The organism is Hydrogenovibrio sp., assembly GCF_965140365.1.
Taxonomy (GTDB): Bacteria; Pseudomonadota; Gammaproteobacteria; order Thiomicrospirales; family Thiomicrospiraceae; genus Hydrogenovibrio.
Genome location: NZ_OZ223196.1, coordinates 2,355,301 through 2,411,568, shown reverse-complemented (window position 1 = coordinate 2,411,568; position 56,268 = coordinate 2,355,301). Strand labels below are relative to the sequence as shown.

Annotated in this window: 60 protein-coding genes (2 of these 60 cut by a window edge); 29 read left to right on the top strand and 31 right to left on the bottom strand. The window is 50.1% G+C overall.

The annotated features are described in order from the left end of the window. Together AC0KH7_RS11420 and AC0KH7_RS11415 are read right to left on the bottom strand one after the other, a co-directional pair. On the bottom strand, window positions 1–532 hold the 5' portion of the coding sequence (locus AC0KH7_RS11420; RefSeq protein ID WP_472373514.1) for an HD domain-containing phosphohydrolase. It extends 515 nt beyond the left edge of the window; 532 of the gene's 1,047 nt are visible here — the first part of the coding sequence; the start codon lies at window positions 530–532; its stop codon lies off the left edge, out of view. A 75-nt stretch (window positions 533–607) separates the two neighbouring features. After that, window positions 608–1,225 (bottom strand): hypothetical protein, encoded by a 618-nt coding sequence (locus tag AC0KH7_RS11415; protein ID WP_472373512.1) that lies wholly within the window; start codon window positions 1,223–1,225, stop codon window positions 608–610. Window positions 1,226–1,416: 191 nt separating this feature from the next. Between AC0KH7_RS11415 and mnmG the strand changes: the two genes are divergently transcribed. From mnmG to ubiA, 17 genes are all read left to right on the top strand, one after another. Continuing rightward, window positions 1,417–3,309 (top strand): tRNA uridine-5-carboxymethylaminomethyl(34) synthesis enzyme MnmG, encoded by a 1,893-nt coding sequence (mnmG, locus tag AC0KH7_RS11410; RefSeq protein WP_472373510.1) that lies wholly within the window; start codon window positions 1,417–1,419, stop codon window positions 3,307–3,309. A gap of 14 nt (window positions 3,310–3,323) precedes the next feature. Then, entirely contained in the window at window positions 3,324–3,974 is a 651-nt protein-coding gene (rsmG, locus tag AC0KH7_RS11405; RefSeq protein WP_472373508.1) for a 16S rRNA (guanine(527)-N(7))-methyltransferase RsmG, read from the top strand. Next, a complete protein-coding gene (locus AC0KH7_RS11400) occupies window positions 3,975–4,742 on the top strand; it encodes a ParA family protein (protein ID WP_472373506.1) in 768 nt (255 codons plus the stop codon). Window positions 4,743–4,756: 14 nt separating this feature from the next. Then, entirely contained in the window at window positions 4,757–5,623 is an 867-nt protein-coding gene (locus AC0KH7_RS11395; protein WP_472373504.1) for a ParB/RepB/Spo0J family partition protein, read from the top strand. 229 nt (window positions 5,624–5,852) lie between these two features. Beyond that, window positions 5,853–6,164 carry an AtpZ/AtpI family protein gene (locus AC0KH7_RS11390; protein ID WP_472373502.1) on the top strand — a complete coding sequence of 104 codons (312 nt, stop codon included), beginning with the start codon at window positions 5,853–5,855 and terminating at the stop codon, window positions 6,162–6,164. After that, on the top strand, window positions 6,161–6,532 hold the full coding sequence (locus AC0KH7_RS11385) for an ATP synthase subunit I (RefSeq protein ID WP_472373501.1): 372 nt from the start codon (window positions 6,161–6,163) through the stop codon (window positions 6,530–6,532). Before AC0KH7_RS11390 ends, AC0KH7_RS11385 begins: the two co-directional genes overlap by 4 nt. Before the next feature lie 11 nt (window positions 6,533–6,543). Then, complete coding sequence (gene atpB / locus AC0KH7_RS11380) at window positions 6,544–7,356, top strand: F0F1 ATP synthase subunit A (protein ID WP_472373500.1); 813 nt, start codon at window positions 6,544–6,546, stop codon at window positions 7,354–7,356. 141 nt (window positions 7,357–7,497) lie between these two features. Next, window positions 7,498–7,782 (top strand): F0F1 ATP synthase subunit C, encoded by a 285-nt coding sequence (gene atpE / locus AC0KH7_RS11375; RefSeq protein WP_011371579.1) that lies wholly within the window; start codon window positions 7,498–7,500, stop codon window positions 7,780–7,782. A gap of 58 nt (window positions 7,783–7,840) precedes the next feature. Beyond that, window positions 7,841–8,311, top strand: a complete 471-nt coding sequence (locus tag AC0KH7_RS11370) for a F0F1 ATP synthase subunit B (RefSeq protein WP_068646546.1) — start codon at window positions 7,841–7,843, stop codon at window positions 8,309–8,311. Between the two features lie 10 nt (window positions 8,312–8,321). Next, on the top strand, window positions 8,322–8,858 hold the full coding sequence (locus AC0KH7_RS11365) for a F0F1 ATP synthase subunit delta (protein WP_472373498.1): 537 nt from the start codon (window positions 8,322–8,324) through the stop codon (window positions 8,856–8,858). 14 nt (window positions 8,859–8,872) lie between these two features. Then, complete coding sequence (gene atpA / locus AC0KH7_RS11360; protein ID WP_068646543.1) at window positions 8,873–10,414, top strand: F0F1 ATP synthase subunit alpha; 1,542 nt, start codon at window positions 8,873–8,875, stop codon at window positions 10,412–10,414. 13 nt (window positions 10,415–10,427) lie between these two features. Further along, window positions 10,428–11,294, top strand: coding sequence for a F0F1 ATP synthase subunit gamma (gene atpG / locus AC0KH7_RS11355; protein ID WP_472373496.1), 867 nt, complete (start codon window positions 10,428–10,430; stop codon window positions 11,292–11,294). A 29-nt stretch (window positions 11,295–11,323) separates the two neighbouring features. Then, window positions 11,324–12,706, top strand: coding sequence for a F0F1 ATP synthase subunit beta (gene atpD, locus AC0KH7_RS11350; protein WP_472373801.1), 1,383 nt, complete (start codon window positions 11,324–11,326; stop codon window positions 12,704–12,706). 6 nt (window positions 12,707–12,712) lie between these two features. After that, window positions 12,713–13,147: a F0F1 ATP synthase subunit epsilon gene (locus AC0KH7_RS11345; RefSeq protein WP_068646541.1), complete on the top strand. Its 435-nt coding sequence runs from the start codon at window positions 12,713–12,715 to the stop codon at window positions 13,145–13,147. Window positions 13,148–13,287: 140 nt separating this feature from the next. Then, a complete protein-coding gene (glmU, locus tag AC0KH7_RS11340; protein WP_472373494.1) occupies window positions 13,288–14,652 on the top strand; it encodes a bifunctional UDP-N-acetylglucosamine diphosphorylase/glucosamine-1-phosphate N-acetyltransferase GlmU in 1,365 nt (454 codons plus the stop codon). 52 nt (window positions 14,653–14,704) lie between these two features. Next, on the top strand, window positions 14,705–14,971 hold the full coding sequence (locus AC0KH7_RS11335; RefSeq protein ID WP_068646539.1) for a hypothetical protein: 267 nt from the start codon (window positions 14,705–14,707) through the stop codon (window positions 14,969–14,971). Beyond that, entirely contained in the window at window positions 14,972–15,865 is an 894-nt protein-coding gene (gene ubiA / locus AC0KH7_RS11330) for a 4-hydroxybenzoate octaprenyltransferase (protein WP_472373492.1), read from the top strand. Between the two features lie 3 nt (window positions 15,866–15,868). Here the strand turns inward: ubiA and AC0KH7_RS11325 are convergent, their stop codons facing one another. After that, window positions 15,869–16,375 (bottom strand): hypothetical protein, encoded by a 507-nt coding sequence (locus tag AC0KH7_RS11325; protein WP_472373490.1) that lies wholly within the window; start codon window positions 16,373–16,375, stop codon window positions 15,869–15,871. A 43-nt stretch (window positions 16,376–16,418) separates the two neighbouring features. Here AC0KH7_RS11325 and AC0KH7_RS11320 point away from each other — a divergent pair, with 43 nt between their 5' ends. Beyond that, window positions 16,419–17,573: a hypothetical protein gene (locus AC0KH7_RS11320; protein ID WP_472373488.1), complete on the top strand. Its 1,155-nt coding sequence runs from the start codon at window positions 16,419–16,421 to the stop codon at window positions 17,571–17,573. A gap of 67 nt (window positions 17,574–17,640) precedes the next feature. Here the strand turns inward: AC0KH7_RS11320 and AC0KH7_RS11315 are convergent, their stop codons facing one another. Genes AC0KH7_RS11315 through AC0KH7_RS11305 form a run of 3 tightly spaced genes read right to left on the bottom strand, consistent with a single transcriptional unit; the run spans window position 17,641 to window position 19,985 of the window. Then, complete coding sequence (locus AC0KH7_RS11315) at window positions 17,641–18,954, bottom strand: porin (protein WP_472373486.1); 1,314 nt, start codon at window positions 18,952–18,954, stop codon at window positions 17,641–17,643. Between the two features lie 57 nt (window positions 18,955–19,011). Continuing rightward, a complete protein-coding gene (locus tag AC0KH7_RS11310) occupies window positions 19,012–19,494 on the bottom strand; it encodes a DsrE family protein (RefSeq protein ID WP_472373484.1) in 483 nt (160 codons plus the stop codon). A gap of 32 nt (window positions 19,495–19,526) precedes the next feature. Further along, window positions 19,527–19,985, bottom strand: coding sequence for a DsrE family protein (locus AC0KH7_RS11305; protein ID WP_472373482.1), 459 nt, complete (start codon window positions 19,983–19,985; stop codon window positions 19,527–19,529). Between the two features lie 208 nt (window positions 19,986–20,193). Between AC0KH7_RS11305 and AC0KH7_RS11300 the strand changes: the two genes are divergently transcribed. Continuing rightward, window positions 20,194–20,772, top strand: a complete 579-nt coding sequence (locus AC0KH7_RS11300) for an RNA polymerase sigma factor (RefSeq protein ID WP_472373480.1) — start codon at window positions 20,194–20,196, stop codon at window positions 20,770–20,772. Next, complete coding sequence (locus AC0KH7_RS11295) at window positions 20,769–21,476, top strand: zf-HC2 domain-containing protein (protein ID WP_472373478.1); 708 nt, start codon at window positions 20,769–20,771, stop codon at window positions 21,474–21,476. The genes AC0KH7_RS11300 and AC0KH7_RS11295 overlap by 4 nt, the downstream gene beginning before the upstream one ends. Window positions 21,477–21,488: 12 nt before the next feature. Here the strand turns inward: AC0KH7_RS11295 and AC0KH7_RS11290 are convergent, their stop codons facing one another. The 9 genes from AC0KH7_RS11290 to zigA form a co-directional block, all read right to left on the bottom strand. After that, a complete protein-coding gene (locus tag AC0KH7_RS11290) occupies window positions 21,489–22,040 on the bottom strand; it encodes a chorismate--pyruvate lyase family protein (protein WP_472373476.1) in 552 nt (183 codons plus the stop codon). After that, window positions 22,033–24,129, bottom strand: coding sequence for an ATP-dependent DNA helicase RecG (gene recG, locus AC0KH7_RS11285; RefSeq protein WP_472373474.1), 2,097 nt, complete (start codon window positions 24,127–24,129; stop codon window positions 22,033–22,035). The genes AC0KH7_RS11290 and recG overlap by 8 nt, the downstream gene beginning before the upstream one ends. 96 nt (window positions 24,130–24,225) lie before the next feature. Further along, entirely contained in the window at window positions 24,226–24,807 is a 582-nt protein-coding gene (locus AC0KH7_RS11280; RefSeq protein ID WP_472373472.1) for a DUF3299 domain-containing protein, read from the bottom strand. After that, window positions 24,804–26,057 carry an ABC transporter permease gene (locus AC0KH7_RS11275; RefSeq protein ID WP_472373471.1) on the bottom strand — a complete coding sequence of 418 codons (1,254 nt, stop codon included), beginning with the start codon at window positions 26,055–26,057 and terminating at the stop codon, window positions 24,804–24,806. The genes AC0KH7_RS11280 and AC0KH7_RS11275 overlap by 4 nt, the downstream gene beginning before the upstream one ends. Then, the gene (locus AC0KH7_RS11270; RefSeq protein WP_472373469.1) at window positions 26,054–26,755 is read right to left on the bottom strand and encodes an ABC transporter ATP-binding protein; all 702 of its coding nucleotides are present in this window, start codon (window positions 26,753–26,755) and stop codon (window positions 26,054–26,056) included. The genes AC0KH7_RS11275 and AC0KH7_RS11270 overlap by 4 nt, the downstream gene beginning before the upstream one ends. A 17-nt stretch (window positions 26,756–26,772) precedes the next feature. Next, window positions 26,773–27,330, bottom strand: a complete 558-nt coding sequence (locus tag AC0KH7_RS11265) for a ZrgA family zinc uptake protein (RefSeq protein WP_472373467.1) — start codon at window positions 27,328–27,330, stop codon at window positions 26,773–26,775. Between the two features lie 56 nt (window positions 27,331–27,386). Further along, on the bottom strand, window positions 27,387–27,947 hold the full coding sequence (locus AC0KH7_RS11260) for an LbetaH domain-containing protein (protein WP_472373465.1): 561 nt from the start codon (window positions 27,945–27,947) through the stop codon (window positions 27,387–27,389). A 3-nt stretch (window positions 27,948–27,950) separates the two neighbouring features. Beyond that, entirely contained in the window at window positions 27,951–28,415 is a 465-nt protein-coding gene (locus AC0KH7_RS11255) for a Fur family transcriptional regulator (RefSeq protein WP_472373463.1), read from the bottom strand. Window positions 28,416–28,427: 12 nt separating this feature from the next. Beyond that, a complete protein-coding gene (zigA, locus tag AC0KH7_RS11250) occupies window positions 28,428–29,630 on the bottom strand; it encodes a zinc metallochaperone GTPase ZigA (protein WP_472373461.1) in 1,203 nt (400 codons plus the stop codon). Between the two features lie 225 nt (window positions 29,631–29,855). Between zigA and AC0KH7_RS11245 the strand changes: the two genes are divergently transcribed. Further along, window positions 29,856–30,452 carry a histidine phosphatase family protein gene (locus AC0KH7_RS11245; protein WP_472373459.1) on the top strand — a complete coding sequence of 199 codons (597 nt, stop codon included), beginning with the start codon at window positions 29,856–29,858 and terminating at the stop codon, window positions 30,450–30,452. Between the two features lie 22 nt (window positions 30,453–30,474). Here the strand turns inward: AC0KH7_RS11245 and amt are convergent, their stop codons facing one another. Together amt and AC0KH7_RS11235 are read right to left on the bottom strand one after the other, a co-directional pair. Next, window positions 30,475–32,310 (bottom strand): ammonium transporter, encoded by a 1,836-nt coding sequence (gene amt / locus AC0KH7_RS11240; protein WP_472373457.1) that lies wholly within the window; start codon window positions 32,308–32,310, stop codon window positions 30,475–30,477. Window positions 32,311–32,544: 234 nt separating this feature from the next. After that, window positions 32,545–32,931, bottom strand: coding sequence for a RidA family protein (locus AC0KH7_RS11235; RefSeq protein WP_472373455.1), 387 nt, complete (start codon window positions 32,929–32,931; stop codon window positions 32,545–32,547). 258 nt (window positions 32,932–33,189) lie between these two features. On the opposite strand from AC0KH7_RS11235, the gene AC0KH7_RS11230 reads away from it, so the two are divergent. From AC0KH7_RS11230 to AC0KH7_RS11215, 4 genes are read left to right on the top strand one after another with little or no spacing between them, the layout of a single operon-like run. Continuing rightward, window positions 33,190–34,083, top strand: a complete 894-nt coding sequence (locus AC0KH7_RS11230; RefSeq protein ID WP_472373453.1) for a metal ABC transporter solute-binding protein, Zn/Mn family — start codon at window positions 33,190–33,192, stop codon at window positions 34,081–34,083. A 1-nt stretch (window position 34,084) separates the two neighbouring features. Beyond that, window positions 34,085–34,885, top strand: a complete 801-nt coding sequence (locus tag AC0KH7_RS11225; RefSeq protein ID WP_472373451.1) for a metal ABC transporter ATP-binding protein — start codon at window positions 34,085–34,087, stop codon at window positions 34,883–34,885. After that, window positions 34,875–36,284 carry a metal ABC transporter permease gene (locus AC0KH7_RS11220; RefSeq protein ID WP_472373449.1) on the top strand — a complete coding sequence of 470 codons (1,410 nt, stop codon included), beginning with the start codon at window positions 34,875–34,877 and terminating at the stop codon, window positions 36,282–36,284. Before AC0KH7_RS11225 ends, AC0KH7_RS11220 begins: the two co-directional genes overlap by 11 nt. Continuing rightward, window positions 36,281–37,150, top strand: a complete 870-nt coding sequence (locus AC0KH7_RS11215) for a metal ABC transporter permease (RefSeq protein WP_472373447.1) — start codon at window positions 36,281–36,283, stop codon at window positions 37,148–37,150. The genes AC0KH7_RS11220 and AC0KH7_RS11215 overlap by 4 nt, the downstream gene beginning before the upstream one ends. A gap of 73 nt (window positions 37,151–37,223) precedes the next feature. On the opposite strand, the gene AC0KH7_RS11210 is transcribed toward AC0KH7_RS11215, so the two are convergent. The 8 genes from AC0KH7_RS11210 to gmk form a co-directional block, all read right to left on the bottom strand. Continuing rightward, window positions 37,224–39,221, bottom strand: a complete 1,998-nt coding sequence (locus tag AC0KH7_RS11210; RefSeq protein WP_472373445.1) for a cache domain-containing protein — start codon at window positions 39,219–39,221, stop codon at window positions 37,224–37,226. A gap of 291 nt (window positions 39,222–39,512) precedes the next feature. After that, complete coding sequence (locus AC0KH7_RS11205; RefSeq protein ID WP_472373443.1) at window positions 39,513–41,675, bottom strand: RelA/SpoT family protein; 2,163 nt, start codon at window positions 41,673–41,675, stop codon at window positions 39,513–39,515. A 23-nt stretch (window positions 41,676–41,698) separates the two neighbouring features. Beyond that, window positions 41,699–41,923, bottom strand: coding sequence for a DNA-directed RNA polymerase subunit omega (gene rpoZ / locus AC0KH7_RS11200; protein ID WP_472373441.1), 225 nt, complete (start codon window positions 41,921–41,923; stop codon window positions 41,699–41,701). Between the two features lie 71 nt (window positions 41,924–41,994). Continuing rightward, complete coding sequence (locus AC0KH7_RS11195) at window positions 41,995–43,251, bottom strand: 3-deoxy-D-manno-octulosonic acid transferase (RefSeq protein ID WP_472373439.1); 1,257 nt, start codon at window positions 43,249–43,251, stop codon at window positions 41,995–41,997. Between the two features lie 31 nt (window positions 43,252–43,282). Next, window positions 43,283–44,029, bottom strand: a complete 747-nt coding sequence (gene kdsB, locus AC0KH7_RS11190) for a 3-deoxy-manno-octulosonate cytidylyltransferase (RefSeq protein WP_472373437.1) — start codon at window positions 44,027–44,029, stop codon at window positions 43,283–43,285. A 66-nt stretch (window positions 44,030–44,095) separates the two neighbouring features. Next, window positions 44,096–45,169: an iron-containing alcohol dehydrogenase family protein gene (locus AC0KH7_RS11185; RefSeq protein ID WP_472373436.1), complete on the bottom strand. Its 1,074-nt coding sequence runs from the start codon at window positions 45,167–45,169 to the stop codon at window positions 44,096–44,098. Window positions 45,170–45,204: 35 nt separating this feature from the next. Beyond that, window positions 45,205–46,389, bottom strand: a complete 1,185-nt coding sequence (locus AC0KH7_RS11180) for a DegT/DnrJ/EryC1/StrS family aminotransferase (RefSeq protein WP_472373434.1) — start codon at window positions 46,387–46,389, stop codon at window positions 45,205–45,207. Between the two features lie 16 nt (window positions 46,390–46,405). Continuing rightward, on the bottom strand, window positions 46,406–47,023 hold the full coding sequence (gene gmk / locus AC0KH7_RS11175; protein ID WP_472373432.1) for a guanylate kinase: 618 nt from the start codon (window positions 47,021–47,023) through the stop codon (window positions 46,406–46,408). 166 nt (window positions 47,024–47,189) lie between these two features. On the opposite strand from gmk, the gene aroK reads away from it, so the two are divergent. From aroK to AC0KH7_RS11160, 3 genes are read left to right on the top strand one after another with little or no spacing between them, the layout of a single operon-like run. Beyond that, window positions 47,190–47,714, top strand: coding sequence for a shikimate kinase AroK (aroK, locus tag AC0KH7_RS11170; RefSeq protein ID WP_472373430.1), 525 nt, complete (start codon window positions 47,190–47,192; stop codon window positions 47,712–47,714). A 10-nt stretch (window positions 47,715–47,724) separates the two neighbouring features. Next, the gene (gene aroB, locus AC0KH7_RS11165; RefSeq protein WP_472373428.1) at window positions 47,725–48,807 is read left to right on the top strand and encodes a 3-dehydroquinate synthase; all 1,083 of its coding nucleotides are present in this window, start codon (window positions 47,725–47,727) and stop codon (window positions 48,805–48,807) included. A 34-nt stretch (window positions 48,808–48,841) separates the two neighbouring features. Continuing rightward, window positions 48,842–49,765: a D-hexose-6-phosphate mutarotase gene (locus tag AC0KH7_RS11160; protein WP_472373426.1), complete on the top strand. Its 924-nt coding sequence runs from the start codon at window positions 48,842–48,844 to the stop codon at window positions 49,763–49,765. Window positions 49,766–49,853: 88 nt separating this feature from the next. On the opposite strand, the gene rpoH is transcribed toward AC0KH7_RS11160, so the two are convergent. The 3 genes from rpoH to purT form a co-directional block, all read right to left on the bottom strand. Further along, entirely contained in the window at window positions 49,854–50,708 is an 855-nt protein-coding gene (gene rpoH, locus AC0KH7_RS11155; RefSeq protein ID WP_472373424.1) for an RNA polymerase sigma factor RpoH, read from the bottom strand. 284 nt (window positions 50,709–50,992) lie between these two features. Next, window positions 50,993–51,427: a flagellar export chaperone FliS gene (locus AC0KH7_RS11150; RefSeq protein ID WP_472373422.1), complete on the bottom strand. Its 435-nt coding sequence runs from the start codon at window positions 51,425–51,427 to the stop codon at window positions 50,993–50,995. A gap of 479 nt (window positions 51,428–51,906) precedes the next feature. Beyond that, window positions 51,907–53,088 carry a formate-dependent phosphoribosylglycinamide formyltransferase gene (purT, locus tag AC0KH7_RS11145; protein ID WP_472373420.1) on the bottom strand — a complete coding sequence of 394 codons (1,182 nt, stop codon included), beginning with the start codon at window positions 53,086–53,088 and terminating at the stop codon, window positions 51,907–51,909. 160 nt (window positions 53,089–53,248) lie between these two features. Here purT and AC0KH7_RS11140 point away from each other — a divergent pair, with 160 nt between their 5' ends. Next, a complete protein-coding gene (locus AC0KH7_RS11140) occupies window positions 53,249–54,757 on the top strand; it encodes a putative bifunctional diguanylate cyclase/phosphodiesterase (protein WP_472373418.1) in 1,509 nt (502 codons plus the stop codon). Between the two features lie 36 nt (window positions 54,758–54,793). Here AC0KH7_RS11140 and mtnN read toward each other — a convergent pair whose 3' ends face one another. The 3 genes in view from mtnN to AC0KH7_RS11125 are tightly spaced (at most 56 nt apart) and all read right to left on the bottom strand, a layout consistent with a single transcriptional unit that may run on beyond the window. After that, a complete protein-coding gene (gene mtnN, locus AC0KH7_RS11135) occupies window positions 54,794–55,504 on the bottom strand; it encodes a 5'-methylthioadenosine/S-adenosylhomocysteine nucleosidase (protein ID WP_472373417.1) in 711 nt (236 codons plus the stop codon). An 18-nt stretch (window positions 55,505–55,522) separates the two neighbouring features. After that, the gene (luxS, locus tag AC0KH7_RS11130) at window positions 55,523–56,044 is read right to left on the bottom strand and encodes an S-ribosylhomocysteine lyase (protein ID WP_472373415.1); all 522 of its coding nucleotides are present in this window, start codon (window positions 56,042–56,044) and stop codon (window positions 55,523–55,525) included. Window positions 56,045–56,100: 56 nt separating this feature from the next. Further along, a protein-coding gene (locus AC0KH7_RS11125; protein WP_472373413.1) for a glucosaminidase domain-containing protein crosses the window boundary here: on the bottom strand, window positions 56,101–56,268 show its 3' end. The gene runs 717 nt beyond the window's last position; the window shows 168 of its 885 coding nt (coding positions 718–885); its start codon lies beyond the right edge, outside the window; it ends in the stop codon at window positions 56,101–56,103.

The following is a 56,268-nucleotide window of genomic DNA, read 5'->3' as shown; positions in this document are numbered from 1 at the left end:
GTTGACCCGTTTCATCCGAAGTGGATTCCATCAGTTCGGTCAAAACAAAGATGATTTCTTTCTGATTTTCTTCCAATTCAGTGGCGAAACGTTTTTCGCGATGGGCGAGGTTTTTCTGGAGGGTGAGGTTGTTTTGTTTGAGGAGCTGTTTGGCGGCGGAGAGTTCGAGGTGGTTTTTGACACGGGCAATGAGTTCTTCGGCATGGAAAGGCTTGGTGATGTAATCCACCGCACCGAGCCGGAATCCCTGGCTGACCGAGTCGATGTCGACTTTCGCGGTCAGGAAGATAATGGGGATGTCCTGCGTTCGGGCTTGTGATTTCAAGCGCCGACAGACCTCGAAACCGTCCATTCTCGGCATCATGACATCCAGTAGGATCAGGTCAAAGTCGTTTTCCTCGATCAGCGATAAAGCTTGTTCGCCATCCATGGCGAAGGAGAACTGGTAACCTTCCTCCTTCAGTATGCTCATGGCGACCTGAATGTTTTCCGAAACATCGTCGACGATGAGGATATGAAACCCATATTGCATTGTCAGCTCCGTGTGAAATAACGGCTTGCCTCTTGGTGTTTGTTAAAGAGGCTGACTCCGAGTTTTATGTAACGATTATGGCGCTACTTCGCCGTATCGGCCGAGGATTTTATTGATTTGTTTTTGTTGCGGGCGTTGGCTGCGAGGGGCGTCCAAAGGGTTGCCGCGACTGAGCGAGCCAGCACAGGTTAACCGTAAAATATTCGGTTGGGTTTTCGATTCAAGATAAAGATAGACCAGATCCATGGTTGGGTCAATGCCGTCGCCACCGTCGTTGTCAGCCAGTAATCGGGAGGCTGGGGCGTCCGTCATCGTTGTTTGAGGAAAGAGGCTCGTTTGATTGGCGGCTAAATAACGGGTTTGGGGCATGGCTGAAGCAATGGCTTCGGAGTCGATGCGCACTTTGGTGATGGTAAAGGTGCCGGGTTGAACCACTTGAGGCTTGTCGGACAGGTGTTTGACTTCGAGTTCGCAGTGTTGTTCGTAGCGGTTAAAGCCGTGGTGGGTGGTCATTTGACCATCCTGAATAAAAGCGCGAGCGTCATGTCTTGGAATGGTGACCGGTTTTTTCAATGTAAAGGTGTAACCTGCTTGGACGTCCATCATGCTTTTGGGCGGTGTCAGCGAGCAAGCGCTTAGGGAGAGAAGAGCCAGCAATAGAGATAAACGAACAGGCGTGAAAACCAATGTCATAGTGAGGCCTTTTTGTTGAGTGTTTTCAACATTATAGAAGAAAATTTTGGATGAAAGGTAAAATTATTCTAAATAGAATTTATGCTACAATATGTCGTTTTTTCAGGGCGAGTCGATAAGACGGTTTTAGCCAGGCCTGGTGGGGTTTCTGGTTCCGGTGTCGGCGTTCAACAGGTGGTGGAGTTTTTTCGATGGATAGCGCGGTGACCAATTTTGATGTGATTGTCGTCGGGGGCGGGCATGCCGGTACGGAAGCCGCGCTGGCGTCGGCGCGTATGGGCGTGAAAACCTTGCTGTTAACGCACAATATCGATACGCTCGGGCAAATGTCTTGTAACCCGGCCATCGGCGGTATTGGCAAAGGGCATCTGGTGAAGGAAGTGGATGCAATGGGCGGCGCCATGGCGTTGGCGATTGATGAAGCCGGGATTCAGTTCCGTACGTTAAATGCGTCGAAAGGGCCGGCCGTTCGTGCTACCCGTGCGCAGGCCGACCGGGTGTTGTACCGTCAGGCGATTCGCATGCGATTGGAAAATCAGGTGAACCTGACCATTTTCCAGCAATCGGTGGAAGATTTGATTTTGGAAGGTGATGAAGTCATCGGCGCCATCACTCAGATGGGGTTGCGTTTCTATGCGCGCCAAGTCGTGCTAACCGCCGGCACCTTCCTGGCCGGGCGCATTCACATCGGTTTGAAAAATTATGAAGGCGGTCGCGCCGGAGATGCCCCGGCCAACGGGCTGGCAGAGAAAATGCGTGAATTGGACTTGCCGGTCGGGCGCTTGAAAACCGGAACGCCGCCGCGCATCGATGCGCGCAGCGTGGATTTTGAAGCCATGCAGATTCAACCGGGCGACACGCCTTTGCCGGTGTTTTCTTTTATGGGCAAAGCGGGTATGCATCCGCAGCAAATGCCCTGTTACATTACCTATACCAACGAACAAACTCATGAGTTTATTCGCCAATCTTTGGATCAGTCGCCGATGTATTCCGACGCCGGAGAAATCGACAGTGTCGGGCCGCGTTATTGCCCGTCCATCGAAGATAAGGTGATGCGTTTTGCCGAGCGCGATCGCCATCAGGTGTTTATCGAACCGGAAGGATTGACGTCGAATGAATTGTACCCAAATGGCATTTCCACCAGTTTGCCGTTTGAAACCCAAGTGCAGATTGTCCAGTCCATGAAGGGGATGGAGAATGCGCGCATTATGCGGCCAGGTTACGCCATCGAATACGATTATTTCGACCCGCGTGGCTTAAAGCCGACTCTGGAAACCCAAGCGGTTCACGGCTTGTTCTTCGCCGGTCAAATCAACGGTACCACCGGTTATGAAGAAGCCGCTGCACAAGGCTTGTTGGCCGGTTTGAACGCCGCACGTCGCGCGCAGGAAAAAACGCCGTGGTATCCGCGACGTGATGAAGCCTATATTGGCGTGTTGGTGGATGATTTGATTACGATGGGCACGTCTGAGCCTTATCGAATGTTTACCTCGCGCGCCGAGTATCGCCTGATGTTGCGTGAAGATAATGCCGACCAGCGTTTAACGCCGATTGCGCGCGAGTTTGGCTTGATTGACGATGAGCGCTGGATGGCATTTGAAACCAAAATGGAACAGATGGAAACCGAGCTGGCGCGTTTGAAGGAAACCTGGATTTATCCGCAGCATGCCGAGGCGAAAAAGGCCGAGGCCTTGATGGACTTGCCGTTGAGTAAAGAACAAACGCTTTATGATCTGCTCAAACGCCCGAAAGTGAGCTATGACGCTTTGGCGTCGCTGGACATGTTCGGTGATGGTTTGCAGGATGAGACGGTGGTGGATCAGATTGAGATTGAAGCCAAGTATTCCGGTTACATTGCCCGTCAGCAGGAAGATATTGATAAGTTGCGTCGTGCCGAAAGTGTCGAAATTCCCGATAATCTGGATTTGGAGGCCATTTCCGGCCTGTCGAACGAAGTGAAACAGAAGTTGCGCGAGCATAAGCCGGCGACCTTGGGCATGGCGTCGCGTATTTCCGGTGTGACGCCCGCGGCGGTGTCGCTGCTGCTGATTTCAATTAAAAAACAGCGCAAAGCGGCTGGTTGAGGAGCAATTTGTTCGTGGATACCGCTCGTCATAACCAATATTCAGATCGACTTGCCGCCGCGTTTGAGCAGTTCGGTTTGCCCGAAAATGCCCAGGCCTGGTCGAAATTGCTGCATTACCTTTCCCTGTTGGAAAAGTGGAATAAAACCTACAACCTGACCGCGATTCGCGATCTGGATGAGATGTTCGTCAAGCATTTGCTCGACAGTTTGAGTGTGGCCCCTATTATTGACAGTCAGCGTTTGATTGATGTCGGTACCGGCGGTGGCTTACCCGGCATTCCGCTGGCGATTCTGTTCCCGGAGCGTCAAATCGATTTGTTGGACAGTAACAGTAAAAAAACCCGTTTTTTAATTCAGGCGAAAGCCGAACTGGGTTTGGAGAACGTTACGGTTCTGCATCAACGGGTCGAACAATATCGCCCGGAGCAACGTTACGATGGTGTGGTGTCACGCGCGTTTGCCTCGCTGGACGATATGTTGGGGTGGACAGAGCATCTGTTGGCGGTTGGCGGGCACTGGTGGGCGATGAAAGCGCAAAAAACGCAAGATGAAGTCGCAGAACTGCCAGAGTTTGCTAAAATGTCGCAAGTTTTTGACTTGAAAGTGCCCGATTTGGATGCGCAAAGAACGTTGATTAAAATCGAAAAATGCCGGGAAAAATAAATGAGTAGGATCATTGCGGTCGCCAATCAGAAAGGGGGTGTCGGGAAGACGACATCGACGGTGAACTTGTCCGCTGCGTTGGCTCGAATGCAGAAAAAAGTTCTGATGATTGATTTGGATCCGCAGGGCAATGCAACGGTCGCCATCGGGCTGGAAAAAGACGACCTAGAAGTGTCTGCTTACGATGTGCTGGTCGGCGAGACCAAGGCCCGTGATGCGGTGCTTGAAACCAATGTCGAAAACCTCGATTTGATTGGTGCCAATGGCGATTTGACCGCGGCCGAAGTCGACTTGATTGACGAGTCGAAAGGCCCGAAGCGTCTGCGAAAAGCGCTGAAAAAGCTGCGTGATAAATACGATGTGATTCTCATCGACTGTCCTCCGACTTTAAATATGCTGACCTTGAATGCACTGACCGCCGCCGACGGTATTTTGGTGCCGGTGCAGTGTGAATATTTCGCCCTGGAAGGGCTGTCGGCTTTGATGGATACTATTGAGGCGGTTCAAGCGGATTTGAATCCGGATTTGCACATTGACGGTTTGTTGCGAACCATGTACGACCGGCGCAATAACTTGGCGAATGATGTGTCCAGTGAATTGGTGGCGCATTTTGGTATGAAAGTGTTGCAAACCATTGTGCCGAGAAACGTTCGCTTGGCGGAAGCGCCAAGTTACGGTGAGTCGATACTGGATTACGATCGCGGCTCGAATGGCGCGGTGGCGTATTTGGCCTTGGCAAATGAATTGATCCGAAAAACAAAAATCTAACTGGGTAAAGAGTGATGGCGAAAAAACGTTCTGGCATGGGAAAAAGAGGGGTCAGCGCCCTGATTGGCGGGAAGCAGAAGGCGGAAAACAACTTGTCGGACTTGCGGGTGGATAAGATTGCGATTGACCAGTTGGTGCCGGGCGAATATCAACCGCGTCAACAGTTTGATGCCGATGCCTTGCAAGAATTGTCGGATTCGATTCGTATTCAGGGAATTGTCCAGCCGATAGTGGTGAAGTCATTAGGCCATGACCGCTATGAGATCATTGCCGGTGAGCGTCGCTGGCGCGCGGCTAAGCAAGCGGGACTGGAGTCGGTGCCGGTCGTGATTCGAAAGGCGGATAATCAGGCCACATTGGCCATGGCTTTGATTGAAAACATGCAACGTGAAGACTTGAATCCGATTGAGACGGCGTTGGGTTTAAAGCGTTTGATGCAAGAGTTTGATCTGACGCAACAGGCCGTGGCCGATGCGGTGGGACGTTCCCGTGCGTCTGTTACCAACTTATTGCGTTTGCTGAAACTGCCACAAGCTGTTCAAAATTGGTTGCATGATGGCAAGTTGTCGATGGGGCATGCCCGGGCCATTATTACGCTACCGGAACCGGTTCAGTTGGAATTGGCTGAAAAAGCCATTTTGAAGCAATGGACGGTACGGGATATTGAACAGGCGGTTCAAAATGTGTTGGTTCCCAGCCAGTTGAAGAAGTCGCCAAAGCCAGTTTTGCCAAAATTTGCCGAAGATCACCAGACACGTTTAGCGGAAAAAATGGCGACGGATGTGAAGATTTCGCATGGCGCAAAAGGCCGCGGCAAAATTGAAATTGCGTATCGTTCGGAAGAAGAGCTGAAACGGTTATTACATGAATTAAATCAGTGATTTAAATACAGGAATATACGTTTTCTGTTGGGGCGTCTATCCGCACTGAAATGATTGCCTTAAATTACTCACTAGTGTTCGTTTTTTGAAATGAAACAATATATTGTGGGCAAAAAAAATTAATTGGATTATTACTAGATTTTGGCATCAGAAACAGCTATTATTCTTGACCGTTTGACTTGAGAAGAAAGTCGAGCTTGAATAAATTTTTGGAGTATCAGAAAGTCCCGTGTCGGAAATAGAACCCAAACAGGCTGAAAAACATCAGGCTGAAAAAAATGCTAGAAAGCATAAGCCAGCCTTGAACTTTTTGCTGTTGAGCGCCGGTTCTGTTTTCACGAGCATGATTGTCGCCGGTTTTTTGGTCGGTTATGCCTTTGACGTGCTGTTAGACACCACGCCGTTATTCTTGTTAAGTTGCGGTGTGCTTGGGTTTGTCGGCGGGATGATGAAAGTACATAAACTGCTTGGAAAAATGGAATTGTTAGACGAGAAACCGATGAGTTCGGTGAGCGATTCCAAGCAGTCGGATAAGGAATGAACATGCAAGCAAACAGCTTGGGTAAATCCATCCAGATTCAAGGATTATTGGGTTTGTTGATGGTAGCGGTGTTTGCTTGGCAGGAGCAGTTTTCTGCCGCCGCGTTCGGTTTTTTGATCGGTGTTGTGAATGTGGCTTTGTTAGGACTGACGTTTAAGGTCGCTAACCAAAAAGCCAAGACGAATCCGAAAAGCGGCATATTAGTTTTATATTTGAGTGCAGTGGCTAGGTTTATCCTGCTTGCTGTGTTATTTGTTTTGGGGCTGCAATTTTTTGAATTGGCACCCTTGCCGGTGGTTTTGACCTTTGTGGTCATGCAAATCGGTCAGGTGTTTAATTTAAAAGGCAAGCAGCGTTTGACTGACTAAGGAGAAGACCCTTGAGTGCTGAAAAAATGGGGACGGTCGAGTATATTCAACACCACTTGACCAATAATAGCATTGGAGAAGGTTTCTGGACATTTAACCTGGATACCATCTTTTTTAGTGTGTTACTGGGCGCATTGATTGTCTTTACGGCAATGCGTTTGGGCCGACAACTTGAGTCCGGTACACCGGGCGGATTCCAGAACTTTGTTGAAAGTATTCTGGATTTTGTTTCCACCAATGTAAGAGACGCTTTCCCTGGACACAATCCATTGATCGCTCCTTTGGCACTGACCATTTTCCTTTGGGTATGGTTGATGAACTTCATGGATTTGATTCCGGTTGATTTGTTGCCTTACCTGTTCCAAATCATTACGGGCGACCCGCATGCGTATTTGAAAGTGGTTCCAACCACGGATTTGAATACTACTTTGGGGATGGCATTCACCGTATTCGCATTGATTCTTTACTACAACATTAAAGTGAAAGGGATTGTTGGGTTCATCAAGATGTTCCTGTTCCACCCTTTCGGTAAATTCTTAGTCCCTGTCAACATTGTTATGACGCTGATCGAAGAAGTCTCCAAGCCTTTGTCCTTGGCGCTGCGTTTGTTCGGTAACATGTTTGCGGGGGAATTGGTATTCCTGCTGATCGCTTTGATCGGTGGAACTTTGGCAGTGGGTGCCGCTGCCTTATTCTGGGCGCCGTTACAAGCGGTATTGGACTTAGGTTGGTTGATTTTCCACTTGTTGGTAATCACGCTTCAGGCCTTTATCTTTATGGTGTTAACCATTGTTTATCTGGGTATGGCTCACGAAGAGCATTAAGGGTAAACGATAAAAGGAATAGCGGGGAGCTTGTCTCCCTTAAGGTTTAAGCGCACCTGCCGGGTTTCATTGAACAATGGTGATGCCGGTAAAAAGCTTTTTTAACTTTAACTTTGTATAAAACTTTAAGGAGTAATCTAAATGGAAGCTCAATTTATTGCGGACATTTATGCTGCTACAGCAATTGGTGTGGGTGTGATCTTGGCTGCGGCTGGTCTAGGTTCAGCTATTGGCTGGGGTCTGATCTGTTCTAAGACTCTAGAAGGCATCGCACGTCAACCAGAAATGCGTCCTGCGCTAATGACAAACATGTTCATTTTCGCCGGTTTGATGGAATCTTTCCCATTCATTATCTTGGCATTTGCAATGTGGTTCCTATTCGCTAACCCATTCGTCGGAGCTATGCAAGCTGCTTTGGGTGCCTAATCCAAACTGTTTTCATAACCAACTATTTTTTAAATAAACGAATGGCGAGGTAACCACCGTGAGTATTAATGCAACGCTTCTCATCCAAATCTTAGCTTTTGTGCTGTTGATTTGGTTGGTGAATAAAGTGCTGTGGGGGCCGCTGTCTAAGCTAATGGAAGATCGTCAGAAACGTATTGCTGACGGCCTTTCTGCCGCTGAGAAAGGTAAGCATGAACTTGAGTTGGCTGAACAACGTGCGAAAGAAGTACTGAAGGACGCCAAAGCTCAAGCTCAAAATGTGCTGAGTCAAGCTGAAAAAAGAGGGTCTGAAATCGTAGAAGATGCGAAGATCAAAGCCTCTGAAGAAGCTGACCGCATTAAGGCTTCCGCCCAAGCAGAATTAGAGCAAGAAGTCAGTCGCGCAAGAGAAGAGCTTCGTAAAGAAGTCTCCACTCTGGTTGTTTCTGGTGCAGAAAAAATTCTTAACAAAGAAGTTGATGCAGCAGCACACAATGACATGCTTGAAACCTTAGTTAAGTCAATCTAAGGATAACTCTATGGCAGAATTAATAACGATTGCAAGACCGTACGCTGAAGCCGCTTTTGAGGTGGCTAAAGAAGAAAATAAACTAGCGGAATGGTCAGAGCAGTTAGCCAATTTGGCCGCCATCGCTTCTGATGACGCGATGCAGGCCTTTATGGTGAACCCGTCCGCAACCGAAGAAGAAGTCTTGGACATCTTCGTTGGTGTGATGGGAACGGCTTTGATGGATGACGCTAAAAACCTTCTGACGATTATGTCTGAAAACAAACGCTTGGTAGCGCTTTCTGACGTGGCTGAATTGTTTGAACAATTGAAAGCTGAAGACGAAAAACGTATCAGAGCGACTGTTATTTCAGCCCGCAAAGCAACGGTTGAGCAGAAGAAGAAATTAAGTGCTGCTTTAAATGCTAAGTTTGATGCCGACGTTGAGGTGAATTATGAAGAAGACCCAACGTTGATCGCAGGCATTAAGATTAAAGTCGGTGACTGGGTGGTAGATGGCTCAGCGCGTTCTCAACTTAACAAACTTGGCGCAGCAATCGCCCAATAATGGAGAGGAAACACATGCAATTGAATGCCTCTGAAATCAGTAACCTAATCAAAGACCGAATCAAAGGGTTTGATGGGGCTGCAGAGTCTGGCAGTGAAGGTACGGTCGTCAGTATTGCTGACGGGATCGCACTTATTCATGGTGTGTCGGATGTAATGTATGGTGAGATGGTTCAATTTGACGAAGAGACTTTCGGTATGGCGCTTAACCTTGAGCGCGATTCCGTTGGTGTCGTTGTTCTAGGTGAATATGAGCACATCTCAGAAGGTGATAAAGTCACTTGTACCGGACGTATTTTGGAAGTGCCGGTTGGTCCGGAAATGAACGGTCGCGTTGTAGACGGTCTAGGTCGTCCAATCGACGGTAAAGGTGCGATTGACGCGAAAGTCACTTCGCCGATCGAACGTATCGCACCGGGTGTTATCGATCGTCAATCGGTTGATCAGCCAATGATGACGGGTATCAAGTCTATCGACTCGATGATCCCAGTTGGTCGTGGTCAGCGTGAGTTGATTATCGGTGACCGTCAAACAGGTAAAACGGCTATCGCGATTGATGCCATCATTTCACAAAAGAACACGGGTGTGAAATGTGTTTATGTCGCAATGGGCCAAAAAGCTTCTACGGTCAACAACGTAGCGCGTAAATTGGAAGAATACGGAGCCATGGAAAACACGGTTATCGTGGCCGCAAATGCTTCCGATCCAGCGGCGTTGCAATATATGGCGGCTTATGCCGGTTGTGCGATGGGTGAATACTATCGTGACCGCGGTGAAGACGCTTTGATCATCTATGATGATCTGACCAAGCAAGCGCAAGCGTATCGTCAAATTTCCTTGTTGCTACGTCGTCCACCAGGACGTGAAGCTTTCCCTGGGGATGTTTTCTACCTTCACTCTCGTTTGCTTGAGCGTGCTGCTCGTGTTAACGCGGACTATGTAGAAAAATTCACCAACGGTGAAGTGAAAGGTAAGACCGGTTCTTTGACCGCGCTACCAATCATTGAAACCCAAGCCGGTGACGTATCAGCATTTGTACCAACCAACGTAATCTCGATTACAGACGGACAAATCTTCCTAGAGACTGGTTTGTTCACGCAAGGTATCCGTCCAGCGGTTAACGCAGGTCTTTCGGTATCTCGTGTTGGTGGTTCTGCCCAAACAAAAGCGATCAAAAAGCTGGGTGGTGGTATTCGTCTTGATTTGGCTCAGTATCGTGAATTGGCGGCTTTCGCTCAGTTTGCATCTGATCTGGATCCTGCAACAAAAGCTCAGTTGGAGCGTGGTAAGCGCGTCACCGAGTTGATGAAGCAGAAGCAGTATTCACCTTTGACTATCGCTGAAATGGCTGTTTCTCTGTATGCAGCGAACGAAGGTTACCTTGATGACGTTGAAGTTGAAAAGGTACTGGACTTCGAAGCGGCCTTGCATGCCTATCTAAACTCTGAAAAAGCTGATTTGGCGGCTAAAATCAACGAAAAAGGCGACTGGAATGATGACATCATTGCAGACGTTAAAGCGATGGTTGAAGCATTCAAAGCAAACGGCGTTTATTAAGAAGGGGTAGGCCATGGCAGGCGGTAGTAAAGAAATACGGGCGAAAATCGCTTCCGTAACAAATACCAAGAAAATCACCAAAGCCATGGAAATGGTGGCGGCTTCCAAAATGCGCAAAGCACAAGCGCGCATGGAAGCTACACGCCCATATGTCGAAAAAGTGAAGAGAGTCATCAATCACGTTTCCGGCGCGCACCCTGAGTATAAGCATCCTTATACCCAGGTTCGCGAGCAGGTAAAACGCGTAGCATTGATTATGGTCTCTTCCGACCGTGGACTATGTGGTGGTTTAAATTCAAACTTATTCCGCAAAGCATTGCCATTGCTTAAAAAGTGGCAGGAGCAAGGTGTGGAAGTTGAGCTTGCACTGGTCGGTAACAAGGCCCAAACATTCTTTAAAAGCTACGGCGGGAATGTTGTGGCCACCGTCACTGATCTGGGCGATGCCCCACACATCGAAGATTTGGTCGGGACCATTAAAGTGGTTCTGGATCGTTTTGACGCGGGTGAAGTCGATGAAGTGCATCTGGCTTCCAACGAATTCGTTAATACGATGACTCAATCTCCGACGATTACACAGCTTGTTCCTTTGCAATCTGATGAAGAATCAACAGAAGAAACGTATTGGGATTACATTTACGAACCTGATGCGAAAACGGCCCTGAACTTGTTGATGCGCCGTTATGTTGAAAGTACCGTTTTCGGTGCCGTTGTGGAAAACGCGGCCTGTGAACAGGGTGCTCGAATGATTGCAATGAAGAATGCGACTGATAATGCGGGTGAGATGATTAACGAGCTTAAGCTGTCTTACAACAAGGCTCGTCAAGCAGCAATCACAGCCGAACTTTCGGAAATTGTGGCTGGTTCATCAGCTGTTTAAGTTTGAAGTATTTCAATAAAAGGTTAAAGATTATGAGTGGAAAAATAGTACAAGTAATCGGCGCGGTAATCGACGTCGAATTTAAAGGTGCTGATTTACCAAAGATCTATGACGCGTTAACTGTTGATGAACTAGGGCTCACTCTTGAAGTTCAACAGCAAGTCGGTGATGAAGTCGTGCGTGCCATCGCAATGGGTTCTTCCGACGGTCTGAAACGTGGCATGGCTGTTTCCAACACCGGTGAAGCGATTGCCGTTCCGGTTGGTAAACCAACACTGGGTCGTATCTTTGATGTTCTAGGGAACCCTATTGATAATGCGGGTCCTGTTGAATCCGAAGAAAAAATGACCATTCACCGTGCTGCACCAGCGTTTGAAGAGCTTGCCGCTTCTCAAGAGCTTTTGGAGACAGGTGTTAAAGTCATCGATTTGATTTGCCCATTTGCTAAGGGTGGTAAAGTCGGTCTGTTCGGTGGTGCCGGTGTTGGTAAAACCGTTAACATGATGGAATTGATCCGTAACATCGCCATCGAGCACTCCGGTTATTCCGTATTTGCCGGTGTAGGTGAGCGTACACGTGAAGGTAACGACTTCTATTATGAAATGGAAGAGTCCGGCGTATTGGACAAAGTTGCTTTGGTCTACGGTCAGATGAATGAGCCGCCAGGTAACCGTCTTCGTGTTGCCTTGACAGGTTTGACAATGGCTGAGTACTTCCGTGACGAAGGTCGTGACATCCTGTTCTTCGTGGATAACATTTACCGTTATACTCTAGCCGGTACAGAAGTATCCGCCCTGTTGGGCCGTATGCCTTCTGCGGTAGGTTACCAACCGACTTTGGCTCAGGAAATGGGGCAAATTCAGGAGCGTATCACGTCCACTAAAACCGGTTCCATCACGTCTATCCAAGCGGTCTATGTACCAGCGGATGACTTGACTGACCCGGCACCAGCAACAACGTTTGCTCACTTGGACGCGACCGTTGTATTGAACCGTTCGATTGCCGAAACCGGTATCTATCCTGCGATCGATCCATTGGACTCGACTTCTCGTCAGCTGGATCCTTTGGTGGTTGGTAACGAGCATTATGATACGGCTCGTGGCGTTCAAGAAACACTTCAGCGTTATAAAGAGTTGAAAGACATCATCGCTATCCTAGGGATGGACGAGCTGTCTGAAGAAGACCGTTCTTTAGTGGCACGCGCACGTAAGATGCAGCGCTTCTTCTCTCAACCTTATTTCGTCGCGAAAGTATTCACTGGTGAAGATGGACGTTATGTTTCATTGAAAGAAACCATCCGTGGTTTCAAAATGATTCTTTCCGGTGAACTTGACGATATTCCAGAGCAAGCATTTATGTATGCCGGTGATATCGACGAAGTGCTTGAAAAAGCTAAAAAATATAAGGATTAATTGATTATGGCAGTCTCAATGCAAGTCGATATTGTAAGTGCAGAGGGCTCAATGTTCTCTGGTAAAGCGGATATGGTCTTTGCACAGGCTGCCGATGGTGAAGTCGGCATCCTGCCAAAACATACCCAGCTATTAACTCAGTTAAAGCCAGGGCAGGTTCGTGTCGTCAGCGGTGATGAAGAAGATTTCTTTTTCATTAACAGCGGTGTTCTGGAAGTGCAACCAAGCGTTGTGACCATTCTGGCCGATACCGCGATTCGCGCTGAAGACTTGGATCAAGCTGCAGCTGAAGAAGCGAAACGTCGTGCCGAAGACGCGATGGAGCAAGCCAAATCTGATACAGATGTTGCGCGTGCTCAAATCGAATTGGCGGAAGCCGTTGCGCAGATTCAGACGATTACCAAGTTGCGTGATCGTTTGCACAAGACAGGATTGTCTTAAGTCAATTGTCCTTTTAGAAAAAGCACCTTCGGGTGCTTTTTTTTTTAGAATCGCCATCAAACAAATTCGATAAAATAGATTAATAAAAAACCTAATTGGATGGGTTTGATGGCTGTTTTATTTTACATTCAGGAGTTTGCATGTCTTTAAAAGTGATTATTTTGGCGGCTGGAAAAGGCACTCGTATGCGTTCGAGTCTACCCAAAGTATTACAGCCTTTGGCCCAAAAACCACTATTAGGGCATGTTGTCGAAACCGCGGATTCACTTGATTGCGAAAATATTGTGACGGTCATCGGTCACGGCGCCGAGCAAGTGGCCGAACGTATGGCACACCCGAATATTACGTTTGCGATGCAGGAAGAGCAGTTGGGCACCGGCCATGCTGTGCAGCAAGCGGTTCCATATTTTTCTGACGATGATATCGTTCTGGTGTTGTACGGGGACGTACCGCTAACCCGCAGGGAAACGCTTCAAGACTTGTTGAGCCTGGTGGATGAACAGCATCCTTTGGCTCTATTGACGATCAACCTGGAGGATGCGACAGGTTATGGTCGAATTGTGCGTGATGTCCATCATGCGGTTCAGGCGATTGTTGAAGAGAAAGATGCCAGTCCGGCTGAAAAAAGCATTCAGGAAGTTAATACCGGCATTTTAGCGGCCTCCGGGCGTTATTTGCGTCAATGGCTGGGATGCTTGTCGAGTGACAATGCGCAAGGCGAATACTATTTGACGGACATCATTGCGATGTGCGTGGCCGATGGCTTTGAGGTTCACACCACACAGCCGGAGTCGGAAATTGAGGTACTGGGCGTGAATAACAAAATGCAGCTGCAAGCTTTGGAAAGACGTTACCAGCAAGCCTTGGCCGAGGAGTTAATGGTGCAAGGCGTGACGCTCATCGATGCCAGCCGTTTAGACATTCGGGGTCGGTTGGATGTGGGGCAGGATGTGCAAATCGATGTGAATGTGGTGTTCGAAGGCCAAGTCACCTTGGGGAATAATGTGGTGATTGAAGCGAACTGTGTGATTAAAGACGCGGTGATTGCCGACAATACGGTGATTCATGCTTTCAGTCACATCGAATCGGCCACGATTGGTCCAGCCTGCCAAATCGGACCTTATGCTCGCCTGCGTCCGGGTTCCGAGTTGGCTGAGAACGTCAAAGTCGGTAATTTCGTCGAAACGAAAAAAGCGCAAATCGGTCGTGGTTCGAAAGTGAATCATTTATCCTATGTCGGGGATACCGTCATGGGGCAGGAGGTAAATATCGGTGCCGGTACGATTACCTGTAACTACGATGGGGTCAATAAACACCAAACCATTATTGGTGACCATGTTTTTGTCGGGTCCGATACTCAGTTGGTGGCGCCGGTAACGGTGCATGATGGGGCGACCATTGGTGCGGGTTCCACCATTACCAAAGATGCGCCGGCAGACACTTTGTCACTTTCTCGTTCCAAGCAAATCAGTTTCAAGGACTGGCAGCGTCCGGTTAAAAAATAACCAGGCCTGGCCGATTCTTTCCTGTTCACAATTCAAACCGTCGGGTGTCGATATGGTGTATTTAATGATCGAACCGCAACAAGCGGAAGCTTTTCAAAAACGCATGAATGATCAAGATTGGTCGCTGGTCTTCCAAGACGGAGGTCAAAGCCAGTTCATCGGCTGGGCCTATATGATGAAGTGGGAAAAACCGCTTGAGGATGGCCGCCAGGGAGAAGTAACCCTGCATTATTCCGACAATCACGGTGAACTGGAAGCCTATCTGGAAATGAATCCCCCCGCAAAACCTCATATGGATGCCTTAGTCGCGGAATTGTAAATGATGAATCGCGAAACCATACAAGCTTATTTAGATTTGACCCGTCTGAACCGGCCGATCGGCATTTATTTGGTGCTTTGGCCGGCGCTGTGGGCTCTTTGGTTGGCGGCCGATGGTACTCCGCCCCTGTCGATTTTAGGAATCTTTATTTTGGGCGCGGTGATTATGCGTTCGGCTGGTTGTGTGATTAATGATTATGCCGACCGTCATTTTGATGGCGGTGTGTCGAGAACATGCTGCCGTCCCTTAGCGACGGGTGTTTTGACTGAAAAGCAGGCACTCGGCTTTTTCGTGGTATTGGCGCTGTTGGGGTTCGGTTTGGTGCTGTTGCTGAATCCCTTGACGATTTACTTATCTTTCGGCGCACTGTTTTTGTCGGTTTTGTACCCTTTTATGAAGCGGCATACTTATTGGCCACAGGCTTTTTTGGGCGCGGCGTTTGCCTGGGCCATCCCGATGGCGTTTGCGGCGGTACAGGAGACGGTGCCTTGGCAGGCCTGGGTGATTTTCACGTTAACGTTGATCTGGGCGCTGATTTATGACACCGCTTACGCCATTGCCGATTTGGAGGATGACCTGAAGTTGGGTATTAAATCCACCGCCATCTTGTTTGGTGAGAAAGTGCAATGGATACTGGGCTTTTTCCAATTATTGATGCTGGCCGGTTTTATCTGGCTGGGGCAGCTGTTCGACTTGGGATTGGCGTATGATTTGTCCGTTTTAGTCGTTGCCGGGTTCTTTGTTTATCATCAATGGTTACTGCATTTTCATCAACCGGAACTGGCTTTTCGGATGTTTTTAAACAATCATTGGGTCGGTCTGGTGATTTTACTGGGTATTATACTGGACAAGAGCATTTTCCCGGCTATAACGACTGTAACCGCGCCCGTTTGAGCGTTATTGCAAGGTGATGTTATCGGGCATGTCGAGCAGGGGTTCCAAGTCCAGCGACCAATCGGATTTGTTTAAGGCCTTGCCGAAAACCGTTAGCAGAACCCCCATTAGCTCCGGATTATAGCCCAGTTGGATGCCGGCGCCTTCTTCCGGTTCCAGAATCAATTGCGGCGTTGGGCTATCCAGATTGCGAAAGGTCATTTTCGCTAATAGAATAGGGCTATTGCCTAACGGGTGTTCAAGGTTTTCCGGTTCCTCGTAAGGCTTATCGAAGTCGCCTTCCAGTTGCGCTTTTTCCTGACGAAGCTGCCGCTCGGCAGGGTGTTCGTTTTGAACGATGGCTTCACCGGTTTGCGGGTGTTGACCTTGCAAGGCGGGAATCAGTAATTTCAGATAACGTCGGGTAATCCAGGCCTGCAAACACTGTTGCTGTTGAGTGTGCAGTTGAAACAGAATTCGATCTTCAATGGGTTGGTAGGTCGCTTGGATTTGTTTGATTTGGTCCGACATGAGGCTTTTTTGATTGCATAATAATAGAATCATTATACTGTTTTTGAGCTGGATTGCGTGGAGCATACCGCAAAGTGTGCTTTCCAGTGACTTTATCGAACAGGTGGACTCTACAACTGAAGACGAAGCGTCTGATAAGAAGGATCACTCCGCATCCGAATCTTCAAAAACACCCGCCAAAACGGGGCCGGAAACGGCTTCCGATACAGCCAACCCCGGCCCGCCACCGGAAAAAACCTATTTTTTCGAAGGCACAGAAAGTCCGTTATTGAACTTCACCTTTAAATACTTGGATACGATGCATGATTGGCTCAGTCATACCGTGGATGATTTCGGTGAACAAGCCGACGACTTCTTCGGAACCGATGACTCTTTTGACCGAACCAAGGGCAGTCGCTTGGATATTATGACACCGGTCCGTTTTCATTCGGACGGCAGTATTGATACGCAAGTTAAGTTTCGGGCCAAAATTGCCTTACCGAAAACCCAACGGCGCTGGCATGTGATTGTCAGTTCGGCAGAAGACAATATCAAAGAACTTTCTTCAGGCGGGGCGGGTACCGCCGGAACGGGTAATAACTCCCCATTGAATAATGCTTCCAGTGCCACCTCGCCGCAACAGGATGACGGAACCAATGTCGGTTTGCGTTATGCATTGGACTTGGCCGGCTTTACCGCTACCTTTGTCGATGTCGGCTTAAATTTTCGTAATATTATTGAACCGGATCCTTACGCGCGGATTAAATTGCATTATAAATGGAAGCTCAGCCCTAAATGGTATAGCCGGATGTATCAGGATTTGTATTGGCAAAGTTATAAAGGTGTGGGGCTGGATTCCCGTCAGGTCTTTGACCGGCAAATTAATAATCAGTTTTTATTCCGTTCGCAGACTGAAGCGGACTGGAAAGATAAAGATCAAAACTATTCGTTGTCGCAGAATTTTATTTTTGTCGATCAAGTCAATGTGCATCGCGGCTTGGCTTATTACCTCGGATGGAACTGGAACTGGACACCGGATGCGCCAGGGTTCAATTTAAGTTCCTATTCGGTTGGGGTGAATTGGCGGGAGCGAATTTATAAGGACTGGATGTTTTTTGAAATCGATCCGGAAATCAGTTTTTACGATGATACCAATTTCAATAAAGCCGACGCCAGCATTCGTTTTATGCTGGAAGCACAATTTTATGACCATAAGTAGTTGGCGGAATAACGGACATAAAAAAGGCCTGCAAAGCAGGCCAAGTACTTTAGACAAGCAACGAAACTTAGAAAACAGCCGTGAGCTGTACGGAAATGCGGTTATCAATGGAATCCAGAATGTCATTGACGGTATCGTTGGAGTTCGGCGCGTCAATGCTTCGGATTTCGTAGTTGGCTTTCAGCGAGGTCTTCTTATTGAAGAAATACTGTGCGCCTAAAGTGGTGGTTTCGAATACGCGTTCTGCGTTAGCCCCGCCGGTACCGTTTTTATCGGTGGCACTGTTCAGCTTGTCATAACGCACATCCAGTTCCACGCTGGAAATGGGGCGATACCCTAAGCTGACGTAATAACCGTCGGCTTTCTGATCCGGTAAGACACTGAAGGTACCGCCGTCGTCTGGCGTTCTTGCACCAGACGTGCCGCCGTAAATCATCCCGTCGGCCATGATGTATTCGGCTGCCATGCGGTATTTCCCATTATAGAAAGTGGTCCCCAAACCGCTACGAGTACGGTCTTGACTCTGTTCTGTGCCCGGTGTCGTCGGGGTACCGTCATTGTAATCTCGCTTCCCGTTTTGGGTCCAGGCATAAAGCTTAAATCCATGACGGCGTGGCCCTTTGGAATCACCGAAAACCTTTTCTGTGGAGGCATACAGGTAGGTATCCATATCCCCATTGTTGTTGGTGACCGCTAAACCGCTGCCGTTGCCGATCATAACGGCATAACTGGTGTCCCAGCCGCCGAGGTTAAAGGTGTCGAATACCTGCACCCCGGTATCGCGGAAAGCGCCGACCGGGCCATCCCGCTCGGTATTTCCACTTTGGTACTCAAAATCTCTTTCCAATAGCAAGCGATTGGTGGCATTGGTGAAATTAATGTAATTGGCGACGAAAGCGGCTTGCAAGGCTTCTTCCGAACCCGGTGTTTTAAATAAACCGGCACGTACGCGTGCGCCGGGAATGTAGTTCAGGGTCACACTGGCGTCGGTCAGCTGACCTTGCGAGGCGCCTTTGCCTGTGGTGATACCGTTGTTCCCGAATTCCGCCAGCAGGAAATAGTTCACTTTTTTATCCAATGGCAGGTTGTTGCCGCGCACCCCGATACGGGCACGTTTGACATTGAACCCGCTGGCGCTGTCCAGTTGAGGGGCCATTTGGTTAAAGGCCGCCGGTTTGCCTTTACCAGGGCCGGCTTTTAGTTTGGTGTCGTCGGTGTGCTGATAGTCCAGTTGCACAAAGCCCCAAAGCTTAGCTCTTGGCGCTTGATCGGCCGGTTCCGTGCCTTGCAGCATTAGCCAGTTGGTGGCGTGAGCCGGAGTGGTGGTGCAAGCCGCGATGATGGCGGCCGGTAACAGTTTGGTCAAAAATTGTTTTTTCATAAGCTTCTTCTCTGATTTTTGTCGTTTTAACGAAAGTCCGTGAGATCAATAGTCAGGTTAGGGTCTCAAGTAGACAAACCCTTCCTCTTGCAAGTGCGCCAATTCGGCGACGCCGCTGGGAACGATGTCTTTTTGGTCAACGTCATAAAGGTCACGTTTGTAATCGACGTTTCGCCCTTTTAGCGTGTTGTTACAGACATCAAATACCACGCCTTGCATACGTAGGCTATCGATTTTTTGCTGCATTTGCGTAGTGGCATTGGCGGTATGAAACTTCGGCACGTTTTTCAATTCTTCTGGCTTCAGCAATAAAGATAAGCCATTGCCATGCAGGACCACTTTGATTTCCAGGTTATCCGCACCGACCGCGTTGATGTGGTTCTGGATGTTACGTAAAGTGCTGGACTGCTTTTTGGCGTTGTCATAGTTGATGTGGTAAACCACTTTTTGGTGACCGTACCCTTCGGACGCTTGCGCGGAAGACAGCAGCATCCAACCGGAAAGTAAGGTCAAGACAATCAGTTTAGTAACGTTAAGCATCATGGTCTCCTCTGACTCTTAGAGTCGTTTAATTAAGGCTTCAGTATTTGGTAGCCGGCGGCATTCAATTGCAGGATTCGAGCCGCACCGGCCGGTACGACGGTTACACCTTCGGTCAGTGCCGGTTTGCTTCCCAAGATTTTGGTGAAATGTTTCAACGTATTCGCACAGCCACTGAAACGTACACCGGCGTTCATTAGCGATTTAATACGCGGGGTATTGACGTTGCCTTCCAGCATTAATCGTAAGCCAGGCCCGAAAGCAACGATTTCCAAGTCCAGATCACCGGCGTCATAGTGCTTCATCAAATTATTCGCCACATTCAAAACCAGGGTTTGTTTGAACGGGTTCGGGTCACTGATTTGCAACACAACCTTATGGGTGGCAAAAGTATCCGGAAGCGGGGGTTCTTGCGCCGCCGCCATAATGTTGGTTGAAAACAACAAAGTGGCGAGCCAGCTGAAGATGAACAGTTTTATTTTTTGATTCACGTTTTATTTCCTCCAAAGTGTCATGCGTCTTCAAGAGCGCTCTCCCCAATAACGGAAAATCGTCCGGCTTTATTCCAACTTTCTGAGATGGTTATTTCTATGGTGGGATAACGGCTTCTTATTTCATAAAACAGTTATATTCTTATGGGTAAAACAAAGGCTTGTGATGGCTGAAAATTTTGCCTATGATGAAAAAAAGGGAGTTTGAATGATTAGCAATTGGATTACATTAAAAACCAATCAGGTGAAGTTGAATGCGGTGCTCGAATCGCACTATGCCAACCTTTACCGGATTGCTTACGCCTGGAGTCAGGACGAGTCTTTGGCGCAAGATTTGGTTCAGGACACCATGCTGAAATCGTTGCAAAAAGCCGATCAGCTAGCGTGTTTTGATAATGTTGACCGATGGTTGTGTAAGATCATGCATAACCTGTTTTATGATAATTGTCGGCAAAATGCCCGTTGGCACCAGGTGGATGTCGCCGAAGTGGGCGAACAGTTGAAAACGGAATCGATCGAATCTTTGTATATTCGTAAACAAACGATTCAGAACATCCACGACGCCATTGGTAACCTGCCGATCGATCAGCGTGAAGTTATCGTTCTGGTGGACTTGCAAGGCTATTCCTACCAAGAAGTGGCTGAGATCACCGAAGTACCGGTTGGCACGGTGATGAGCCGACTTTCCCGTGCCCGGGAAAAATTGAAAAAGCTGGTGTCCAGCGAAAAGTGGGTGCCCAATTATCAGAACAATGTGGTCGCTTTAAAAAAGAGTAGTGCAAAATGACGGAAAAATTGAAAACCACACCGCAAGACATACATGCCTACCTTGACGGTGAGTTGTCGTTGCAGGAACGTCAGCGTTTTGAAGAAGCACTGAAACTGGATCCGGCCTTGCGTCATGAAGTCTGTGAGTTGCGTAAAATCAAACAACAGATGCTGGAGCATTATCAAAAAGTGTCGGTGCCGCCACGTCCAACCTTTCAAAGCCAAGGTTCCAAACGGGCTTATTGGGCCGCAGCCGCATCGGTCGTTTTGGTGGTGGCATTGGGCGTTTTTGCCCTGCCGTATTCGTCGGATGTGCCCGCAATGAATGGCTTGTCGGTGGTGCAAAATGAATCGACGGACAGTAAGATTCTGTTGCACATTGATTCCAACCAGCCGGAAAAAACGCAGGCGCTTTTGCGAAAAGCCAGCACCTTGTTAGCGGAAAACAAAGCGCAGGACGGTGTGCCGCCGATGCAAATTGAAATCGTTGCCAATGACCATGGTATCGAGTTGTTTGAGCAGGATAATCAAAGCCGGGAAGCCATTATCGGTTTGTTGGCGCAATACGATAATCTTAAATTGCTTGCCTGCCAGCGCGCTTTGGAACGTCGTAAGGCCAAAGGTGAACCGGCCAAGCTGATTGACGGTGTCGAGTCTGATAAAACGGCGATTGATGAAATCGTCAACCGTATGCAAAAGGGTTGGAAGTACTACAAGTTCTAGAGCCGGCCTTGTCTAAGGCAGTACTTGAGACGGCGGTGAACCGGCTGGGCGGACACGAAAGCCTTCCGACAGCAACAAGGTGTCGCCGTTTTGTGTGAAGGTAGAATGTCGGGCATAAACCGGCCTGGGCTGTTCGGTCTCGGCCAGGTATGGCCAATCGGTTGTCTGGGTATGGGCTATTTCAAACGGTGTCCGTTGCACCTTGGGAAGCTGAAATAAAATTTCGCCCAAAGGTCGGCTCCCTAGTTGACGCAGACGGTACCAAGCGTTGCCCGGCACGCAGTCGGGAATCACGGTACGGCCGTACACTAACGGTTCATCCCCGCACTGCAATAACACACATCGAACCCAGGCTTTACGGTCGGCGGCCAGTTTCAGGCGCTCCGCTTCAAAGCGCAAGGGCACTTCCCATTTTTCCGATAAAACCGTCACGTGCATTTCCGGGCAGGCATGGCGGATTTTGGCGGTCAAGGAACCGGTTTCCAGCAACCATTCCCGGTAAGCGGGTTCGATGCCAAGACGTCCGAACAGCGCGGCCGGGTACCAATGCATACGGTCAGGCATGTTTGTAATCCATTCGTTCTCCTATCCAGCGGGTATGCAGGGCATCGACAATATCCGGGTCGCTGATGGCGAGGGTTTCGGCCCAGTGTTTGGCGACCGGAATCCATTCCTGATCCCGCTTCAAGTCGGCTATTCTAAATTGCAGGCCGCCGGTTTGTCGAGTGCCGAGAATTTCACCCGGGCCACGTAATTTCAAGTCTTCTTCTGCAATACGGAAACCGTCGTTGGTGTCACGCATGATGTTCAGGCGGGCTTTGCCGGTTTCGCCCAATGGAGCCTGATACAGTAATACACAGTGGCTTTTTTTGTGGCCCCGGCCCACGCGACCGCGCAATTGGTGCAATTGTGCCAGACCAAGTCGCTCGGCGTTTTCGATAATCATCAAACTGGCATTCGGGACATTAACCCCCACTTCAATCACCGTGGTGGCGACAAGCAAATCCAGCTCATGGTTTTGGAAAGCCGCCATCATCTCGGCTTTTTCATCTCCTTTCAGGCGACCGTGAATCAAGCCGACCCGTAAATCCGGCCAGTGGTCTTTGAATTGTTGGGCGGTGACTTCTGCGGCCTGGGCATGCAACAGCTCCGATTCTTCAATCAGTGGACAGACCCAATAGGCTTGAACTCCGGCTTTGCACTGCGCATAAAGATGCTCCATCACTTCAAAACGTTTTTGATTGTTCAATACCGCTGTGTCGATGGGTTGGCGGCCGGGCGGCAATTCATCGATGATGGATAAATCCAGGTCGCCGTAAGCGGTCATGGCCAAGGTGCGGGGAATCGGTGTGGCGGTCATAATGAGTTGGTGCGGGTGGGTGTCGTCGTCAAGTTGGCTTTTGTCGTGCAGCGCTAAACGCTGGTGCACGCCGAAACGGTGTTGTTCGTCGATAATGACCAGGCCGAGTCGGCTGAAGGTGACGCTTTCCTGAAACAAGGCGTGAGTGCCGATGACGACCTTGGCCTCATTGGATTCGATTTGCGCCAGCCTAAAGCGTTTTTCGGCGGCTTTCATCCGGCCGTTGAGCCAGGCCACCGCAATGCCGAGCGGCTCCAACCATTCTTGAAAATGGTTACGGTGCTGTTCCGCCAGAATTTCCGTGGGGGCCATAATCGCAACTTGATAACCGGCGTCAGCGGCTTGAATCGCGGCGAGCGCGGCAATGATGGTTTTACCGGAGCCGACGTCCCCTTGAACCAGGCGTTGCATGGGATGGGGTTGATTGACGTCCTGACGGATTTCATCCAGCACCCGTTGTTGGGCACCCGTGAGTTCAAAAGGCAAAGAGGCCAGCAGTTGGTTGGCGGTTTGGCTGGGTGGAAATACCGGTGCCAAGCGTTGTTTTTCGGATTGCCGCAACAGTTGCAAGCTCAGTTGGCTGGTGAGCAATTCTTCCAGAATCAGGCGTTTTTGCGCCGGGTGTTGAAACTGCTTGATGAGAAACAGGTCGTCTTCCGGTTGCGGCTGGTGCAATCGCAGCAGGGATTCATTGATCGGCGGCAGTTGCAGTTCGTTCAATAAGTGTGTTGGCAAGGCTTCCGCCAACGGATATTGTTTCAACAGCGTCAGTGCCTGCTGAATCAGTTTCAACAGGGTTGGTTGCCCCAGTCCTTCGGTGACCGGATAAACCGGTGTCAGGGTTTGTTCCAACGGCGGTGTGTTATCGCGGGCGAACAGTTGATACGCTGGGTGGACCATTTCCAATCCATTGTGGCCGGAGCGCACTTCGCCATAGCCACGCAGTATTTGGCCGCGTTTGAATTGCTGGGCTTGCCGATAATGGAAGTGGAAGAAGCGGCAACTTAGGGTTTGGCCGCTTGCGTCTATGAGCTTGACAATCAGGCTGCTGTTGCGGCTCTGCGTCATGTGATGGCTGATGACTTCGCCTTCAATCAAGGCTTCCTGACCAATGAACAGATTCGCAATGGGGGTGAGTTTGGTTTTGTCCTGATAACGCAACGGCAGGTGGAATAACAAGTCCTGCACCACGATCAGCCCCAGGCGATTGAGCTTTTCCGCCAATTTATCGCCGACGCCTTTTAGGGAGGTCAGTTTTTGTTGTGCCAAAGGCTGGTTGTCGGTTGCGGGCATAGAGGCGGATTCGAAGCGTGTGAAATAAACTCAATTCTAGCAAAAATTCCGCAAAAACACCCAGGCCTGGGCGTTTTTAATGATTGGAGTTGCGATTTATTCCAACCAGACTTCGTCCTTGTATTGTTCGGTGTGGGCATTAATCAGGTGATAGCCGGCCGAACCTATGTCGGTTTGGGTATGTTGCAAGGTCAGTTTGCCGGTGACCAGAAATGGAAAATCGACCATATGTAATTTAATGCCTTGCCCCGGTGCGGTGTCGACCAGAATGGTCTGGTTGACCGGCGGCGCGGGAACGTGGATGCAAGCGCCGAAATAGGGCACGAACAGGAAGCGGGTGATGGTGGCGTTTTTGATGGCCAGTGGTGCAATGAAGCCGGCCAGCGCAATGGTTTCACCATCGAGCTTTTCATTCACCGGGGAGTTGGCAATGATGTCCTGCAGTTTTTCTAGAATCGCCAAGCCTTCCGGACTGTTGTCCGGCAATTCATTCAGGCGGTTAATGTCTTCTTCATAAGCCTGCAGTAATTTTTCCGGTTCGTAACCCTCCGGAATCAAGTCACTCCACTTGATTTTGCGGGGTTCTTCGGCCACGGCCACCGAGGTGAACAGCGCCCATAAAAAAACGGGAAAAACGATTGTTGCAACGGTTTTGAGCCAAGTAGATTGGGTCGTCAACGGCTGAGTCCTTTGGTTAAACTGGTTCGATAGGCCATGATACCCGGAATTAAGCTGATGAGCACCCCCAGTAACCAGGCCAGACCGATAAACAACCATTGTTGGGCATCCGGCCAGGGTAATTGAATAAAGAGGCCGTAATGTTCGGCCAGATAAGGTGCCAGCCAGGCTAAGCCACCGTACAGCAACACAATGCCGAACAAGGTGCCCAGAAGTAGGATAAACAGCGCTTCGAAAGCGAACAGCAGTAAGACGTCGTAACCGTGAATACCGATGGCGCGGAGTACGGCGATTTCATGTTGGCGTTCCTTGAGCGTGCTGAGCAAGGTAATCAGCATTCCGACCAGGCCTGCCAGCAACACCATACTGGCAATCGCCAGCAATCCACGCTCGAACGGTGCCATGATCTGCCAGAGACTGGCCAGCGTGCTGCCCGGCAGAATGGCCAGCAACGGTTCGTCCTCAAATTCATTGAGACGACGTTGCATTTTGAAGGTGGTGAGTTTGTTTTTCAAACCGACTAAAATAGCGGTGATGGTTTCCGGTTCCACGATGAGTCTTCGAGCTTGGTCGGCGGAAATTTTTAAAGGGGATTGCATGCCGCCGCGCCAATCGATATGGATGGCTTCGATGGCGTCGAGCGAGACTTGTAAGCTGTTGTCTACCGGCGTGCCGGTCGGCGCGAGAATGCCGCTGACGGTAAAAGGTTTGTCATTATGTTTCGGAGCCAATCGACCGGAGGACAAACCGTGCGATAGCACGATTTGGTCGCCGAGTCGGTAACCGTATTTTTGGGCGACTTTCGCGCCAAGCACCACGTCGTATAAGTCTGAGAAAGCTTGGCCTTTCTGGAAAACGAGTGGCTGTTCGTCACCGTAACGATAATGCTGGTAAAAGCTGGGCAAGGTGCCGATGACACGAAAACCGCGATGCGAATCGCCCAACGACAGCGGCACGGCCCAGTCGACTTCCGGCATCTTTTGCAGTTTTAAATAGGTTTGGTAATCGATGTTGTTAGTGGCATTGCCAATGTGGAATACGCTGTAAAGCAGCAGGTTTACCGGCCCACTGCGGGCCCCGACAATCAGGTCGGTTTGCGATAGGGTGTTGAGAAAACTGTTTTTGGTTTCTTTGCGCAAGGTGTCCACGCCGAGCAGCAGTACCACGCTGATGGTGATGGAAAACATCGCCAGCAATAAGCTGCCTTTTCGGCTCCAAGCGCTTTTAAGAGCGAGAGAAAACAGATTCATGTCGTCTCCTTTACCGTAGCCTGATTGAGTTGAGCCAAGTCGATTTCTTGCTGGAAGTGCTGCGCTAAATGGGCATCGTGGCTGACGAACACTAAGGTGGCATTGGATTGCTCCGCCGCCGCGAACAGCCAGTCAATGAAACGGTCGCGATTGTCGGCATCCAGCGCCGAGGTGGGTTCGTCGGCAATAATCAGTTCCGGCCGTCCCATCAGTGCGCGGGCAATGGCGACTCGTTGTTGCTGGCCGATGCTGAGACGATTGACCGGTTGGGTGAGAATGTTGTCCGGCAGTTGCAACAATTTCAACCAGGCCTGGGCCTGGTGTTGTGGGTCGGATTCCTGTTGGCGGCGGTGTTTGGAAAAACTCAGCGGTAGCAGAATATTGTCCAGCGTGGTCAGGTAAGGCAGCAGATTGAACTGTTGAAAAATGACGCCGAGATGGTCGCCCCGAAAGCGGTCGCGTTGCAAGGCCGACAAGCTGGCCAGTTCGGTATCCAGCACTTTCAAGTGCCCGCTTTGGGCGGTGAAGACCCCGGCCAGCAAATTCAGTAATGTGGTTTTGCCGCTGCCGCTGGGGCCTTTGATAAACAGATGTTCGCCACGTTGAACCTGCAATTCGGGCAGATTCAAGGTGTCTTGCGTATGGCCGGGCCAGCGGTAACGAAGCTGCTCGATTTCAATCACGGCGGATGCATGCATGGCAGAACGGTCTGGAGTTATTTGAGTGAAATATTGGGTTGCTGGCGCGATAAAGTGCCGCCGGATTGTTGGTCGCTGAGCAACCATTGCGCACGTACGGTTTCCAATTGCGGCCAGCGTTTGAAAAGGCCGTTCAGTTTTAGTGTCGATAACGCCTGCGGATTTTGGCAACGGTAGGTATATTCGATGTGGACATCTTTGTGGGTGTGGCCAGACTTTTCATGCTCATGCTCATGCTCATGCTCATGCTCATGCTGGGTGTGGAATGGATTGTCAATGAGCGCCGATTCCTGCTGACATTTGGCTTCCGGGTTAAAGGTCACAAGCGGTTCGGTTTTAATTTGCTGGATGCGCTGTTTCACTTTGGTTTTTTCGCTTTCGGAATGTGGGGCATGTTCAAAGCCGAACACATTATGTGCCGGGCTATTGATTTCTAGGAGAATGTCCGATTCCACCTGGGCGAGATTGAGCTCGGCCACGCCGTGTTCATGGGCGGCATGGGTTTCGGCTTGAATATTGGCGGACAGCAGACCGGTGGCGGCACAGACCAAAAGCGTAAGCGGGCGAAGCGTCATGTCATTTCCTTTGGTAAATTAAAAGGGTTTGAATTCATAGGGTTTAAGATTCGGGTTTAAAACTCGTTTTGAATGGCTTTGTAGCCGCTGACCAATTGATTGTTGGCCTGAACGACCGATTCGGAAAACTCTGACAGTTTAGCGGTTTTGGCCGGAAAAAGGCTTAAATCAGTGTGACAATCGATATGGGCGGTGGATGGCACATAGAAGCCGTGCGGCAAGTCGCAGCCATCGACCACCGAATTATGGCGCACCACCACTTCGTCGGCCACGACGCAGTTGAATAATACGCTGTTGAAACCGATGAAAACGCCGCAGCCGATTTGGCAAGGGCCGTGAATAATCGAACGGTGGGCGATGGAAGTGCGTTCACCGATGGTGACGGCGGCCCCCGCTTTGGAGTGAATGACCACGCCGTCCTGGATGTTGGAATGGGCCCCGATGACGATGGGGTCCATCTGGCCTTGTTCATTGACTTCGTCGGCGCGAATGACGGCGTAAGGGCCGATGAAGACGTTTTCGCCCACGACAATTTTACCGCACAGGATCGCGGTCGGGTCCACAAAGGCGGAGGGGTGAATCTGCGGCAAATCGCCGCTGGGGTTGTGTCGAATCATGAATCAGGCTCCGTGTTGTTGGCAGGTGCGGCAGGTGCCGTGAATTTCCAGGCTGGGTTGGTCAATGTGAAAGTGGGTGAGTTCGGCATTGGCTTGAATCGCCTGCCAAAGCGCATCGGATAACGGGGTTTCTTCGATGCCGCCGCAGTGGTCACACATCAAAAACTGGGTGAGGTCGCTGTGGGGCGCTTTTTCGTGCGCGTGGTGGCAGGCCACGTATTGACGCGTCGAGGCTAAGCGGTGAATCAGCGATTGCGCTTCCAGAAAGCTGAGCGCACGGTAGATGGTCATCGGTTGAGTGCCGCTTTGTTCGTTAATTTTGTATTGCTCCAGCAGTTCGTAAGCGCTCATGGGTTTGTCGGCTTCCAGCAGTAAGCGCAACACCTTTTCACGAATCGCCGTCAAGCGCTGGCCGTTGGTTCGGCAGGTTTCGTGGGCGAGTTTCAAGCGTGCGTCGATATCGGTCATGGCCATCTCCTATCAAGCATTCGGCGCGGCGGATTCGGCAAAAGGGTCGTCCATTTGCGTCCAATAAGTCACGCCGGCGTAAAGTTCTTCATCGGTCAATAAACAGGATTCTAACTGTTTTCGAGTGGCGTGTTCATCCAAACCTTGTCCGATGAATACCAATTCCTGGCGCATGTCGCCGAAAGGTTCCACCCATTTGGAGCGAATGAAGTCGCGGGATTCCTGATCGTCCGGCCAGCGGTCTTCCGGCACGGCTTTCCAGAACATCCCGGCCCAGTGATGGTGGGCGATACCGCCGGCTTGGCTCCAAATGCCCGCCATTTGCGGTTGACTGGCGAGCCAGAAATACCCTTTGGAGCGGATGAGTTTGCCCGTTGGCCAAGGCTGGGTCAGAAAACGGTGGAACTTGACCGGGTGAAACGGTTTTCGGGCGGTGAAAGTGAAACTGCCGATGCCATATTCTTCGGTTTCCGGTACATGTTCGCCGCGCATTTCCTGCAACCAGCCGGGGGCCTGTTGGGCCTTTTCAAAATCGAATTTTTGGGTGTTGAGTACCGTTTCGAGTGGAATATTTCCGTGTTGTAAGGTGTGGATGTCGGCCTGCGGGTTTAAGGAATGCAGAATAGCGCGCAGTTCTTCGATTTGGTCGCTTGTCATCAAATCGGTCTTGCTGATGAGCAGTACGTCCGCGAATTCCACTTGGTCGATGAGGAGGTCGGCGACGCTGCGTTCATCTTCGTCCCCAAGACTTTCCCCGGCTTCCTGTAACGATTTGGCCTGGCGAAAATCGGTGAGGAAGTTACCACCATCCACCACGGTGACCATGGTGTCGAGCCGGGCGACGTCCGACAGGGAGAGGCCGTTTTCGTCTTCGAAGGTGAAGGTTTCGGCGACCGGCAAGGGTTCGGAAATACCGGTGGATTCGATGACCAGATAATCGAATTTTCCGGCCTTCGCCAGAGCGGACACCTCCAATAGCAAATCTTCGCGCAAGGTGCAGCAAATGCAGCCGTTGGACATTTCCACCATCTTTTCTTCGGAGCGGTTCAGGCTGACTTCACCTTCCACCAGACTGGCGTCGATATTGATTTCGCTCATGTCGTTGACGATGACGGCGACGCGTAAATTTTGGCGGTTATTCAAAATATGGTTGAGTAGGGTGGTTTTGCCGGCACCCAGAAAGCCGGACAGAACGGTGACGGGGAGTTGTTTCATGACGTTAACCTCGGAAGGAAGGGAATGATATTTGATATTGATATGTTATAACATAACAAATAAATTTCAAGCCTTGTTTGGGCGTTATGTTCGGTAATCCCGATTGGGATGGGAAAATGAAAAACCACCAGGCCTGGTGGTTTTGTGAACTCGGACGTAAACCTTATTTCTTTCAAAATCCTGTGTAGCCAACCGCGTATGATGATGAAAAACGGAGGAAAAGCCATGAAGCGTGTATGGAAAACATGGGTATTTGGCAGTGTGTTGGCCTGGAGTTTGTTCGGCGCCGTGAGTTGGGCCGGGGACTCGGGTGATGATTTTTGGGCGGCCTTGCAGGAAGGCGGTAAAGTGGTGTTGGTTCGGCATGCGCAAATCGATCGGGAGTTTGGGGATGCGTTTTTGTTGGACAGCAGTTGTTTCAGCGAGCGTAATCTGAACGACGACGGAAAGGCGCAGGCGAAAAAAATCGGCGAGTTGTTTCGGGCGCACGGCATTCACGTGGAACAGGTCTTGGCGAGCCCGCATTGCCGAACCAAAGATACCGCGCGTCTGGCGTTCGGCGAATTTGAGGTGGGGCCGGAGCTGCGATTGATTCGAGCGCTACCGGAAGATAAAGCCAAGGCGAATTTACAAGCCACGCGCCGGTTAATCAGTCAGTTCAATGGCAAAGGAAATTTGATTTTGGTGACGCATCGTCCCAATATTGGGGAGCTGATTTACCTGCGGTTGCAACCCGGAGAGATGGCGGTGGTGGAACCGCTGGGGCGCGAACCGGGCGATACCGTTTTTGATTTGATTGCGCGTTATTCAGTCACGCCTTGATGGTCTTTGCCTGTTTGGAAAACTAGGCAATTACCCACTGCCCCTTTCCGCGTCGTTTCGCTTCGTACATGGCTTTGTCGGCCATGTTGAGAATGTCGTCGACATTTTTCTTTGAACTTTGGTCAAAGACCTTGAGACCGATGGAGGCATTCACGCACCCGGTGACGTCGTTTGGCAGTTGAATCGGCTGTTTGATGGCCTCAATGATTTTGTCCGAGACCTGAGCGGCGAAGCTTTCATTCTGAATGTTTTCCAGCAGGATTACGAATTCGTCACCGCCGAAACGAGCCGCCAAATCGGTTTTGCGGATAATGGTCTGGATGCGGTTGGCCGCCTCCTTAAGCAGGATGTCGCCGGCATTATGGCCGTATTGGTCATTAATGGCTTTGAAACCGTCCAAATCAATGAATAAAATGGCATTGGTCTGGTCTTGGCGGTCCAATCGCAGAATGGAGCGTGACAGTTCGTTCACCAGTAGGCGTCGCTTTGCCAGCCCAGTCAATTGATCGTAATTGGCCATGTGATAAGACTCTTCAATCAGCGCTTCTTTTTCGTCGTTCAATTGGTTGAAGGCTTGAGTGACATGGTTGTAATAGGTGGCAATCAAAGAGGCGTCGGAGTAAGGTTCCACCATGATCTTTTTGCTGAAATCCTGGTCTTGGGCTTGAGCGTTCATGGCACGGGCCAAGTCGAACATAGAGGTGGAAGCCTGGTGTTCGCTGATGTTCAAGCCGAGAATTTCTTTGGCTTCGGACACGCGTAGGGGGTAGAAACGATTGATGATTTTCAGCAGGATGTAAGTGACACTAAAAGTCAGCAGGCCGACGAAAAAGATGCCGATGGTTTGTGTTTTGAGTTGCTGCCAGAATAAGGTTTCCTCTACCAAAAACGCTACGGCCAGCGTGCCGGCAATGCCGGCAAATAAATGGACCGGAACGGCTTCAATGGCATCGTCAATCCGCCAGCGGACGAGCAGGGTTTTGCCGACCCAGTACGCCAAATAGCCGATGGCACCCACGGCCATGGCGCTAAAAGGTGACGCCAGATGCGCACAGGCGGTAATGGCCACCAGACCGGCCAAAATGCCGTTAATGATGTCGATGACCTGGTAGTAACCGGTCATTAGGCGGCTGACAATCAGCCCTGTAATACCACCCACCGCACCGGCGATTAAGGTGTTGAGCACTACCTTTCCGGTTTCGATATTTAAGGCGAGTACGCTGCCGCCGTTGAAACCGATCCATCCCAGCCAAATTAAAAACACACCGAGGGCGCTGTAAGCGAGGTTGGCCTGTTCAAAAGGCCGCTCGTTGTTTTCGAAACGCCCTAAACGTGGCCCGATAATCAAAATGGCCGCCAAAGCCGCCCAACCACCGACTGAGTGCACTACCGTGGAACCGGCGAAATCGATGAATCCCATTTGGGCCAACCAACCGTCGCTGTTCCAGATCCAATGGGCTTGAACCGGGTAGATGAACAGCGACACGATCACGGCGATAATCAGGTAGGAGGTATACTTAGTGCGTTCGGCAATGGAGCCGGAAATAATGGTGACCGCCGTGGAGGCGAACATAGCATGGAATAAGGTGAGAACAAGGCCGGATAGAGAGTCTTCGTAAAAGAATAGTTTGTCCCAGCCGATCCAGCCGTTTTGGCTGCTTCCGAGCATGATGCTGGCGCCGATGACAACGAAAATCATAAAGGCAATCAGGAAATCGCTGACATTTTTAATGGCGGTTGAAATGGAATTTTTGGTTCGGGTGGCCCCCGCTTCAAGGGCGGTAAAGCCAGGTTGCATCATGGCGACGAGAACGGCGCTGATGAGAACCCATAGAATATCAATCGGTTGTTCGCTCATCGTTATCGATACCTACGCTCAGGGGTAAATATCTTTGGCAAGCAAAATTTATACCTTTATTAAAATGTGCTTATAAAATAAAAGTGTTTGAAACAAAACGGCTTTCCGGTTGAAAAATGTGATGCTGGAGCGCGCTTTTTTGGTGTGAAATTGTTTTTTTTGAGTGCGAAACATGTGGAAATCGACGGGTTTGAAGCCGACTTCCGTTTGAAGGTGTATAGGGCTACCGTTGTTTCAGTAAGCCGAGAGAATCATCACGCCGTCCATTTCGACGTCTGTGCCTTTGGGCAGTTCCTTGACGCCGACCGCTGCTCTAGCCGGGTAAGGCTGTTCAAAATACTGCGCCATGATTTCGTTGACGGTGGCGAAGTGGCTTAGGTCGGTCAGAAAAATATTCAGTTTGACGATGTCTTGTAGGTTGCCGCCGGCCGCTTCGCATACCGCCGACAAGTTCTTGAAGACTTGATGGATGCGTTCGGAAATATCGCCTTCTTTCAATTCCATGGTTTCTGGAATCAAGGCGATTTGGCCGGAAAGATACACGGTATTGTCTGCTTTGACAGCTTGGGAGTAAGTGCCGATGGCTTGTGGGGCTTTATCAGTGGCAATGATTTCTCGCATGAGATTCCTCGTTATCAGTCTCGTGATTGGATGGATTAATCGATGGTTTGAATTTTAGCATAGAATTCCGATGATGTGCCGGGCGAGCGAGTGGTTGGTTGCTGTTGACGCGAGAGAGACTTTGAGCCAGGCCTGGCGGTTTTTCAGTGGGTTATTAAGGTGTTTAAAGAGGGTTTGTGGGCCGGTTGCTTTGTGCTATACTTTGATTATTAAAAATATTAGCCTAGACTAAACTTTGTATAAGATGAGAAAAATATTGTGAATAAATATGTAACGGGATTGATTTTAGTGTGCATCGGCTTTCTGCCGTTTCAGCTGCAAGCGAAGCCATTGAACGTGGTGGTGACCACGGGCATGATCGGTGACTTGGTAACGAATATCGGGCAGGATAAAGTGACGATGACGGCCTTGATGGGCGCGGGGGTTGACCCGCATTTGTATAAGGCCACACACGGCGATTTGCGTCGGTTACAGCGGGCCGATGTGATTTTTTACAACGGTCTTCACCTGGAAGGCAAGATGCAGGAAGTCTTTGAAAAACTGGCGCTGAAAAAAGCGGTTTACGCCGTGACGTCGCAGTTTCCGAAGGATGCGATTTTGCATTTCGGACAGGCGCCGGACCCGCACGTGTGGTTTGATGTCAGCCTGTGGGAGCTGGCCGGTCGTTTGGTGCTGGAAAAATTGATTCAGCACGACCCCGCCCACCAAGAATTTTATCGCCAGAATGCGAAAGTGTATTTACAGCAGTTGGCGGATTTGAACACTTGGGTCAAGGCGCAGGTAGAAACCATTCCGGCCGGGCAGCGTGTTTTGATTACCGCGCACGATGCGTTTGGGTATTTCGGAAAAGCCTATGGTATGGAGGTGCGGGGACTTCAGGGCATCAGTACCGCGACGGAGTTCGGGCTGCATGACATTAAACGCTTGAAGGATTTAATTTTAGAACGTCATATCAAAGCGGTGTTTGTCGAATCCAGTGTGCCGAAAAAGTTTTTAAAATCACTGGTGGCGGGGGTGAATGAGTCTGGCGGTCATTTGTCCATCGGGGGTGAACTCTATTCCGATGCCATGGGGTTGTCCGGTACGCCGGAAGGCACTTATATCGGTATGGTGAAACACAATGTCAATACCATCGTCGGGGCTTTGAAATAATATGGATGCATGGAAAACCATTGAAAATCCGCCGCTGATCGTTAACCAGCTCAGCATGCGTTATCAGTATAAGCCGGTGTTGACCGATGTGAGTTTTGCCATTCCGGAAGGTCAGAACATTGCCATTGTCGGGCCGAATGGGGCGGGTAAGTCAACCTTGCTGAAAGGTATTATGGGCTTGGAGCCGTTGATGAGCGGTGAAGTGCGTTTTTTCGGGCAACCGCTGAAACAGAAGCAGTTGTCGGTGGCTTATGTGCCTCAGCGCGAGGAGTCGGATTGGGACTTTCCGATCAATGTGATGGATGTGGTGTTGATGGGGCGGCACGGTCATTTGACGTTTTGGCAGCGTCCATCGCGTGACGATGTGCTGATTGCCGAGCAGGCATTGGCGCGCGTCAGTATGTTGGATTTCAAGGATCGTCAAATCAGTCAGTTGTCGGGGGGGCAGCAGCAACGGGTGTTTTTGGCGCGCGCTTTGGCACAAAAAGCCAGTCTGTATTTAATGGACGAACCCTTTGCCGGGGTGGATGTCACCACCGAAAAAGCGATTATCGAATTGTTTCATGAATTGAAGTCACAGAACAAGACCATTGTTTGTGTGCATCATGATTTGAATACCGTCGGCGATTATTTCGATTGGGTGTTATTAGTGAATGCCCGTTTAGTGGCGGCCGGGCCGGTGCAGGAAGTGATGACGCCGGAAAACCTCAATAAAACCTACGGCGGCCGTTTATCGCTGTTGAGCGATATGACCGAAAAGCTGTATCGCTCCAACTTGGATAAGGTGCACGATGACGAGTGATTTTGTCGCCTATTCGCCGGACTATTGGGCGCTGTTTCTGGAGTTCTGGCGGTTTGAAGATGCCAATGCCGTTTGGGTGATGGTTGGCTCGATTTTGCTGGGCATCAGCGCGTCGGTGATTGGTGGTTTTGCCTTTTTGCGCAAACGTTCTTTGATGGGCGATGCGCTGGCGCATGCCGCTTTGCCAGGTGTGATGACGGCTTTTATCCTGTTTCATGCTCATACGCCATTGCTGATGTTTTTCGGTGCTTTGGTCAGTAGTTTTCTCGGTTTGTTTCTGATGGACTGGATTCCCAAGCATACCAAGATCAAACCGGATGCGGCCATGGCCATTACCTTATCGTTTTTCTTTGCACTTGGTCTGATGGAATTATCGTATATTCAGGGTTTGGAAGTGGCCGGCAAGTCAGGCCTGGACAAAATTTTGTTTGGGCAGGCGGCGGCAATGTTGCCGAGCGATATTTACCTGTTGTCGGTGGTGGCCGTGGTGGTGTTAGTGACGGTGGCGGTTTTTTTCCAAAAATTCCGTTTGATTGCCTTTAACCGAAGCTATGCGCAATCGCTGGGACTGAACATTGCATTTTATGAACTGGTCCTGGCGCTGTTGATTGTGATGTCGGTGGTCATCGGTTTGCAAATCGTCGGAGTGGTGTTGATGGCGGCGGTGTTGTTGACGCCGGTGGCGGCGGCACGTTTTTGGGGGCACAGTCTGTCGATGATGTTATTGACCGCCGGTTTTATCGGCGGGCTCAGCGGGCTGTTCAGTGCCAATATTTCCTATATGGCACCGGCGATGCCGACCGGGCCTTGGATGGTGGTGGTGCTGTCCCTGGTGTTTGCGGTGTCCTTTTTGTTTGCGCCGCAACGAGGCTTGATATCCAATGTGTTGAAGCAGCGTCGGCTGCGCCGCCAGGTGTGTGACGAAAATGTGCTGCGCACCTTGTATGTATTGAATGAGCGTCATCCGGCCAATCGTCATCATTCCAAGAAAGCTTTGGCGTTGGACTTGCCGTTTGGAGAAGAGGATATTTTGGCGTTGCGCACCATGCCTCTGGCCGAATTGAAAGACACTCTGGCGCGAATGAAAAGACAGGGCTGGTTGACCACAACGGATACCGTGCGGGCAGTGGCGCTTTCGCCGACGGGTGCGGAACGGGCGATGGCGCTGACGCGTCGCCATCGTCTGTGGGAAAACTACTTGACCGAACAGCTGGCCTTGACGCCGGATCGGGTGCATTCGCAGGCCGAACAGATTGAGCATTTATTGACGGATGAGGAAGCTCAGGCTTTGGAACGGGAGTTGCAAATCTCTCAGAAGGCCGGTTCACTGAAAGACCCCCATGGACGACGGATTCCGTCGGCGCAGGGTGCGTCAGAACAGAAAGGAGCTGAGTCATGATGGGCGATATTTGGATTTTGGCCACGGCGAGCTTGGTGGCCATCAGTTGTTCGATGGTGGGGGTTTTTCTGGTGTTGCGTCGCATGAGTCTATTGGGCGATGCCATCAGCCATTCGGTTTTACTGGGCATCGTGTTGGCTTATTTGGCGGTCGGCAGTCGGTCGGTGGTGGCGATGATGCTTGGTGCGACCATCATCGGGTTGTTGACGGCCTGGTTATCCAATACGCTGCACCGAGTCAGTAAGTTGCAGACCGACGCCAGTATCGGCATTATCTTCACTTGGTTTTTTGCCGTCGGGGTCATTTTGATTTCGGTGTACGCCGGTCAGGTGGATTTGGATCAGGAATGTGTGCTCTACGGCGAAATTGCTTTTGTGCCGTTTGATACGGTTATTTGGGGAGAATCCGACATTGGGCCGCGCGCTTTTTGGCTCATTCTCGGCGTGTTTTTACTGAATCTGTTGATTGTGCTGATTGGCTTTGAACGCTTTAAACTGGTGGCGTTTCATCCGGCTTTGGCGGTGTCTTTGGGCGTGAATGTGGTGTTTTGGCATTATCTCCTGATGACCATGGTGTCATTGACGACGGTGGCGTCTTTCGATGCAGTGGGGGCGATTTTGGTGGTTGCCCTGCTGGTCATTCCGGCCAGTGCGGCCTATTTGTTGGCCAAGTCTTTAAAAGGCATGCTGTGGTTGGCGGCGGGCTATGCTCAGCTTTCGGTGCTGGCGGGCTATGCGGTGGCCGTTTGGTTAGACAGTTCGATTGCGGCGTCCATTGCCGTGATGGCCGGGTTGTTGTTAATGGCGACGGTCCTGGTTTTGCAGGCTTTAAAAGCGCGTCGTCAGAGCGGTTTGGCTCAGGCCTGACACGGATTCGAAACAGCCTGCCGCGATGGCAGGCCTGGTTGTTTTAACTCAACCCCCAGTCAGACGTGTGGTGTTAGATGCCGGTAAAGACCAAAGATAAGACATCGTTGCTGTAGCCGTCACCGTTTTTGTATTCTCGGTACCCTTCCGACATTCTGTATCCCATAATGTATTTACACTCGCCAATGTCCCAACGCAAAGAACCGGAGTCGCCGTTGGCACTGTGTTTGACCTTATCCGGCAGTGTGATTTGGGTGCCGATGGGATAAGTGTCTGTGGTACTGGCAATGATTTCGCCGTCCGGCGTGGTGAATAGGCAGAAGGTCGATTCGTCCACGGCCTTGTTGATGTATTTCGGCTTGGTGTCCTCCAGCATGGCGAGGAATTCCGGTTCACTATCGAACACCAAAGCGATACCGCCGACGTTTTTATGTTCGCTGTGCCAGTGCTTGACCGCCGCGTGGTAAATGTAAGTGTAACGGCCGTTGTAGAGTTCGGTTTTGTGAAAATCCGACACAACATAAGCTTGGGTGTCTTGAATGCCCAGACAGGCGGAGGTGTCCTGTGGTTGCGGCAGAATCGTGCCGATGAGGTGGGCTTCGGCCGGGTTGGAAACGGCGAGAATTTTACCTTTACGATCGTACAGCATGATGTTGGTGTAGACGGTGTAAAGCTGGTTGATGTACTGGAGGATATCGGTCAGCGTTTCGGTTTCTTCTTCCTCGATTGGGTTTTTATCCTGATGATCCGTCAAGATTCGTCGAAACGTGCTGTTCAGCGCCCACCAGCGGCAGTCATTGGCGCGCTCATAAAGATTTCGGTCCATGATTTCGATGGCCAGGGTGGCGCTGAATTTGACTTTATTCTGAATGGTTTCCACCAAGACCGTGTGGATGTGGTGAATGAAGTCGCTGAAAATAGCTTGGATATCCCGGCTGATGTCCTGAAAACTGTCGAGCACTGGCAGGAAGGACTTCACGTCTTTTTTCAAAGAGGTAATTTTGCCGTTGAGAATGACGATCAGCAGCAGGGTACTGACTTTCAGGTTGGTTTCGTCGAGATCTCGGAGATAAATCGGCGACTCTTCATTGATGGTGACGCCTAAATCTTCCGTGGACTGGCTGCTGGCAAAGGCGACTGAATGAGCGGCATGTGTGTAACAGAACCATGGTAGGCCTTTGAAACCTTGGTAGCCATGAGTTTGAGTAATGTAATTTAACCCTTTATCGTCCCCTTTGGGGGTGCGCATCTGCTCCGGTACGGGCAATTTTTTGTCCAGCGGGTGTAGGGTCGGGTTGTTGGTGGCGATGACGCTGCCCTGATTGTCGAGAATCATGATTTCATACCCTTCTTCCGCGCTGCTCAGTTTGGGGAAGATGGATTCCATTTCTTCATCGAATTCGAAGCTGAGACACAGGACGCCGACGGTTTGAGTTTCGCCATTGACGGTCGCCTCAATGCGTTTGGCGTAAATCAGGCTTTTCGGTTTGTTTGGGAACAGGTCCGAATGACGATACACTTCGGTGTAGGGTTCGTTGGTGGTCAAGGCTTCCTGGATGATCGGGTCGCGGCTCATCGTGACCGGGTTGTTTGGGTTCAGTTTGGCTCGAACTTGACCGTGGGTATCCAGTAAAAGGATGTCGTCGTAAACGCTGTATTTGGCAACGTACTCTTCAATACGACGGTGAATGAAATCGGCGTTGTTTTCAGTGGTTTCCGGATTGGCCAGAAAGTCGACCAGGTCGTCGTCGGTGGTAAGGAAGCCAACGTCTGCGGTGCGCTCAAACAGGTTACGGATCAAAATATCGATGGTGGCTTGCGATTTGAGAACGATTTCACTGTTGGCTTGGTTGAGATAACGACTGACCAACGCTTCAATCATCATATTGCGCAGACTTTGGAATTCTTTTTGGGTGTCGACAATCGACTCCAGTAACTGCGGATCGATGTTTTCATTGTTGATTTTTCCAACCATTGCCACGGTTGTCCACCAAAGGTCTTGGTGTTCCAGTTCGCCCAGATAGCGTTTTACCTCGGGCAAATACTGAGTGTATTGCTTAAGCTGTTGCATGAGTTAGGTTCCATCATTTTTTAATCTATTCGTTCAGATCGAATCGAGTTGCCAACCGTTTGTTATGTGTTTGAGGTGGTTGGTCAATATATAATTATTTACTGAAATTAAAGCATTAATAATGCCACGTTCTGGTTTTGTTTTTAAAACAAGCTTTAGGCGCGGTTTTTAGGTGTTTTTGAGGGGGCGTTTTATGGAAAAAGAGCCCGTTTTCAGATGAGAGTTGGTTTGTTTTGGTGCGTTTAGGCTTCGTTAAATTACTTAACTTAGCCTTGTTTTGAATATGGTTTTTTAAAGGCGTTGGATTTTTTCGACAATCGAGAGGCGTTTGAGTTTGCGCATGACGTCCGCCAGGTGTTTTCGAGTGTGTACGCGAACGACGATATTCATCAAACTGTAGGTTTCGTCCTTGTCTTCCGAGCGGACGCGATCGATGTCGGTTTTCATTTCGGCAATGTTGCTGGCAATGGTCGCTAAGGCACCGCGTCGGTTATGGACTTCCAGCTGCAGTTCGACATCAAAGGTTTGGGTGATGTTGTCTTCCCAGTTCACATCCAACCATTTTTCTGGGTGGTTTTTGAAGTGTTTGACGTTTTTGCATTCCTGACGGTGGATGACCAGTCCTTTTTCTGCACTGATGAAACCGATGATTTCATCGCCGGGAATCGGATGGCAGCAGCCGGCGTAATTGACAGCCATGCCTTCGGTGCCGGTAATGACCAGCGGTTGCATGGATTGGTCGGATTCCGGATGGCGTAGCACCGAGTCTTCTTTTCCGAGCACCACGTCGTGAATTTGTTTTGCGACCAGCTTGGCCAGGCGTTTGCCTAGGCCGATTTCTTCCAGTAAGTGATCCCAGCTTTCCAGCTTCAGTTCAATAACGATGCCTTCGCGGATGGCGTCCGTCAAGCCGTTATAAGACATATTGAAATTACGCAGACCTTTTTCGAGTAAACGTTGTCCCAGAGCTTGAGCGGATTCGGACTGCTGGTTTTTCAAAAAGGCGCGAATTTGCGAGCGTGCTTTTGCGGTGGTGACAAAGTGTAGCCAAGACGGGTTGGGTTGTAATTCTTTGCTGCGGATAATTTCGACTGTTTGACCACTTTCCAGATGCGTGCGCAGTGGAATCAATTTTTTATCGACGCGACAGCCAACGGTGGCATGGCCGATATTGGTGTGGACCGCGTAAGCGAAATCCACGGCGGTTGCGCCGGCCGGTAAAGTGACGATGTCACCTTTCGGAGTAAAGACGTAAATGACATTTGGGAAAAGGTCGATTTTGACGTTTTCCAAGAAATCCAAAGAGTTCCCAGCCCCTTGTTGGATTTCCAGCAGGTTTTTAACCCACTCTTGGGCGCGGACTTCCACGGCTGACAGTGGGCGTTCGCCATGGGTTTCGTTTTCGTCGTCCAGATTTTGTTTGTAGACCCAGTGGGCCGCAATCCCGTGTTCGGAAACTTCGTGCATTTCGTTCGTGCGAATTTGGATTTCAATGTAGGCTCCGAAGGGGCCGAACAATACGGTGTGCAGTGACTGGTAGCCATTGGATTTCGGGATGGCGATGTAATCCTTGAATCGCCCCGGAAACGGTTTGTAAAGGGAATGGACGGAGCCGAGCACGCGGTAGCACTCGTCGGCGCTGTTCACGACAACCCGGAAGGCGAAAATGTCGAGAATTTCGTCAAAGCTCAGCTTTTTATACTTCATCTTTTTATAGAGGCTGTATAAGTGCTTTTCCCGCCCGATAACGTGGGCAGGGATATTGTCTTCCTGTAGGCGTTGAGAAATGGCTTCGTTGATTTGTTCGACAATTTCGGCGCGATTGCCTCGGGCCTTTTTGACCGCATTTTCCAGAACGGAAAAACGGAAAGGGTGCATGGCTTTGAACCCTAAATCTTCCAGTTCGATTCGAATTGCATTGATGCCCAATCGTGCGGCAATCGGAGCGTAAATCTCTAGGGTTTCTCGTGCAATTCGGCGTTGCTTGTCCGGGCGCATGACGCCGAGGGTACGCATATTGTGCAAGCGGTCGGCTAGCTTTATGAGGATGACGCGGATATCGCGCGCCATGGCCAATACCATTTTACGAAAGTTTTCGGCCTGGGCTTCTTGTGGGTTGTCGAATTCGAGTTTGCCGAGTTTGGTGACGCCATCGACGATTTCGGCGACGTTTTCACCAAAGCGGTCAATAATGTCTTGTTTGGTGAAGGCGGTGTCTTCAATGACGTCGTGCAGGATGGCGGCAATCAGGCTTTCGTGATCCAGCTGGATTTCGGCGAGGATTTCGGCGACGGCCACAGGGTGCCAGATATAATCGCCGCCGGATTTACGGCTTTGGCCTTGGTGGGCTTCCGCTCCAAATTCAAATGCGGCTCGGAGTTGTTTCAGGTGTTTTTTTTTGAGATAGACCGATGCTTTCTCAATCAAGCCGTCAAGTGAAGTTGGGGTGGGCATAAATTATATAGGGGCTCCTGTCATTAACCGAAGTATGGAGGGGTATCCGGGTCAGACATGACCACTTCTTTATTAATGGTGTTTTCCGCCAATTCGCGCAGAGCCATAACCGTTGGTTTATCTTTATCCCAGTCTAAGGTTGGCTCAGCGCCATTAGAGAGCTGACGTGCGCGTTTTGCGCCTAGGATGACCAATTCAAAACGGTTTTCAACTTGATCTAAACAATCTTCTACAGTAACGCGTGCCATGAGCGATATTCTTCCTTAAAATTCAGTAAATTATTATTTTACCGAATAACTGTAGTGACTTTCAATAAGTATTAAGGAGAAGGGCGTTTATTTATGCGATTGGGCGGGCAGAGATGGGTTAAATAGTCGTCCAGAATGTGGTTTTTTTGTTGAATGATTTTGAAGGCGGCTTCGCCCATTGAGCGACGCGTTTCGGTGTCGTCCAATAATGAAGGCAGTAATGAATACAAATCGTTCAGTTCCGATAACTGAATCAGGCCTTTATGGTCGAGAAGTTCTTGAGTTTCCTCCTCAAAATCCGACATGTCAGGTCCGGTCAAAATGCAGGCCTTTACCGAGGCCGGTTCCAATACGTTATGCCCGCCTTTTGGGTTGAAGGCTCCGCCCATAATGACCAGCTTGGCGTGCTGATAGAGCGGCATTAGGGCCCCGATTCGGTCATAAAGATAAAAACGAGTGTGGGGGGTGAGGGGCTCGTTTAAACTCAGTACGGCCATTTGAGCGCGGTGGGCGGCCAAGGCCTTTAAAATTTGGTGGCGTCGTTTCGGGTGTCGGGGAACGATGACCAAGAGTTCAGGGCGTTTTAAGGTCAGCCAGAGTTGCACTATTGCCTCTTCTTCTCCGGGGTGGGTGGATGCAACGAGTACATATTCGGCATGGGTCGGGGCGATTTGAATAATGGGGTTCGGGTAGTTCGGTTGTGGGGTTAAGCCGGCATATTTGAGGTTGCCTAGCACAACCAGTTTGTCGGTTGCCGCGCCTAAAGTCCGAAAACGCTCGGCTTCCGACGCATTACGAGCATAGATGGTCTCTACGTAACGGAGCGTTTTGCGGTAAAGGGTTTTTAGCCAGTCTGGACTCTTGAGGGTTTTGACGGACAAGCGGGCATTAATTAACTGAATGGGGACACCGGCGTTATGGGCCAAACGGTACAGGTTGGGCCAAATTTCGGTTTCCACCACCCAAAGTGATTGGGGTTTCTGATTGTTTAGGAATCGCCGGATGGCATAAGGGTAGTCCAATGGAAGGTATTGGTATCGAACCGATTTCTGAAACAGGGTTTCAATCAGTTGTGCGCCGGTGGGGGTGTTGGTGGTGATGAGCAGGTTTTCGTCTGCCTGTAAGCGGCGTATTAATGCTTCGGCGGCCTTTACTTCCCCAACCGATGCGCAGTGAATCCAGAGGCTGTGTGATTCCGAAGACGTGGGCGATGAAAGCCCCAGACGTTGCGCAAAATAGCGCCAGCCGCCGTGGCGTTTGACCGCCTCTAGGACGGTGATCAGGAAAACCAGGGGGCTGAGCAGGCGAATCAGAACTTGGTACAACATCTCGGAATCATCTTTGGCGCAAAAACGGGCTTTAGTGGCCGGCGTTGAGCAGAGCTTCCATGATTTCGATGTCCCCCGGCAAGTCCACTTCGGGCGAATCCCATTGGCTTTCGACCACTTTGATTTTATGGCCGAATTCCAGTGCGCGTAATTGCTCCAACTTTTCGATGTCCTCCAAACGTCCCATCGGCAAGGCGTTAAAGGTGTCGACAAACCGTTTGGTGTAAGCGTAAACGCCCAAGTGTTTGAAGGAGTCGTGATCCCAATAGTCGCGACCGTGCGGGATGGTCGCCCGAGAGAAATACAATGCAAAATCATTGACGTCGGTGACAATTTTCACATCTTTTGGGCTGGTGATTTCGGCTTCGTTGACAATCTTGAAAGACAAGGTGCTCATTTCAAACGAACCGTCATAGTCCTCGGCCTTGAACGGTGCAATGACCGCTTCAATCGAGCCTTGGTTGACCAAGGGTTGGTCGCCTTGTACATTGACGATCAAGTCGTCATCGTTTAATCCGACCTCTTTGGCGGCCTGAGCGATACGGTCCGTGCCGGATTCGGCTTCCGGCGGGGTCATGACGACCTGTCCGCCAAACCCTTCTACAACCGTTTTGATGCGTTCATCATCCGTGGCCACATACACCGCTTCGATACCGCGTGCCTTCGAAATGCGCTCGAAAACATGTTGGATCATGGGTTGGCCGTTAATGGGTTTTAGGGGTTTGCCCGGTAGGCGAGATGAGCCGTAGCGTGCGGGAATAAAAACATAGGTTTTCATAGAAAATTCGGGTCCTTGAATCGGCCCGCTCGAGTTTGAGGGGCCTGTTCGGCGAATGTTGAGCGATTACATTTTCAGGTAAAGAGAACGTAATAGTTCCGGTGTGACTTTTTCTTTCCAGTTTGGTCCATAGACGTTGTCCCAAAGTGGTGCCAAGCCGGAAGCCACTTGAATCATTTTGTCCATTTGTTCCTCGGAGAGATCCTGGCAAATACCGGTTGGTAAGTGGATGTTGTGTTTGTCCATCATTTGACGGAATTTTTTCACGCCTTCCGGATAGAAATCGTCCAATACATTGAAAACGATGCAGTTACCGATGCCGTGGTGATAACCCAATACATACGCCAAGCCGTAAGATAGGGCGTGACAGGCGCCTACTTGACTGTAAGCAATGGATTGGCCGCCCATGTAAGAGGCCATCATCAGTTTTTCGTCGGCTTCTGGGTGGTCGTTTAGGAAGACTTCATCGCACAGGTCGGACGATTTTTCACCGAAGGCGCGGGCGAATTCATTGATGTAAGTGCCGTTCAAGGCCTCGACATTGTGGATGTAGCAATCCATGCCGGTGTAGAACCACTGGTCTTTCGGAACGCCGGCCACCAAGTCCGGGTCCATAATGATTTGGTCAAAGACGGTGTAGTCGGAGTTCATGCCCAGCTTTTTATCAGGCCCGGTCAAAACCGTGGTACGAGACGCTTCGGCACCGGTACCGGAAATGGTTGGAATGCCGATGTGGTGAATCGCTGGGTTTTGAATCAAATCCCACCCTTGGTATTTCACGGCTCCGCCCGGGTTTGTCAGTAGCAGAGCCACGGCTTTAGCGATGTCCATGGAGGAACCGCCGCCGATCCCGACGACGCTGACCGGGTTTTTACCGTTGCCGAAGGCCTGAACTTGTTCCGTCAGTGCATCGACATAAGTGGTTTTCGGCTCGTCGGTGACGTCCAGCCAGATCACCAAATCGTGTGACTGATTCGGGATACGGTCTTTAAGCGGCTTGTCTTGATGGACTTCGTCCACCAAAAAAACCACATAGTCGTCGGCATTTTGGCGTTCTTCCATTAAAACGTCATCCAATTGGTCGAAAGAACCGCGTCCGAAGATCATTCTAGGCACGGTTTTAAAGTTACGATGTTTCATTGGGCTATTCCTGTTAATAATTCGTGTTTAAGCGTTTATTTAAAGACTTTGGCAAAGGCATCAATGCGCATCTGGATGTCTTCATCCGACCAAGACAGGTTGATCAGCATGGAAAATGTCCGGCTCATGATGTCGTCCGATTTTGGCGTCGAGACCTGGGTGTAGTCGGGGCGGTCTGCGATTAGTTCAATCGGCAGTTTGGCTGGCCCCGTCATGTTTTGGATGTGGTCCCAGTTCTTGAAGTAATGCCAGTTGTTGGCATACCAGTAAAACACGCCCGGTACGCCGGCTTCGCCTAAGGCTTTGACCACGTCGCGTGTGCGTGCTTCCGATGGCAGGATGATGCTTAAGAATCCTGCATTGTCACCGGCTTCGTCCGGGATCACCCGGAACGAAACTTCGTCGTATTGTGACAAAGCGCTTTTTAAAGCTTGTTTGTTTTTGCGCTGGATGTCAAGAATGCGGTCCAGCTTTTTCCATTGCGCCACTCCGATGGCGGCATTCATCTCTGAGATGCGGTAATTCGTGCCCATGATCGGGTGCGTTTCCGCGCCGCGGTCTGTACCGATGTGGTCATGACCATGATCCGAATATTGGTGTGCATGATTGTAAATGGTGTCGTCATTGGTCAGGATGGCACCGCCTTCACCGCAGGAGATGGTTTTCACCGAGTCAAAGGACAGGGCACCGACCTGGCCGATAGTGCCCAGCGCCTGGCCTTTATAGGTGCCGCCGGTGGCTTGGCAGGCATCTTCCAGCAAAATCAGATTGTGTTTGTCGCAGATGGCCTTAATCTCGTCCATGTGTCCCATGGAGCCGCACATGTGCACGAAATTCACCGCTTTGGTTTTCGGTGTGATGACCGCTTCGATGCCTTCCGGCGACAAGGTCAGCGTTTCGTCGATTTCCGCAAACACCGGGATGGCGCCTGCCAGCACAATGGCTTCTACCGAAGCCACAAACGTGAACGGCGGTACAATGACTTCGTCTCCGGCACCGATGCCGGCTGAAGCCAATGCGGTCGACAGCGCATTAGTGCCGCTGGACACCAGGTGGGCGTGCTTGACTTTCAAAGTGTCGCAAATCAAGCCTTCCAATTCACGGGCTTTCCAGACATCATTTCGCATGCCGTCGAAGTTGTAACGAAAGGTAAATCCTTTCTCCATGACTTCGTTAATCTGTTGTTTCTCGGCATCATCAAAAATTTCAAAACCGGGCATCGTTCGGGTCCTTTGGTTAGTTTTGTTGGGTCAGTTCGTTAATCATATTGGCGTGTTCCGCATATTGTCGCTTCAAACGCTGGCGGTTGGCCATGAAAATGCTGTGTAATTCGTTGAGGGCAATATCAAAATTGTTATTGATCACCAGATAATCGAATTCGTCAAAGTGTTGCATTTCGCTGACGGCATCGTCCATCCGGCGTTGAATGACGTCCTGGCTGTCGGTTCCCCGCCCGGTCAAACGGCGTTCCAGTTCTTTTAAGCTGGGCGGCAAAATGAAAATGCTGATGGCGTCCGGGATCAATTCACGCACTTGCTGAGCACCTTGCCAGTCGATTTCCAAAATCACGTCTTTTTCAGCGGCCAGGGTGGATTCAACCGCGCTTTTGGAAGTGCCGTAATAGTTGTCGAACACCTTGGCATGTTCCAGAAAATCACCGTCTTGGGTTTTTTGCTGAAAGGCTTCTAAGGTCAGAAAATGATAGTTAACGCCGTCTTCCTCGCCTGGGCGGATCGGCCGGGTGGTGCTGGAAATGGAGGCTTGGATGCGGCTATCTCGTTCGATTAGCTTGCTTACCAATGACGTTTTCCCGGCACCGGACGGTGCGGAGATAATAAAAAGCGTGCCAGCCATAAGTGTTTGATCCCTTAGCGTCTTGTCTGTTGCAATCGTTCTGAAAAGGATGCTGGACGGATAAGGCGCTTGATTCGGTAAGCGTATTGGCAGCATCGCTTATTTTAGACACGACATTTTAACAGAGTTTACCTAAATTTGTTGCGATTAGGCTACAATAAGAAATATGCAAAATAAAAGTATTTTTTTAGTAGGTCCGATGGGTGCGGGCAAGTCGACAGTCGGCCGTTTTCTGGCGGAAAAACTCCGTTATGAATTCGTTGATAGCGACCATGAAATCGAAGCGAAAACCGGCGCCACTATTCCGATGATTTTCGATATCGAAGGTGAGGCCGGTTTTCGGGCGCGAGAGGCCGGCGTCATTGACGAGTTGACGGGGCGCCCGGAAATCGTATTGGCGACCGGCGGCGGTGCCGTGCTGATGCAGGAGAACCGTAAATGTCTTCGGACACGCGGGTTCGTAGTGTATTTAAAATCGTCGGTGGAGGCGCTGGTGCAGCGCACACGACATGATCGCAACCGGCCGTTATTGCAGACAGAAGACCCGAAAGCGGTGTTGCGTAAAGTGATTGCTGAGCGGGGGCCGCTCTATGAAGAAGTGGCTGATTTGGTGATTGAAACCGAGCAGGTATCGGTGCATCGTGTCGTAAAACAGATTGTTGACCGCCTTCAGCAACAGCAAGTGATTTAAGGATTATAAATTGAAAACACTCACAGTCGATTTAGGGGATCGCAGTTACCCTATTTTTATTGGTCAAGGTTTGATTGACCAGCCGGAATTGATTCAACCCTATGTGACCGGTACGCAAGTGCTGATTGTCTCCAACACCACGGTGGCACCACTGTATTTGGAGCGGGTCAAACAGACTTTTTCCGATTACGATGTGCAGACGGTGGTGTTACCGGATGGTGAGCAGTATAAAAATCTGGAGATTCTGAACCGTATTTTCGATGTGGCCATTGAACATCATTTCGACCGGAAATGTACCTTTGTCGCTCTGGGCGGCGGGGTCATCGGCGATATGACGGGGTTTGCCGCAGCGGCCTATCAGCGCGGCGTGAACTTTATTCAAATGCCGACCACCTTGCTGTCTCAGGTGGATTCTTCGGTCGGTGGCAAAACCGGGGTGAACCACCCGCAGGGCAAAAACATGATCGGCGCTTTCCATCAGCCCGAGTGTGTGGTCATCGACACTGATACTTTGAATACTTTGCCTGACCGCGAATTGTCGGCCGGCCTGGCGGAAGTCATTAAATACGGCCTGATTGTCGATTATCCGTTTTTTGAGTGGTTGGAGCAAAACCTACCAGGCCTGCTGGACCGCAAAGCGGAAGTATTGGCGGAAGCCATCGAACGCTCCTGTCAGAATAAAGCGGACATTGTCGCCAAGGATGAAAAAGAGGCCGGATTGCGGGCCTTGTTCAATTTGGGCCATACGTTCGGCCATGCGATTGAAGCCGGGATGGGCTACGGTGTCTGGTTGCACGGTGAGGGGGTCAGTGCCGGGATGATGCAGGCGATTTACCTGTCCAAGTTGATGGGCGATTTGACCCAGGCCGATCAGGATCGCGCCGCGGCGATTTTAAGTGCCGCGCGTTTGCCGGTGTTGCCGCCGTCCACCGATGACATGCCCAATGAACGCTTTTTGGCATTGATGGCCGGGGATAAAAAAGTCCAGGCCGGCAAGATTCGTTTGGTGTTGCTGAAAGCCATTGGGCAAGCGTATGTCACCGGTGACTATTCGCCTGCACTTTTGGAAAGAACCTTGACCGAGTATCGTTGAGTCAGGGCTTCCCTAGCGGCCTTAAGGAGTGACCATGCAGAGTGTCGAAGCATTGCAACAAACATTTTCGGTGGAAGGCGTGCGTTTTTACCGTCAGGACGGCTTGGTGATGGTTGAAGTCACTCATGCCGCCGCAAAAGCATTGCTGACCACGCACGGTGCGAGTGTGCTGAGCTTCACGCCCTTGTCGGAAACGACCTCCCGGCAAGATTGGCTGTGGGTGTCGGAATCCGCGGTTTACAGTGGTGAAAAGCCGGTTCGTGGCGGCATTCCAGTGTGCTGGCCGTGGTTTGGTCAGGCGGAGAAATCAGGGCTACCGGCCCACGGGTTTGTGCGCAATCAGGTTTGGGAGTTGACCTCGGTTTCCGCTGTGTCGCCGACACAAACCGAACTGGTGCTGACCACGGCGTCGTCGCCCGATACCTTGGCCATATGGCCGCACGCTTTTGAACTGCAATTGACGGTCACTATTGGAAAGTCTCTGGAATTGGCGTTGACGATGCGTAACTTGAGCGATCAACCCGTGGCGATTACCGAAGCGTTGCATACTTATTTTTCGGTGTCGAATGCACCGGATGTGGTTGTCGATGGGTTACAAGGCAGTGAATGTTTTGACAAACTGACCTACGCCGAAAGCTATTTCCAAACCACCCCGCTTAAAATTCAGCCGCCGATTGATTCGGTTTTTATTGATCAAACGGAGCCGGTGGTGATTCGGGATGCGGGCTATGAGCGTTGTGTTCGTATTGAAAAGAAATCGGCCGTGTCGTCGGTGGTGTGGAACCCGGGGCCGCAAATCATTAAAGGCTTTGCCGACATGAATGACCAGGCCTGGCCGAAAATGCTGTGTGTGGAAGCCGGTAATGTGCTGCAGAATGCCGTGACCGTGGCTCCCGGTTCCGAACACACCTTGCGCATGATGTTGACGGAACAGGCGTATTCGGCCGAGTCGAGTTAAGTGGTTGATAGTGAATCGATTGATAACGGACGGAAACTAAAACGGCGCTGAAAAGCGCCGTTTTAGTTTGTGGGTTTGCGGTGAAATCTCAGCCGAAGACCATATTGGAACGCAATTTTTTCATTGCCTGTTGTTCGATTTGGCGAATACGTTCCATGGACACGCCGTATTTTTCCGACAATTCTTTTAGGCCGGTTTTGCTTTCGCTTAACCAGCGTTGTTGTAAGATATCGCGGCTACGCTCGTCCAGACTCAACAGAGCTTGTTTCATCTGACCCAACTCATAGTCGGCTTGTGAATCGTTCACCAACTGCGTTTCCGGGTCCAGTTCCGGGCTGATGAGAACGGGGTAGCTTTTGGACGGTGATTCATCATCGTCGGACGGCAAGTCGACCGACATATCCTGCCCGTACAAACGCGTTTCCATTTCCAGAACATCTTTTCGGGTCACGCCCAGTTCTTCGGCCACGGCGTCGGCATCTTTGTCGCCGAACCATTCCAAAGATTTTTTCGTGCTGCGCAGTTTAAAGAACAATTTACGCTGTGCTTTGGTGGTGGCGGTTTTGACAATGCGCCAATTGCGAATCACGTATTCGTTGATTTCGGCGCGCACCCAGTGTACGGCAAACGTCATCAAACGGACATTTTCAGCCGGATTAAAACGTTTCACCGCTTTCATCAAGCCGATGTTGCCTTCCTGGATAATGTCGCCCAGCGGTAAGCCGTAGCCTCGATAGGAGCGGGCAATTGGCACCACGTAACGTAGGGAGGACAGAATCAGCTGGCGTGCGGCCTCCAAGTCTTTTTGGTAATACAGCTTTTCCGCGAGTGCTTTTTCTTCCTCGGCTGACAGTTGCGGCATGATTTGAACGGTTTTCAAATAGCTTTCAATGTTCTGGCCAGGAGTAAGGCTATTTGTGAACGGAATCAATTGATTTGTCATGCGCTTTCTCCTTTTGTATTCGGTTTCATCATTAATGCCATCATACTACACTTTTTTTAGCAGTCAAGTCAATAGAGTGCTAATGTTTTATGACGAAAATGGTTAAAAAGTATTGAGGTTGAAATTTTTATAAAAACAATTGGTTAAAGAATGTTGTTAACGTTGATTGTTTTTATTGGAGAGGTGTTGTTGGGCGAGAGTGTGAGGAGGGTTGCTAAGGACGAAAAAAGCCCAGAAAACGGCCGAAAAAGGTATTTTCGGCCGTTAGAATTGGGTGGAAAAGGTTATGCGTCTGCCGATACTTGGCCGGACTGTTGCATCATTTCCAACCAAGCATCACGAACCTCGGTCAGGATTTCGACCGCGCTGTCCAGATAGAAGGTGTCTTTTTCGAAAACGGCTTCCTGGATTGCTTTGTCGGCATAACGATACAGTTCGTCCAGATCAAATGCCAGTGAGCTGTCTTGTGTCAGGTTCAGGCGGTCACGAAGCGCGTCTAAAATTGTGGTCATGCGGCCAAGGTGGAATCCTTTTTCAACCAGGGCATTGCTTTGGTGGCAGACTTTTGCCAAGTTGCCTTTGTCGACGACGCCTTGTAGCAGTAACAGAATCGTTTTGCTTGGGTTATCGGCCAGTTGCGCTTCCGCATCCGGGTTTTGGTTGTATTCTTGAAGAATCGGGGCTTTTACTTCCGTAGCCATGGTTTGTTTCATTGTCATGGTTCAACTCCTGTGTGCAAATGAATCAAGCATTCGTTCTTAGGGAGAGCTTTGCACGAGATGGATGCACGGATAAAAATGGCTAAAATTTCCCTGAATGTCGTTGAAAAAATGGCGAATAGCCAGCTATTCGCTGCGTTTACCGCCTAATTCAAAAAAATTTTATCTCATTTTTCTATCGCTCCCCACTCATGCAAAGCTCTCTTAGGGTGTTGTTGTTTTGAGCGAATGTGTTGTGGATTCTTGAGCAGAGACTGTGCCATAAAACAAAAATAGTATTTAAGTTATTGAAATATAATGTTTTATGTGTGTATTAAAACTGACCAGGCCTGGGTGGAATAGGGTGAAAAGGGAAGGGGGAAAAGCGATTGCCAAAAAAATGGCAGTTAGACGATAAGACGGGAACAGGGGATGGGGCATCCGCCTGTTCAAGTGGTGTTATGGGGGTCGGTTTTAGGGAATCGTAAAAAACGCCAAGGTTAAAAGTGGACTTCAACGGCCGATGCCGCCCGTTTGGCTTTTTCGATCGCATCTTCGATATTTTCGCCTCGCGCGAGGGCGACGCCCATGCGTCGGCGACCGGCAATTTCCGGTTTGCCGAACAGGCGCAGTTGGGTATCCGGTTCCGCCAAGGCCTTTTCCAGCCCGGAAAAGGCTGTTTGGGTGGACTGGCCGGTCGGCAAAATAACGCTGGAGGCCGATGGACCGTGCTGAGCGATATTTGGAATCGGCAGACCGAGAATGGCACGGACGTGTAAAGCGAATTCGGAAATATCCTGAGAAATTAACGTCACCAGGCCGGTGTCGTGTGGGCGAGGGGAAACTTCGCTGAAAATGACGTCATCGCCTTTGATAAACAGCTCCACGCCAAACAGTCCCAAGCCGCCCAAGGCGTCAGTGATTTGGGTGGCAATGGTTTCGGCCTTGGCAATGGCGGTGTCCGACATCGGGTGCGGTTGCCAGGATTGGCGGTAATCACCATCTTCTTGATGATGCCCGATTGGCGCACAGAATGCAGTGCCATTTTTATGACGAATGGTCAGTAAGGTGATTTCATAATCGAAATCAACAAACCCTTCAACAATGACTTTGCCTTTACCGGCACGGCCGCCTTCTTGAGCGTATTGCCAGGCGGGCTCAATGTCGTCGGGGGTTTTGATGACGCTTTGACCTTTACCGGACGAACTCATAATGGGCTTGACCACGCATGGCATACCAATGCGTTCCACGGCGGCAAAAAAGTCCGTTTCGTTGTCGGCAAAGGCGTAAGGGCTGGTCGGTAAGGAAAGTGTTTCCGCGGCCAAGCGGCGAATGCCTTCACGGTTCATGGTTAATTGAGTGGCTTTGGCGGTGGGGACGACGTTGTAGCCTTCCGCTTCGAGTTCCGCCAACGTATCGGTGGCAATGGCTTCAATTTCCGGCACGATGTAATCTGGTTTTTCCGTTTCGATAATTGTACGCAGGGCGTCGCCATCCAGCATGCTCAAGGTGTAGTGGCGGTCTGCAACCTGCATAGCCGGGGCGTTTTCATAACGATCCAGAGCGATAACTTCCAAGCCAAGGCGCTGTGCTTCTATGGCGACTTCTTTGCCGAGTTCACCCGAACCGCACAGTAATATTTTGGTGGCAGTCGGTGAAAATGGTGTCCCAATTTTTAACATGGCATCCCCTTTGCTTATGAGAAGTTAACGAAAAATAGCGTTACGTATCGGCCGCTAAAACAGAAAGTTGAGCGCCAATTATAGAAGATTTCGTGTCCCGCTAAAAACAAAATGAACTTAAGCGCACGGCCGATGATGTGGAAACAAGGGTAAAGTGATTATGACTCAGTTAGCACACAATTTGATTCAAGAACCACGCCTAGAGCAGTTGCAGGAAGAGCGTCGTAGCAAAAAAGTGGCCTTTGACCCCGCTCTGTCGGAGACGGAATCACGCGATGACCGAGCCAATGTTCATCGGCTGTTGGGGGAGCTCCAGACCCGTTTTTCGGATTCGGTGGACGTGGCGTATTTAATTGAATCCGAAGTGAGTCATCGTACGGCGGATCTGTACCGTAAAGCGAATTACGATTCCTTGACGCATCTACCAAACCGCAGCTATTTTCACGACATCCTGGATAAATTGGTTCAGGGCGCGACTGAAAAAGACACCATCTTTTCACTTTTGTTTCTCGACCTGGACGGTTTTAAGCAAGTGAATGACACGCTGGGCCACCATGTTGGCGATGAACTGTTGCGTTATGTCAGTGGCCGTTTGGTGGCCTCGGTGCGCGATGGCGATATCGTCAGTCGTTTAGGCGGTGATGAGTTTGTTATCTTGTTGTCGGATGTCGAGTCGCGTGATGAGATTGAGATTATTTGTAATCGTATCGTGACCGAAATTTCCCGTCCTTATTGGTTTGATGGCGTGGAAGTGCTGACATCAACCAGCATTGGCGTGTCGCAATTTCCGCAGGATTCGAAGCTGTCGTCCGAATTAATTGAGCAGGCCGATGAAGCCCTGTATGTCGCGAAGTCGAAAGGCAAAAAAACCTTTCGCTTTTATGACGATGTTAAATTCGAAGTGCCGGCAAAACTTCATGAGCAACAACAGGTGTTTGATGAAGCCATCCAAAAATCGCAGTTTCAGGCGTATGTTGAACCGCAGATTGATTTAAAACAAAGCCGCATTGTCGGCGGTTATATGACGCTGGAATGGGTAAAAGAAGACGGTTCTCGCGAGCCTTATGAGGCTTGGCAGACATTATTGAAAAACAGCGGTGATGAAGAAATTCTGGGAATGTGGTTGCTGGATACGGCGTGCTTTTATTTAAACCAATGGTCGAAATGCGATGCCGAGTTGGTGGTCACCGTGCCGGTGATGGACGCTTTGTGGCAGAAAGACGATTTTTTGACAATGTTGTTGCAGCGGTTGGTGCGCTACGGCATTACGGCCAACCAGTTACAGTTGGCTTTTGCCATGGAAAAGTTCGATCAATTTGACGGTCAACTCGTGGAAAAATTGCAAGACTTGTCCGAAGCCGGTTTTCAAATGACGTTAACCGGTTTGGGCGCGATGCCTTTGAACTTGCCGGTTCTGTCCGGCCTGAATGTTCAAGAGTTCAAATTCGACCAGGCCTGGTTAAAAGCGCAAATGGCTTCGGCGGCGGGTCAAAAATGGGTTCAAGCCTTGATTCAGATGGGAAAAGGCTTGGATGCCTGTATGATTGCCACCGGTTTGGATGACGAACCGGAGGCCATGGCCTTAAAAGAATGGGGTTGCTCACTCGGGCAAGGGCCTTATTGGACGCAACCGATTGATTCGAAAGAGTTTGAGCAGCTGTTAACGTAAGCCGCTTCGGCATCTTTTAAACGCCTTATAAACGTCTTAAGCGGCGGCTTGGGTTTTTAATTCCTTTAACATCTCCAAAATCAAGCGAGCCGAATGCGTGGCGGCTTTCTCCAGATACTGTTCAAACGTCACGGCATTTTCCTTGCCGGCAATATCGGATAGCGAACGGATAATGACAAATGGCACGTCAAAAGCATGGCAGGTTTGTGCCACGGCGGCGGCTTCCATTTCGCAGGCAATCATTTCCGGAAAATTGTTTCGGGTGGTTTCCACATCGTCCGGCAAGTGCATAAAGCGGTCACCGGTGGCAATCAAACCATGCATATGGCTGACTTCCTGTAAGGCATCAATGCTGTTTTTGGCAATTTCCACCAGGCCTGAGTCGGCGGTGTAGTTCTCGGGATGGCCCGGCACCTGACCGCGGGCATAGCCGAAAGGCGTCACATCCACATCGTGATGGGTGACGGCCGCGCTGATGACAATATCGCCCACCTCAAGATCGGAGTGGAAACCGCCGGCCGAGCCGGTGTTGATGACATAATCCGGCGCGTACAGCTTAATCAATAAAGCGGTGCCGATGGCGGCATTGACTTTGCCGATGCCGGAGCGCAACAGTACCACCTCCAAACCGTTGATTTGACCCAGATAGTATTCAAACCCTCCGTGGATTTCGGTGGCGAGGTTTTGAATCTGGTTGCGCAACAAGGCCACTTCTTCTTCCATGGCTCCGATAATGGCGACTTTCATTTCAATAGGTTTCCTTGTTTAAACTTCGTTGCCCAACTTGCGCAATGTATCCGCATCCATCGCCAGTTCATCGTTTTTATTGACGCCGATGCCGTGATCAATAATGTTTTGGGCGATGGCTTTGGCCTCGTCCAGTGAATGCATTTTGTAAGTGCCGCATTGGTATTCGTTCAGTTCCGGAATGTCTTCCATTTTTTGGACGTTCAAGACGTCTTGCATGGCTTTCAACCACGCATCGGCGACGCGTTGTTCATCCGGCGTGCCAATCAAGCTCATGTAAAAACCGGTACGGCAACCCATTGGCGATACGTCGATGATTTCAACGTCGTCGGCATTGAGGTGTGCACGGATGAAGCCGGCGAACAGGTGTTCCAGAGTGTGGATGCCTTTTTCGCCCATCATATCGACATTCGGCTTGTTGAAGCGCAAGTCAAATACGGTAATGGTGTCGCCGCCTGGGGTTGTCATGGTTTTGGCGACGCGAACCGCCGGGGCTTTCATGATTTTATGGTCAACGGTAAAACTGTCGAGTAGTGGCATAAGGGTGTCCTTTCGTGTTTTGTGTTAAGTAATCTGCGCTTAACACCTTAAAATTATTAAGGTTTTTGATTGTATTGCGTGAGCTTATTGTAACGAATCATACTTTGTAATTCTTTGACATATTGGTGTTTTCGGGCGGAATAATTCACCAGCCCTTCGGCCATCTCCAAGCCCGTTAACGGTTTGTTTGCTGTACGAGCCTGTGCGCGGATGTTTCGCAATTC

Bases quoted from the DNA above. Each gene is read 5' to 3' on its own strand.
- atpA (WP_068646543.1), top strand. From the start codon at position 8,873: ATGCAATTGAATGCCTCTGAAATCAGTAACCTAATCAAAGACCGAATC.
- AC0KH7_RS11325 (WP_472373490.1), bottom strand. From the start codon at position 16,375: ATGTCGGACCAAATCAAACAAATCCAAGCGACCTACCAACCCATTGAA.
- AC0KH7_RS11180 (WP_472373434.1), bottom strand. From the start codon at position 46,389: ATGCCCGGTTTTGAAATTTTTGATGATGCCGAGAAACAACAGATTAAC.
- AC0KH7_RS11395 (WP_472373504.1), top strand. From the start codon at position 4,757: ATGGCGAAAAAACGTTCTGGCATGGGAAAAAGAGGGGTCAGCGCCCTG.
- amt (WP_472373457.1), bottom strand. From the start codon at position 32,310: ATGAGCGAACAACCGATTGATATTCTATGGGTTCTCATCAGCGCCGTT.
- atpE (WP_011371579.1), top strand. From the start codon at position 7,498: ATGGAAGCTCAATTTATTGCGGACATTTATGCTGCTACAGCAATTGGT.
- AC0KH7_RS11195 (WP_472373439.1), bottom strand. From the start codon at position 43,251: ATGTTGTACCAAGTTCTGATTCGCCTGCTCAGCCCCCTGGTTTTCCTG.
- AC0KH7_RS11225 (WP_472373451.1), top strand. From the start codon at position 34,085: ATGGATGCATGGAAAACCATTGAAAATCCGCCGCTGATCGTTAACCAG.
- AC0KH7_RS11345 (WP_068646541.1), top strand. From the start codon at position 12,713: ATGGCAGTCTCAATGCAAGTCGATATTGTAAGTGCAGAGGGCTCAATG.
- AC0KH7_RS11415 (WP_472373512.1), bottom strand. From the start codon at position 1,225: ATGACATTGGTTTTCACGCCTGTTCGTTTATCTCTATTGCTGGCTCTT.
- AC0KH7_RS11400 (WP_472373506.1), top strand. From the start codon at position 3,975: ATGAGTAGGATCATTGCGGTCGCCAATCAGAAAGGGGGTGTCGGGAAG.
- recG (WP_472373474.1), bottom strand. From the start codon at position 24,129: ATGCCCGCAACCGACAACCAGCCTTTGGCACAACAAAAACTGACCTCC.
- AC0KH7_RS11150 (WP_472373422.1), bottom strand. From the start codon at position 51,427: ATGACAATGAAACAAACCATGGCTACGGAAGTAAAAGCCCCGATTCTT.
- zigA (WP_472373461.1), bottom strand. From the start codon at position 29,630: ATGAAACAACTCCCCGTCACCGTTCTGTCCGGCTTTCTGGGTGCCGGC.
- atpG (WP_472373496.1), top strand. From the start codon at position 10,428: ATGGCAGGCGGTAGTAAAGAAATACGGGCGAAAATCGCTTCCGTAACA.
- AC0KH7_RS11315 (WP_472373486.1), bottom strand. From the start codon at position 18,954: ATGAAAAAACAATTTTTGACCAAACTGTTACCGGCCGCCATCATCGCG.
- AC0KH7_RS11310 (WP_472373484.1), bottom strand. From the start codon at position 19,494: ATGCTTAACGTTACTAAACTGATTGTCTTGACCTTACTTTCCGGTTGG.
- glmU (WP_472373494.1), top strand. From the start codon at position 13,288: ATGTCTTTAAAAGTGATTATTTTGGCGGCTGGAAAAGGCACTCGTATG.
- AC0KH7_RS11215 (WP_472373447.1), top strand. From the start codon at position 36,281: ATGATGGGCGATATTTGGATTTTGGCCACGGCGAGCTTGGTGGCCATC.
- AC0KH7_RS11265 (WP_472373467.1), bottom strand. From the start codon at position 27,330: ATGACGCTTCGCCCGCTTACGCTTTTGGTCTGTGCCGCCACCGGTCTG.
- AC0KH7_RS11260 (WP_472373465.1), bottom strand. From the start codon at position 27,947: ATGATTCGACACAACCCCAGCGGCGATTTGCCGCAGATTCACCCCTCC.
- gmk (WP_472373432.1), bottom strand. From the start codon at position 47,023: ATGGCTGGCACGCTTTTTATTATCTCCGCACCGTCCGGTGCCGGGAAA.
- AC0KH7_RS11270 (WP_472373469.1), bottom strand. From the start codon at position 26,755: ATGCATGCATCCGCCGTGATTGAAATCGAGCAGCTTCGTTACCGCTGG.
- AC0KH7_RS11335 (WP_068646539.1), top strand. From the start codon at position 14,705: ATGGTGTATTTAATGATCGAACCGCAACAAGCGGAAGCTTTTCAAAAA.
- AC0KH7_RS11385 (WP_472373501.1), top strand. From the start codon at position 6,161: ATGAACATGCAAGCAAACAGCTTGGGTAAATCCATCCAGATTCAAGGA.
- AC0KH7_RS11365 (WP_472373498.1), top strand. From the start codon at position 8,322: ATGGCAGAATTAATAACGATTGCAAGACCGTACGCTGAAGCCGCTTTT.
- ubiA (WP_472373492.1), top strand. From the start codon at position 14,972: ATGATGAATCGCGAAACCATACAAGCTTATTTAGATTTGACCCGTCTG.
- AC0KH7_RS11275 (WP_472373471.1), bottom strand. From the start codon at position 26,057: ATGAATCTGTTTTCTCTCGCTCTTAAAAGCGCTTGGAGCCGAAAAGGC.
- AC0KH7_RS11245 (WP_472373459.1), top strand. From the start codon at position 29,856: ATGAAGCGTGTATGGAAAACATGGGTATTTGGCAGTGTGTTGGCCTGG.
- AC0KH7_RS11185 (WP_472373436.1), bottom strand. From the start codon at position 45,169: ATGAAACATCGTAACTTTAAAACCGTGCCTAGAATGATCTTCGGACGC.
- mtnN (WP_472373417.1), bottom strand. From the start codon at position 55,504: ATGAAAGTCGCCATTATCGGAGCCATGGAAGAAGAAGTGGCCTTGTTG.
- AC0KH7_RS11235 (WP_472373455.1), bottom strand. From the start codon at position 32,931: ATGCGAGAAATCATTGCCACTGATAAAGCCCCACAAGCCATCGGCACT.
- AC0KH7_RS11205 (WP_472373443.1), bottom strand. From the start codon at position 41,675: ATGCCCACCCCAACTTCACTTGACGGCTTGATTGAGAAAGCATCGGTC.
- aroK (WP_472373430.1), top strand. From the start codon at position 47,190: ATGCAAAATAAAAGTATTTTTTTAGTAGGTCCGATGGGTGCGGGCAAG.
- mnmG (WP_472373510.1), top strand. From the start codon at position 1,417: ATGGATAGCGCGGTGACCAATTTTGATGTGATTGTCGTCGGGGGCGGG.
- AC0KH7_RS11140 (WP_472373418.1), top strand. From the start codon at position 53,249: ATGACTCAGTTAGCACACAATTTGATTCAAGAACCACGCCTAGAGCAG.
- purT (WP_472373420.1), bottom strand. From the start codon at position 53,088: ATGTTAAAAATTGGGACACCATTTTCACCGACTGCCACCAAAATATTA.
- AC0KH7_RS11160 (WP_472373426.1), top strand. From the start codon at position 48,842: ATGCAGAGTGTCGAAGCATTGCAACAAACATTTTCGGTGGAAGGCGTG.
- AC0KH7_RS11290 (WP_472373476.1), bottom strand. From the start codon at position 22,040: ATGCCTGACCGTATGCATTGGTACCCGGCCGCGCTGTTCGGACGTCTT.
- AC0KH7_RS11295 (WP_472373478.1), top strand. From the start codon at position 20,769: ATGACGGAAAAATTGAAAACCACACCGCAAGACATACATGCCTACCTT.
- AC0KH7_RS11300 (WP_472373480.1), top strand. From the start codon at position 20,194: ATGATTAGCAATTGGATTACATTAAAAACCAATCAGGTGAAGTTGAAT.
- AC0KH7_RS11210 (WP_472373445.1), bottom strand. From the start codon at position 39,221: ATGCAACAGCTTAAGCAATACACTCAGTATTTGCCCGAGGTAAAACGC.
- AC0KH7_RS11220 (WP_472373449.1), top strand. From the start codon at position 34,875: ATGACGAGTGATTTTGTCGCCTATTCGCCGGACTATTGGGCGCTGTTT.
- rpoZ (WP_472373441.1), bottom strand. From the start codon at position 41,923: ATGGCACGCGTTACTGTAGAAGATTGTTTAGATCAAGTTGAAAACCGT.
- luxS (WP_472373415.1), bottom strand. From the start codon at position 56,044: ATGCCACTACTCGACAGTTTTACCGTTGACCATAAAATCATGAAAGCC.
- kdsB (WP_472373437.1), bottom strand. From the start codon at position 44,029: ATGAAAACCTATGTTTTTATTCCCGCACGCTACGGCTCATCTCGCCTA.
- rpoH (WP_472373424.1), bottom strand. From the start codon at position 50,708: ATGACAAATCAATTGATTCCGTTCACAAATAGCCTTACTCCTGGCCAG.
- AC0KH7_RS11255 (WP_472373463.1), bottom strand. From the start codon at position 28,415: ATGACCGATATCGACGCACGCTTGAAACTCGCCCACGAAACCTGCCGA.